This is a genomic window from Streptomyces sp. CB02414, from assembly GCF_001905385.1.
GTDB lineage: Bacteria > Actinomycetota > Actinomycetes > Streptomycetales > Streptomycetaceae > Streptomyces.
Window position 1 is genome coordinate 223,382 of sequence record NZ_LIPF01000010.1, and the last position, 54,832, is coordinate 278,213.

Genomic DNA, 54,832 nt, shown 5'->3' on the forward strand with positions numbered 1-54,832 from the left:
GACTGACGGCCGGGCGCCGACGGCCCGGCACACGCCGGTGCCGTGAGTCGTTCCCCGGCCACCTCCTCCCCGATCCGTCGGCCGAGCCGGGAAAGTGACCGTAGTATCGAACGATCTCGTCGGGGGGAGGCGCGTATGGGCAGGCAGCGTCCCGGCACGCCCACGCTGGAGGAGGTGGCCGCCCTCGCCGGTGTGGGCCGGGGCACCGTCTCGAGGGTCGTCAACAACGCCGCGGGCGTACGGGACTCGACGCGCCGCGCCGTACAGCGGGCCATCGCGGAACTGGGGTACGTCCCGAACCTGGCGGCCCGTTCCCTGGCCGGGCACCGTGCGGACGCCGTCGCGCTGGTCATGACGGAGCCGGACTGGCGGCTGTTCGGGGAACCGTTCTTCACCGAGATCGTGCATGCCGTCGGCGACGCCCTCACCGACACCCCGGTGCAGTTGCTGCTCACCCTGGTCCGCACGGACACCGAGCGGCAGCGCTTCGTCGAGTACGCGCGCGGCGGCCGGGTGGACGGCGTACTGCTGATGTCCGTGCGCGCCGAGGACCCGCTGCCGGACATGCTCGCCAAGGCGGGACTGCCGACGGTGATGCTGGGGCGGCGCTCCGGTGACGAGAGCGTCACGTACGTCGACGCGGACAACGCCGGCGGCGCGCGCGGCGCGGTCACCCACCTGCTGAACGGCGGCCGGGGCACGATCGGGGCCGTCACCGGACCGCTCGACATGTATGTCGCCCAGTGCCGGCTGCGCGGTTACCGGGAGGCCCTGGAGCTGGCGGGGCGGGAGGTCACGGACTCGCTGGTCGTCGCGGGTGACGACTTCACGGAGGAGAGCGGGCGCCGGGCGACGACCGAGCTGATGGCCCGGCATCCCGGCCTCGACGCGGTCTTCGCCGCCTCGGACACCCTGGCCGCGGGGGCGCTGGGCGCGTTGCGCGCGGCGGGCAGGCGGGTGCCGCAGGACGTGGCGGTGATCGGCTTCGACGACTTCCATCCCGCCCGCCCCACGGAGCCGCCCCTGACGACGGTCCGGCAGCCGCTGGAGGAGATCGGCCGGACCATGGTGCGGCTGCTGCTGGAGGAGATGGAGGACTCCCCCGTCGCCTGGCGGCACGTCATCCTCCGTACGGAGCTGGTCCTCCGGGACTCCGCCTGACGCTCGCTGCCGCGCTCGCCGACGGCCCGGGAGCGCTCCCGGGCCGACCGTTCCCGGCCGCACCGCTCTCACCTGCTCCTTCGAGATTTCTTCGACGATGCCGGTGCGCACAGTCTTGTCAGGAACATGAACGGCTTCTACAGTCCCCTGCAACCGGTAAGTGGGAGCGCTCCCATCAGTGGGGAGTTGGGAGCGCTCCCGCACCGGCCCCTCCATCCCCCCGCACCCTCCCGGAGAGGCCCCCATGCGACCGTTACGCCCCCGAGTCCGCCCCCTGCGCGGTGCCGCAGGAGCACTGATCGCGATCCTCGCGCTGGTCACGTCGCTCGTGACCGCGGCGGCACCGGCGCAGGCCGACACCACCCTCTGCGAGCCGTTCGGGACGACGACGATCCAGGGACGCTACGTCGTCCAGAACAACCGCTGGGGCACCAGCGCGACCCAGTGCGTCACCGCCACCGACACGGGCTTCCGGGTCAGCCAGGCCGACGGCTCGGTGCCGACCAACGGGGCGCCCAAGTCGTACCCGTCCGTCTTCAACGGCTGCCACTACACCAACTGTTCGCCGGGCACCAACCTGCCCGCCCGGATCAGCACCGTCTCCGAGGCGCCGTCGAGCATCTCCTACGGCTACGTCGGCGACGCCGTCTACAACGCCTCGTACGACATCTGGCTGGACCCGACGCCCCGGACGGACGGGGTGAACCAGACCGAGATCATGATCTGGTTCAACAGGGTGGGCCCGATCCAGCCCATCGGCTCCCAGGTCGGCACGGCCACCGTGGGCGGGCGGAACTGGGAGGTGTGGACGGGCAGCAACGGGGCCAACGACGTCCTGTCCTTCGTGGCCCCCTCGGCCATCACCGGCTGGAGCTTCGACGTCATGGACTTCGTACGGGCGACCGTGGCCCGCGGACTCGCCGAGGACGACTGGTACCTCACCAGCGTCCAGGCCGGTTTCGAGCCGTGGCAGAACGGAGCCGGGCTCACCGTGAACTCCTTCTCCTCCACCGTCGAGACCGGCGGCACCCCGGGCGGCCCCGACCCCGATCCCGGGAACCCCGGTGACCCGGTGGCGTGCGAGGTGACGTACGGCACGAACGTCTGGCAGGACGGCTTCACCGCGGACGTCACCGTCCGCAACACCGGGCCGGCCGCCGTCGACGCCTGGAGGCTCGCCTTCACCCTGCCCGCCGGCCAGCGGATCACCAACGCCTGGAACGCCTCCGTCAGCCCCGCCACGGGCACGGTCACGGCTACCGGCGTGGGTCACAACGCCCGGATCGCCTCCGGCGGCAGCGTCACGTTCGGCTTCCAGGGCACGCACGGCGGCGCGTTCGCCGAACCGGGCGGCTTCAGCCTGAACGACACCTCCTGCACCACGGCGTAGCACCCCGCCCCCCCTGTACCCCCTCGCCCGTCCGGCCGACCACGCCTTCCCCGGACGGGCGGGGGTTCCAACGCAGCTTCTCGCTTGTCATGCCCTGATCATTAAGAACAGGAGACCCCATGGCTCGACGCAGCAGATCCCTCACCCTCGCGGCGGTACTGGCCACCTTGCTCAGCGCGCTCGGCGTGACCTTCCTGCTCGGACAGGGACGCGCCGAGGCGCACGGGGTGGCGATGATGCCCGGCTCCCGCACCTACCTGTGCCAGCTGGACGCCAAGACCGGCACCGGCGCCCTCGACCCGACCAACCCCGCCTGTCAGGCCGCGCTCGACCAGAGCGGCGCGACGGCGCTGTACAACTGGTTCGCCGTGCTCGACTCCAACGCGGGCGGGCGCGGCGCCGGTTACGTGCCGGACGGCACCCTGTGCAGCGCCGGCGACCGTTCCCCGTACGACTTCTCCGCCTACAACGCGCCGCGCGGCGACTGGCCCCGTACCCATCTGACGTCCGGTTCGACGATCCAGGTGAACTACAGCAACTGGGCGGCCCACCCGGGCGACTTCCGGGTCTACCTGACCAAGCCCGGCTGGTCGCCCACCTCCGAGCTGGGCTGGGACGACCTGGAGCTGATCCAGACGGTGACCGACCCGCCGCAGCGGGGTTCGGCCGGTGCCGACGGGGGCCACTACTACTGGGACCTGGCGCTGCCCTCGGGGCGCTCCGGTGACGCGCTGATCTTCATGCAGTGGGTGCGTTCGGACAGCCAGGAGAACTTCTTCTCCTGCTCCGACGTCGTCTTCGACGGCGGCAACGGCGAGGTGACCGGCATCCGCGGCTCGGGCGGCACACCCGAGCCGACGCCCACCCCCACGGACCCGACGACCCCGCCGCCCACCCACTCCGGTGACTGCATGGCCGTCTACAACGTGGAGAACTCCTGGAGCGGCGGATTCCAGGGCTCCGTCGAGGTGATGAACCACGGCACGGAGCCGCTGGACGGCTGGGCCGTGCGGTGGCAGCCCGGCGACGGGACCACGCTCGGCGGGGTGTGGAACGGTTCGCTCTCCGGTGGCACCGACGGTGCGGTCACGGTGCGGAACGTGGACCACAACCGGGTGATCCCGCCGGACGGCAGCGTGACCTTCGGCTTCACCGCCACGTCCTCGGGCAACGACTTCCCCGTGGGCACGATCGGCTGCGTGCTGCCGTAGACCGGTCCCAGGGAGGCGCCTCGCCCGCCGACGGGGCGCCTCCCTGGGGCTCTTGGCGCGCCGTCCACCTCACGTGCCGGTTACAAATCGCTCAACCTCTGGTTGCGGCGCGGTGATCGGGCCACGATGGGGGCATGACTCTGGCCCAGCGCGCCCTCGAGCGGCTGCAAGCCTGGCCCGACCTCACCACGGGTCCGGCCAGTTGCGGAACCGGACGGGCCGTGCGCTCCGTCCGTGACGAGATCGTCCACTTCCACTCGGGCCGGGACGTGGACCTCCACCTGACCCGCCGGGCCCTCCAGCGTTTCCAGTACGACCTCGGTGGTTCCAGCGCCATCCGCCTGGTCCCCGGCTCGCGTTGGGTGACGGTGCACCTGGACTGCGACGCGGACGTCGACCTGCTGCTCAGCCTGGTGAGCATCGCGCTGAAGGCGCACCAGGCCCGGCCCGGGGCGGAGCCGGCCTCGGAGTGCAACTTCCGCCGCGTCACGGTGCTGCCCCGCGCCGTGGCCGGGGAGGCCTGAGACGGACCGGCGGCGGCGCCCGCGTCGCGGCGGGCACCGCCGTCCCCGCTCTCAGTGGTCCGCCGGCCGCTCCACCCTGCGCCCGATCCCGGCCGCGGCGAGGGCCGCGCCGAGCAGGCAGAGCACGCCGGTGACGACCACCGCCACGTGGACGCCGTTCATGAAGGCCTGCCCGCTGCCCTCGACCACGGCGGCCCGCAGGCCGGCCGGCATGTCGCCGGAGACGGGCGCGACACCCATCGCCACGGCGTCCTTGGCCTCCCGCATGCCGTCGGCCACCGCCGAGGGCACACCGGCCTCGGTCAGCTCGCCGGTGAGCGTGGCGCCGACCTTGCCGCTGATCAGGGAGACCAGCACGGACGTGCCGAGCGCGCCGCCGATCTGCAGCGTGGTGGCCTGCAAGCCGCCGGCGACTCCGCCGTCCCGGACGGGGGCATTGCCGACGATGGCGTCGGAGGAGGCGGACATCACCATGCCGACACCGAGGCCGAGCGCGATGAACGGCGGCCACATCGTGGCGTAGGAGGAGTCGGTCTGCCAGGTGAGCATGCCGAAGCAGGAGGCCGCCTGGAGCAGCATGCCCAGGGGCATGGTCAGCCGGGGCCCGAAGCGCTGGGTGAGAGCGGCGCCGAGCGGCGAGGCGACCAGCGAGGCGAGGCTGAGCGGGAGGGTCCGCACGCCCGCCTCGACCGGCGTGAAGCCGCGCACGTTCTGCAGGTAGAGCATGACGAAGAAGATCACGCCGAGCATGACGAAGAAGTTCAGCGCGGTGATGATCGCGCCGACGGTCAGCGCGCGGCTGCGGAACAGCCGCATCGGCAGCAGGGGGTGCGCCACGCGCGTCTCGTACCAGCCGAAGACGAGCAGGAGTACGAGGCCGGCCGCGACCGAGCCGAGGGTGCCGGCGGAGGTCCAGCCCCAGGTCTCGCCCTTGACCACGCCGAAGACGACGGCGAGCAGGCCGAGAGCGAGCAGGACCAGGCCGGGGATGTCGAAGCGTTCCTTTCCGGTGGCGCTGCGGCTCTCCGGCAGGACGAGGAGGCCGAAGGCGATGGCGACGACGCCGATGGGGGCGTTGATGTAGAAGACCGACTCCCAGTCGACGTGCTCCACGAGGAGTCCGCCGACGATGGGGCCGAGGGCGGTCGCGACGGCGGAGACCATGGCCCAGATACCCACGGCCATGCCGAACTTCCTCGGCGGGAACACGGAGCGGAGCAGACCGAGGGTGTTGGGCATGAGCAGCCCGCCGAAGGCGCCCTGGAGGGCGCGGAAGGCGACGACGCCCTCGATGGAACCCGACAGACCGATGGCTATCGACGCGAGGGTGAAGCCGGCGACGCCCACCAGGTAGTAGGTGCGGCGGCCGAACCGGTCGCCTAGCTTGCCGCCGAGGATCAGGGTGGCGGCCAGTGCGAGCAGGTAGGAGTTGGTCACCCACTGCAGTTCGGCGGTGGACGCGTGCAGGTCGCTGCCGATCGCGGGGTTGGCGATGGCGACGACGGAGCCGTCGAGCTGGACCATGAAGAGTCCGAAGGCGACGGCTAGGAGGGTCAGCCAGGGGTTGGAGCGCAGGCGGCCGGAGGCCGGTGGGGCGGTCTCGGCGGCGGGCGTGGCGGGGCGATCCACGGACGTGGACGACATGGGTGAGCCTTCTCTTCCGGGAGGTTCGGAGGGTGTTGCGGGGACGCGCGGGGCGGCGTCCGGGAGCACGGCGGGCCGGCCGCGGGCACGACGGTGTGCCCGCGGCCGGCGGGAATGCCTGGTCCGGGCCCGCTCAGCGGGCGGTGGGGTGGAGGTGCCGCGTCAGCGCGTCGAGGGCGTCCAGGGCGGAGCCGAGCGCCCCCTGCTGGCCCTCGGTGAGGGAGGTCAGGGCCTGGCGGACGAACGCCGTCTCCAGTGCCCGCACCTCGGTCACCCGCTCTGGGGCGGTGGCCGTGAGGTGGAGGTGGGCGACCCGCTTGTCGGCGCTGTCCTGCCGGCGCTCCAGGTCGCCCCGCTCGGTGAGCTGGGAGACCAGGGCGCTGACGTTGTTCGGCTTCATCAGCAGGGCCTCGGCGGCCTCGCGCACCGTGGCGCCCTCGTGCTGGGCGACAAACCGCAGCAGGGCGAGCTGCCCCTCCGGGGGCTTGGGGTGCGGGTACCGGGCGGTGACCTGTCGGTCCAGCGCCCGGTGCAGCGCGGGGAGGCATGCCGCGAGGCCGGAGGCCACACGGTCGATGTCCCTGCGGGGGGTGCTGGAGTCGGTCACCCGGGCACATTAGTTATGACAGGATAGGTATGTCAAAAGAGGTAAAGCGGGCGGCCCGCACCCGCCGGGGACGCGTGCAACCCTGTCGCAACCCTCCCTGTGCTGGCATGCGGGGCATGCGCGACACATACGAGGAGACTCCCCGCGTCGAGCTCACCCCCGAGGCGGCCGCGCTGTTGCGCCGGCTCCGGGAGGCGCACGGCCCGCTGATGTTCCACCAGTCCGGCGGGTGCTGCGACGGCAGCGCCCCCATGTGCTACCCGGCCGGCGAGTTCCGCACCGGCGCGGCGGACGTCCTGCTGGCCGAGCTGGACGTCGAGGGCGTCGGGGAACCGGTGGGGTTCTGGATGTCACGGAGCCAGTACGAGGTGTGGAGCCACACCAGACTGATCGTGGACGTCGTCGCGGGCCGGGGCAGCGGCTTCTCGCTGGAGGCACCCGAGGGGGTGCGCTTCCTCATCCGGTCGCGCCTCGTCGACGCTTAGCCGTCCCCGGGTCCGCCCCACCGCCCCGGTCCGCCCGTCACGGTCTGAGGCTGCCCACGATGTCGGCGGTCGCGGTCAGCCCGCTGCTGATGGTCGGGGCGATACTGGTGCCGGCCAGGTAGAAGCCGAGCAGCAGGCACACCAGGGCGTGCGAGACCTTCAGCCCGCCGTTGCGCAGGAAGATCACCGCCAGGACGGACAGCAACAGCACCACAGAGATGGAAACGGCCATCGTCAACCTCCTCCGCCACGTCCACTTCGCGGCGTTCGGCCGCAAGTGTGGCGTAGCGGAGGGTTCGTCCGGGCGGCTGACCTGTCCTCCGAACGAGTGGTGTCAGAGGGGCCTACGCGTCGCGGTGGGCGTCGAGGAACGCTTCGAGACCGGCGAGGTCGTCGGTGTTGAGGTGGTCGACGCCGGCGGCGAGGAGTTCGCCCCATACGGCGTCCCGCGCGGGGCCCGCCAGGTCGGGCGTGGCCCAGAACCGCACCCGTTGCCCGCGCGAGTGCGCGGCGCCGACGATGTCCCGCAGCTTGCGCCGCTCGGCCGCCGGGAAGGCGCCGACGCCCCGCCAGGTGAAGTTGAGCGTCCAGTTGTCGCTGATCAGCGGGACGAAGGAGGCCGGTGCCGAGGTGCCGAGGTCGGCGAGCCGGCCGTCGTAGAAGGCGTGGCGGGTGCGCTGGGCCGCCATGGGGGCGCGGGCGGCCCGGTCGCCGGAGATCACGGCGGTGACGGCGCCGGGGAACACCCTTCCGTGGGCGTAGGTCGTGAACAGGCGCCGGTAGCGGCGCAGGTGGCGGTCGAGTTCGAGGTAGGTGGACGCCCCCTCGGTCTTGATGTCGATCAGCAGTTGCAGGGCGCGACGGTCCCGTCGGTAGACCCGGCCGTGGTTCGCGCGGACGCGGGCGGCGAGCGGGTCGAGGTAGAGGGACTCCAGGGTGCGGGACGGGTCGAGGTCCTCGGGGTCGTGGGCGACGAGGAGTTGGCCGCCGACCAGGTAGATGTCGGCTTCGACGCTGCCGAAGCGGTGGTCGAGGGCGTCGAGGAGGGGCCGGGGGTGCTCGTAGTCGTTGTGGGCGTGGGCGCGCCACAACGGGCGCGGTCCGTGCCTGCCTTCGCTCGCCAGCGCGGTGCCGGCGGGCACGGCGACCACGCCCGCGAGGGCGGCGCCGAAGGTGGTGAGGGCTCTGCGTCGGGTGGTGAGGGCCATGCTCTGCCTCCCTGGAGATGCCGTACGGGACGCCTGTGAGTATGGGGTCCCGATGCCGGTGAGGAGCAGAGCCGTGCGGGGAGTTGGCCGGACCGCCGCCGGTCGTTCACCCGGCCCGCCGGGGGAGGACACGGAAATGCCCGCCCCCGGCGGGACGGGCAAGACCTGGAGGAACGGTGTGACGTCAGGGGGCTCGGAGGTCCACCGACTCGGCCAGCGCCTCCCGGTGGGCGCCCGCCGTGCCGTACGCGATCGAGTCGGCCTTGGCCCGCTTCAGGTGGAGGTGGACCGGGTGTTCCCACGTCATGCCGAGGCCGCCGTGCAGTTGCAGCGCCTCCTCGGCGGTGCGGACGGCGACCTGGGCCGCGTACGCCTGGGCCACGGCGACCGCCACGTCGGTGTCCGTGCCGGTCGCCAGGGCGTCGGCGGCGTTGCGGGCGGCGGCCCGCAGGCCCGCGACCTCCAGCCACAGCCGGGCGAGCCGGTGCTTGAGGGCCTGGAATCCGCCGACCTGCCGGTTGAACTGCTTGCGTTCCTTGAGGTAGCGGACCGTCTCGGTCAGCAGCCAGTCGGCCAGGCCCAGTTGCTCGGAGGCGAGCAGGCCGGCACCGGCCCGCAGGGCGCGGCGCACGGCCGGTCCGGCCTCGCCCAGCCGTTGCCCGTTCACCCCGTCGAGGGACACGGAGGCCATGGGCCGGGTCAGGTCCAGGGAGACCTGCGGGGTGACGGTCACGCCTGCGTCGGCGGTACGGACCTCGTACAGGCCCCCGTCGTCGGCGGGCACCAGCAGTACGTCGGCGACGGCCGCGTCCGCGATGCCGGTCAACTCACCGTGCAGGGTGCCGTCTTCGAGGCGGACGTGCGGGACGGCCCCGCCGGGGGCGACGTGCAGCCCGACGGCCAGTGCGGCGACGGTCGTGGCGGAGGCCAGTCCGGTGAGGAGGTCGTCGGCCCCGCAGGCCAGCAGCGCCTCGGTGGCGACGACCGCGCTGGTCAGGTACGGCACCGGGGCGACCGCCCGGCCCAGCTCCTCCAGCACCACGGCCGCTTCCCGGTGGGTGGCGCCCTGACCGCCCAGCGTCTCGGGGACCAGCAGGCCCGCGAGGCCCATCGAGTCGGCGAGCGTCTTCCACAGCGGCAGGTCGTGCGGGGTGTCCGACTCGGTGCGGGCGACGACGTCCGCCGGGGCGCAGTGGTCGGTGAGCAGGTCCCGGACGGCGGCGCGCAGCGCCTCTTCCTCCTCCGAGTAGAGCAGATCCGGCTGTGCGCTCATCGGGCGAGGTCCTTCCATGCGACGTCCTTGTCGGTGCGCGGCTCGGCGGGCAGGCCCAGCACGCGCTCGGCGACGATGTTCAGCAGGACCTCGCTGGTCCCGCCCTCGATGCTGTTGCCCTTGGAGCGGAGGTAGCGGTAGCCCGCGTCGCGGCCGGTGAAGTCCACCAGTTCGGGGCGGCGCAGGGTCCAGTCGTCGTACAGCAGGCCCTCCTCGCCGAGGAGTTCGACCTCCAGGCCGCTGATCTCCTGGTTGAGCCGGGCGAAGTTCAGCTTCATGCCGGCGCCCTCGGGACCCGGCTGTCCCGCCACCAGCTGCTGGCGCAGCCGCACTCCGGTGAGCCGGGCGACCTCGGCCTCGACCCACAGGCCGAGCAGCCGCTGGTGCAGGTCGTGGGTGCGCAGTCCGGGGCGTTCGCGCCAGGTAGCGGCGATCTTGCCGATCATGCCGCCCTCGCGGGGAATCGCGGAGCCGCCGATGGCGACGCGCTCGTTGTTGAGCGTGGTCTGCGCGACCCGCCAGCCGTCGCCCCGCTCACCGAGGCGCATGGCGTCGGGGATGCGTACGTCGGTGAGGAAGACCTCGTTGAACTCGGCCTCGCCGGTGATCTGGCGCAGCGGCCGGACCTCGACACCGGGGTCGGTCATGTCGCACAGGAAGTAGGTGATGCCCTTGTGCTTGGGCAGGTCCGGCTCGGTACGGGCGATGAGGATGGCCCAGCGGGCGAGGTGGGCGCTGGACGTCCACACCTTCTGCCCGTTGATCACCCAGTCCTCGCCGTCGGGCACGGCCCGTGTGCCGAGCGCCGCGAGGTCGGACCCGGCGCCCGGCTCGCTGAACAGCTGGCACCAGACCTCCTCCCCGGTCCACAGCGGGCGCAGCAGGCGGCGCTTCTGCTCCTCGGTGCCGTACTGGAGGATGGTCGGGGCGGCCATGCCGAGGCCGATGCCGATGCGCCGGGGGTCGTTGTCGGGTGCGCCCGCGGCCGCCAGCTCGGCGTCGACGACGGCCTGGAGGGAGCGGGGGACGCCGAGTCCGCCGAGGCCCTCGGGGTAGTGCACCCAGGCGAGTCCCGCGTCGAAGCGGGCCCGCAGGAATTCCAGGCGCTCGGTGGTCGCCGGCGGGTGGGCGGCCAGCAACTCCTGGGTACGGCGGCGCAGTTCCGCTGCGTCGGTCATGCGACGGCTCCCTTCTCCTGCTGCTCCGGTACGACGGCCACGCGGCCGGTCGTCCTGCCGTCGGCGACGCGCTGCACGGCGTCCGCCGCGTCGGCGAGCGGCACCCGCTCGCTGACCAGCGGCTTGATCGCGCCCCGCGCGGCGAGTTCGGTGAGCTGTTCGTGGCAGTGCCGGACCAGCTTCGGGTTCTTGGTGTTGTACAGGCCCCAGTGCAGGCCGAGGACCGCGTAGTTCTTCACCAGGGCGTGGTTCAGCGCGGGGCTGGGGATCGTGCCGCTCGCGAAGCCGACGACGACGATCCGGCCCTCGAAGGCGACGGTCTTGGCGGACTGGGCGTAGGCCTGCCCGCCCACGGGGTCGTAGATCACGTCGGCGCCCCGGCCGCCGGTGGCCTCCTTGACGGCCGCGACGACGTCCTCGCCGTGCCGGTCGACGACCACGTCGCAGCCCAGCTCGCGGGCGACGGCCGCCTTGCCGGGGCCGCCGACGACACCGATGACGGTGGCGCCGGCGGCCTTGCCGAGCTGCACGGCCGCGCTGCCGACCCCTCCGGCGGCGGCGTGGACGAGCAGCGTCTCGCCGGACTCCAGCCGGGCCCTGCGGTGCAGGCCGAACCAGCCGGTCTGGTAGCCGATGTGCAGGGCGGCGGCCTCGGCGTCGTCCAGGGCGTCCGGCGCGGGCAGCAGGGCGCGGGCGTCGGCGAGGGCGTACTCGGCGAAGCCGCCGTGCGGCAGCGCGGGGTTGGCGAGGACGCGGCGTCCGTCCTCGGTCTCGCCGCAGATCTCCACGCCCGGCGTGAAGGGCAGCGGTGGCTTGACCTGGTACTGGCCCCGGCACATCAGCGCGTCCGGGAAGTTGATGTTCGCGGCGCGGACCCTCAGCAGGACCTGGCCCTCGCCGGGGGCCGGCGGCGCCACGTCCGCGAGGCGCATCACCTCGCCCGGCTCGCCGTTCTCGTGCACCTGCCATGCCTGCATGCGGGGCCTCCACCGACTGCGTCGTCCGACCGGTCTCCCGCATACTAAGCGGTCGCTTGCTGATCAGGGAACAGGTCGCGGGCAGCCGTGCGTCACGAGACCGCCCTCACCCCTGCGCCGGGCGCGCCCGTACGTGCATCCGCTCCCCCTGCGGGCCGAACAGGCTCAGGAACTCGACCGGCCCCTCCCCCGTCGACCCGAACCAGTGCGGGACCCGGGTGTCGAACTCGGCGGCCTCCCCCGCCGACAGCACCACGTCGTGGTCGCCCAGCACCAGCCGCAGCCGGCCGGAGAGGACGTACAGCCACTCGTAGCCCTCGTGGGTGCGGGGGTCCGGCTCCTCCTTGCGCCGGGGCTCCAGCACCTTGAACGCCTGGAGTCCGCCCGGTTGGCGGGTCAGCGGCCAGTGGGTGCGGCCGCCTCGCACGATCGGCTTGGCGCGCACCCTCGGGTCGCCGACCGGCGGCGCGCCGACCAGCTCGTCCAGCGGCACCCGGTGGGCCTGGGCGATGGGCAGCAGCAGTTCGAGGCTCGGCTTGCGCAGCCCCGACTCCAGCCGCGACAGGGTGCTCACCGAGATGCCGGTCGTCTCGGACAGCGCCGCCAGGGTCACCTCCCGCTCCTTGCGCACCTGCCGGAGCCTGGGGCCGACACCGGCGAGAACGTCGTCTGCAGTCATGTGTTTATTGCAGAACCGGCAAGTTCATTTGTCAATCCCGCGCTGTCGGGCGACCTTGTCCGTGGAGGTGGTCACCGTGACCCGCAACAAGGACCTGAACGACAGCCCGAACAACAACGACCGGTACGACGTCGTCGTCGTGGGCGGTGGCGCGGCCGGACTGTCCGCCGCCCTCGTCCTGGGCCGCTCCCGGCTGCGCACCCTGGTCGTCGACGCCGGTGAGCCCCGCAACACGCCCTCGGCGCACATGCAGGGCTTCCTGACCCGGGACGGGATGGCGCCGGCGGAGTTCCTGGAGCTCGGCAGGGAGGAGATCGCGCGCTACGGCGTGGAGCTCGTCCGCGACCGGGCGGTGGACGTGACGCGGGGCGACGGCTTCGCGGTGTCGCTGGCCGGCGGGCTGACCGTGCGGGCGCGCCGGCTGATCGTCACCACCGGGCTCAGGGACGAACTGCCCGAGGTGCCCGGCGTCGCCGAGCGGTTCGGCCGGGACGTGCTGCACTGCCCGTTCTGCCACGGCTGGGAGGTGCGCGACGAGCGCTTCGGCGTGCTGGCCACGAGCCCGATGAGCGTGCACCAGGCCCTGATGGTGTCCGGCTGGTCCGACGACGTGACGCTCTTCCTGCACACGGTCGCCGAGGCGGACCTGTCCGACGACGACCTGCGCCGGCTCGCCGCGGCCGGGGTCAAGGTGGTGCCCGGCGAGGTCGCCGGCCTGCGGATCGAGGACGACCGGCTCACCGGCGTACGGCTGGCGGACGGCACGGTGCACGACCGCTCGGTGGTCTTCGTCGCCCCGAAGGCCGTGCCGCAGACCGGGCTGATGGAGCGGCTCGGCGCCGAGCTGCAGGACACCCCGTTCGGGGCGTACCCCGTCGTCGACCCGACGGGCCGGACCTCGGTGCCCGGCGTGTGGACCGCCGGCAACGCGATGGGCTTCGCCGAGCAGGTCGTCCACGCGTCGAGCGGCGGCTACCGCGCGGCGGCGGCGATCGCCGGCGACCTGATCATGTCGGACCTGGACGCGGCGATCGCGGAGTGAGGCTCCCGGGGCGTTCTCGGGGCCCGCGGGACCCGAGGTGCGTTCTCGGGTCCGGCCGGCGGATCAGGCCGCAGGAAAGTGCGGCGACCGATCGGCGCAGACGGTCGTGCCGGACCCCGCGTCTGCGGCATGATCCGCCGGACAGGGCCTGGAGGCCCGCCGGACCCGAGGCGCGTTCTCGGGTGTGAACCCGGCCTCCCCGGTGCACCATGGCTGCATGCTGCTCGCCCGGCTGGCCCGAGTGTCCCGGGAGGTCGCCGCCACCTCGGCGCGGTCCCGGAAGACCGCCCTGCTCGCGGAGCTGTTCCGGGAGGCCGAGGCGGCGGACGTGCCCGTCGTCATCCCCTATCTCGCGGGACGGCTCCCCCAGGGCCGGATCGGCGTCGGCTGGAAGGTGCTGAGCCGCCCGGTCGCCCCGGCCGCCGAACCGTCCCTGACCGTGCGCGACGTGGACGCCCGGCTCACCCTGCTCGGCGCGGTGTCCGGCGCCGGTTCGCAGGCCGAGCGGTCGCGGCAGGTCGGCGAACTGATGGGCGCGGCCACCGAGGACGAGCAGCGCTTCCTGATCGGCCTGCTCACCGGCGAGGTCCGGCAGGGCGCCCTGGACGCGGCGGCCGTCGAGGGCCTGGCGGCGGCGACCGGCGCGCCCCCCGCGGACGTACGGCGGGCCGTGATGCTCGCGGGTTCGCTCCAGACGGTCGCCGAGGCCCTGCTCGCCGACGGCCCCAGCGCCCTGGACCGGTTCTCCCTCACCGTGGGCCGCCCGGTGCTGCCGATGCTGGCGCACAGCGCCTCCTCGGTCGCCGAGGCGGTCGGCAGGCTGGGCGCCTGCGTGGTCGAGGAGAAGCTGGACGGCATCCGCGTCCAGGTGCACCGCGACGGCGGCTCGGTGCGGCTGTACACCCGCACCCTCGATGACATCACCGACCGGCTCCCCGAAGTGAGAGCGGCGGCCCTCGCACTGCCCGGCGAGCGGTTCATCCTCGACGGCGAGGTGATCTCCTTCGACGCGGACGGACGCCCCAGGTCCTTCCAGGCGACCGCCGGACGGGTCGGTTCCCGCGCGGACGTGGCCACGGCGGCGCGGGCGGTGCCCGTCTCCGTCGTGTTCTTCGACGCGCTCTCGGTCGACGGCCGCGACCTGCTCGACCTGCCGCTGACCGAGCGGCACGCGGAGCTGGCCCGGCTGGTGCCCGAGCCGACGCGGGTGCGGCGCACGGTGGTGGAGGGGCCGCAGGGTGTTCCGGCCGCCGAGGAGTTCCTCACCGGGACGCTGGAGCGCGGCCACGAGGGCGTCGTGGTCAAAGGGCTGGACGCCGCCTACAGCGCGGGCCGGCGCGGCGCGTCCTGGCTGAAGGTGAAGCCCGTCCACACGCTCGACCTGGTGGTCCTGGCCGCCGAGTGGGGCCACGGCCGCCGCACCGGCAAGCTCTCCAACCTGCACCTGGGCGCCCGCACCGCCGACGGCACCTACGCCATGCTCGGCAAGACCTTCAAGGGCATGACCGACGCGCTGCTGGCCTGGCAGACCGGACGGCTCCAGGAGCTGACCGTCCAGGAACACCCCTGGGGCGTGACCGTCCGCCCCGAACTCGTCGTCGAGATCGCCTACGACGGCCTCCAGCGCTCCACCCGCTACCCGGCCGGCGTCACCCTCCGCTTCGCCCGCGTGGTCCGCTACCGCGAGGACAAGCGCCCCGAGGACGCGGACACGGTGGACGCCCTGCTCGCCGCCCACCCCGGGGTGGCCCCGTGAGGCGCAGCGCCGGCCTGCTGCTGCACCGGCCCGGCGCCGGCGGCACGGAAGTGCTGCTCGGCCACATGGGCGGCCCCTTCTACACCCGCCGCGACGCCGGGGCGTGGACGATCCCGAAGGGCGAGTACGACCCTGCCGAGCCCGCCTGGGACGCGGCCCGGCGCGAGTTCGAGGAGGAGCTGGGGCTGCCGCCTCCGGAGGGCGAGGCCGTGCCGCTCGGCGAGGTGCGGCAGGCGGGCGGGAAAGTCGTCACGGCGTGGGCCGTCGAGGCCGACCTCGACCCGGCGACGGTCGTCCCCGGCACCTTCCGCATGGAGTGGCCGCCGCGGTCGGGCCGGACCGCGGAGTTCCCGGAGCTGGACCGGGTGGCGTGGTTCGCGGTGGACCGGGCGCGCGAGGTGATCGTCAGGGCGCAGGCCGCGTTTCTCGACCGGCTGGCTGAGCACTCGCACTGAGGAGAGTCGACCGGCGGCGACGGACCCCGTCCGCGTTGCGGCCTGCCCCGCCGCGCGCCAAGGTCGAGGCACGAACGCGCACCCCAGGAGGTCGGCCATGCCCATCGCGACGGTGAACCCGGCGAACGGCGAGACGCTCAGGACGTACGAGGCCATGGGCGAGGAGGAGATCGAGCGCCGGCTCCAGCTCGCGGAGGCCACCTTCCGCACGTACCGGACGACGGCCTTCGACGAGCGGGCCCGGCTGATGCACCGCGCCGCCGACCTGCTGGAGGCGGACCAGGACGAGATCGGCAAGGTGATCACCACCGAGATGGGCAAGCCGGTCAAGCAGGCCCGCGCGGAGGCCGCCAAGTGCGCCAAGGCGATGCGCTGGTACGCCGACCACGCGGCGGAGCTGCTCGCCGACGAGGAGCCCGCCGAGTCCGACGTCAAGGACTCCGGCGCCTCCCGGGCCCTGGTCCGCTACCGTCCGCTCGGCCCGGTGCTCGCGGTGATGCCGTGGAACTTCCCGCTCTGGCAGGTGGTCCGGTTCGCCGCCCCCGCCCTGATGGCGGGCAACGTCGGCCTCCTCAAGCACGCCTCGAACGTGCCGCAGACGGCCCTGTACCTGGAGGACCTGTTCCACCGCGCGGGCTTCCCCGAGGGCTGCTTCCAGACCCTGCTGATCGGCTCGGCGGCCGTGGACGACGTCCTGCGCGACGAGCGCGTGCGGGCCGCGACCCTGACCGGCAGCGAGCCGGCCGGCCGCGCGGTCGCCTCCACCGCCGGAGAGATGATCAAGAAGACGGTGCTGGAGCTGGGCGGCAGCGACCCGTTCGTCGTGATGCCGTCCGCCGACGTCGACCGGGCCGCCGAGGTCGCGGTGACCGCGCGCACCCAGAACGCCGGTCAGTCCTGCATCGCCGCCAAGCGGTTCATCGTGCACACCGACGTGTACGACGCCTTCGTCGCCCGCTTCACCGAGGGCATGAAGGCGCTGAAGGTGGGCGACCCCATGGACGAGGAGACCGAGGTGGGCCCGCTCTCCAGCGAGCAGGGCGTCAATGACCTGGTGGAACTGGTCGACGACGCGGTGCGCGGCGGCGCCGAGGTGCTGTGCGGAGGCGAACGCCCGGACGGACCCGGCTGGTACTACCCGCCGACCGTGCTGGCCGGCGTCACCCGCGAGATGCGCATCCACCGCGAGGAGGCCTTCGGCCCGGTCGCCACGCTGTACCGCGCGGCCGACCTCGACGAGGCGGTGCTGATCGCCAACGACACCGACTTCGGCCTCAGTTCCAACGTGTGGACCCGCGACGACGCCGACGTCGACCGCTTCGTACGGGACCTGGAGGCGGGCGGCGTGTACGTCAACGGGATGACGGCGTCCCATCCGGCGTTCCCGTTCGGCGGGGTCAAGCGGTCGGGCTACGGGCGTGAGCTGTCCGGGCACGGAATCCGGGAGTTCTGCAACATCACCACCGTGTGGCACGGAGCGTGAGCCTTCCGCGACTACGATCCCCTTTGTGAACCGCGAAGTGACCCTGCCTCTGATCGTCGACGACCGCGGCACGCTCCAGGTCGCCGCGTCCGACGTGAGCAAGCTGCTGCGCACGGTGGGTGGGCGCTGGCTGCACCTGGTGGAGGCCGGCGAGGAGAGTCTGGACGAGGACACGGTCGCGGCCCTGACCATCGAGCTCGCCAAGCTGGCCGACCGGATCGACGTGGCCTGCATCGCCCACAGCAGCGGCCAGTCCACCTGACGCCACACCCGCCCGTCCCTGCCCGCCCCCGCCCGTTCCCCGAGACGGAGTAGCCCGGCGAGAGATCGCCGCTCCCGTGAGTGATCGTGGGTGAGCGCCCCGAAAAGGGCGCGGCACTTCCCGGCCGGGGGGCGCGAGCCTTCCGCGAGGCGAAAGCAGGCACGGTACATGGCGACTTTGTGCAGACCCTCGGTGTCCGTCCCGGAGCACGTGATCACGATGGAGGAGACGCTGCAACTGGCGCGCGAGCGCCACGCCGACCATCCCCAACTGCCGCTGGCCCTCCGGTTGATAGAGAACACCGGGGTCCGCACCCGGCACATCGTGCAGCCCATCGAGGAGACCCTGAAGCATCCCGGTTTCGAGGACCGCAACCGGCTCTACGAGCGGGAGGCGAAGGCCCGGGTCCCGGCGGTGGTCCAGCGGGCCCTGGACGACGCGGAACTGCTCACCACCGACATCGACGTGATCATCTACGTGTCGTGCACGGGCTTCATGATGCCGTCGCTGACGGCGTGGCTGATCAACGAGATGGGCTTCGAGAGCACCACGCGGCAGATACCCATCGCCCAGCTCGGCTGTGCGGCCGGCGGTGCCGCCATCAACCGGGCGCACGACTTCTGCACCGCCTATCCGGAGGCCAACGCGCTGATCGTGGCCTGCGAGTTCTGCTCGCTGTGCTACCAGCCCACCGACATCGGCGTGGGCTCCCTGCTCTCCAACGGCCTCTTCGGCGACGGCATCGCCGCCGCGGTGGTCCGCGGCCGGGGCGGCACCGGCGTCCGGCTGGAGCGCAACGGTTCGTACCTGATCCCCAAGACCGAAGAATGGATCATGTACGACGTGAAGGCGACCGGCTTCCACTTCCTGCTGGACAAGCGAGTGCCGGCCACCATGGAGCCGCTCGCGCCGGCCCTGACGGACCTCGCGGGCACCCACGGCTGGGACGCCTCCGACCTGGACTTCTACGTGGTGCACGCGGGCGGGCCGCGGATTCTGGACGACCTCAGCAAGTTCCTCAAGGTCGATCCGCACGCGTTCCGGTTCAGCCGGGCCACGCTCACCGAGTACGGGAACATCGCCAGCGCCGTCGTCCTGGACGCGCTGCGCAGGCTCTTCGACGAAGGCGGCGTCCACGACCGGGCGCGCGGGCTGCTGGCCGGTTTCGGTCCGGGCATCACCGCGGAGATGTCCCTGGGTCGCTGGCAGACCCCCGACGAGCAGACCTCCGACGAGTTGCAAGGCGTGAGGCAAGCGTGACTGAAGAAGCGATCGACCGGGACGCTCCGCCGGTCCGGGACTGGCCGGCCGCCGACCTGCCGGGCACCGACTTCGATCCCGTCCTGACCGAGCTGATGCGCGAGGGGCCCGTCACCCGGATCTCGCTGCCCAACGGCGAGGGCTGGGCGTGGCTGGTGACCCGTCACGACGACGTCCGCCTGGTCACCAACGACCCCCGGTTCGGCCGCGAGGCGGTGATGGACCGGCAGGTCACCCGGCTCGCCCCGCACTTCATCCCGGCGCGCGGGGCGGTCGGGTTCCTGGACCCGCCGGACCACACCCGGCTGCGCCGCTCGGTCGCCGCCGCGTTCACCGCGCGGGGCGTCGAGCGGGTGCGCTCCCGGTCCCGTTCCATGCTCGACGAACTCGTCGACGCCATGCTGAAGGCCGGCCCGCCGGCCGACCTGACCGAGGCGGTCCTCAGCCCCTTCCCCATCGCGGTGATCTGCGAGCTGATGGGCGTCCCGGCCGCCGACCGGCACAGCATGCACACCTGGACCCAGCTGATCCTGTCCTCGTCGCACGGCGCGGAGGTCAGCGAGCGGGCCAAGCAGGAGATGAACGACTACTTCGCCGACCTCATCGGTGCGCGGTCCGACGGCACCGGCGAGGACGTCACCTCGCTTCTCGGTGCCGCCGTCGCCCGGGACGAGGTCACGATGGCGGAGGCGGTCGGACTGGCGGTCCTGCTCCAGATCGGCGGCGAGGCGGTCACCAACAACAGCGGGCAGATGTTCTACCTGCTGCTGACCCGCCGGGAACTGGCCGAACGCCTGCGTTCCGAGCCGGAGATCCGTCCGCGGGCCATCGACGAGCTGCTGCGCTGGATTCCCCATCGCAACGCGGTCGGGCTGTCCCGGATCGCCCTGGAGGACGTGGAGCTGCGAGGGGCGCGCATCCGGGCGGGCGACGCGGTCTACGTGTCGTACCTGGCGGCCAACCGGGACCCGGAGGTCTTCCCCGACCCCGACGCGATCGACTTCTCCCGCAACCCCAACCCGCACGTGTCCTTCGGCTTCGGCCCGCACTACTGCCCCGGCGGCATGCTGGCCCGGCTGGAGTCGGAGCTGCTGGTCGACACCCTCCTGGACCGGGTGCCCGGCATGAAGCTCGCGGTGAGGCCCGAGGACGTGCCCTTCAAGAAGGGGGCGTTGATCCGCGGGCCCGAGGCCCTGCCGGTGACCTGGTGAGCGGGCTCGCGGCGGCGACCGAGGGGCTGCTGGTGCCGCCGGGGCACGGGCGGGTCGTACAGGCGCCGGCCCAGCACGTGACCTTCAAGGTGACCGGTTCGCACTCGCGCATGGCCTCGACCTTCGAGGTGATCGTGCCGCCGGGCTTCGACGTCGGCGCCCACGTGCACACCCGCAGCGAGGAGCTGTTCTACGTGCTGGAGGGCGAGCTGGACGTGCTCGCCTTCGAGCCGCGCGTCCGTACGCCGGACAACTGGCAGAAGTGGGAATCCAGTTCCGGCAACCGGGTGGTCCGGGCCACGCCGGGCACGGTCATCGTCGTACCGCCCGGGTGCCCCCACGCCTTCGCGAACCCGACGGGCGAGCCGGCCAAGATGTTCTTCCAGGCCAGCCCGCCCCCGGACCACGAACGCTACTTCGAGGAACTGCTGGAGATCCTCGCGAACGGGGGCCCGCCGGACCATGAGGCAATCGAGGCGCTGAGGAAGCGCTACGACATCGAACAGCTCACACCTTTGAAGCACCGGTGAGCGTCCCGGCCTCAGGGGCGCGGGGAACTGCGCGATCAGCCACGACGAACCCGCACCCGGCGCCGCACGGAACCCACGATCGCGCTCAACGAATCGGCATCCCCGCAAGCGTCCGCGCAATCACCAACCGCTGAATCTCACTCGTCCCCTCGAAGATCGTGTAGATCGCCGAGTCCCGGTGCATCCGCTCCACCGGATACTCCCGCGTGTACCCGTTGCCGCCCAGGATCTGCACCGCCTGGGCGGTGACCTTCTTCGCCGTCTCGCTCGCGAACAGCTTGGACATCGATCCCTCGGCCGCCGTGAACGGCTTGCCGTTGATCGCCATCCAGGACGCCCGCCACACCAGCAGCCGCGCCGCGTCGATGGACGTGCGCATGTCGGCGAGCTGGAAGGCGACGCCCTGGTTGTCGATGATCGGGCGTCCGAACTGCTCCCGCGTCTGCGCGTACTCCAGCGCCACCTCGTACGCGGCGCGCGCGGTGCCCACCGCCATCGCGCCGACCGCCGGACGGGACGCCTCGAAGGTGGCCATCGCCGCGTTCTTCACGCGCTCGCCGCCCTTCTTGGCCTTCTCCCGGGCACGGGCGAGGCGGGCGTCCAGCTTCTCCTTGCCGCCGAGCAGGCAGGAGCCGGGCACGCGCACGTTGTCGAGGACGACCTCGGCGGTGTGCGAGGCGCGGATGCCGTGCTTCTTGAACTTCTGGCCCTGGGAAAGACCCGGCGTGCTCGGCGGCACGATGAACGAGGCGTGGCCCTTGGAGCCCAGGTCCGGGTCGACGACCGCGACGACGACGTGGACGTTGGCGATGCCGCCGTTGGTCGCCCAGGTCTTGGTGCCGTTGAGGACCCACTCGTCCTTGGCCTCGTCGTACACGGCACGCGTGCGCATGGAGGCGACGTCGGAGCCTGCGTCGGGCTCGGAGGAGCAGAAGGCGGCGACCTTGACGTCGTTGGCGTCGCCGTACATCTGCGGGATCCAGGTGCCGATCTGCTCCTCGGTGCCGTTGGCGAGGACGCCGACGGCGGCGAGGCCGGTGCCGACGATGGACAGGGCGATGCCGGCGTCACCCCAGAACAGCTCCTCCATGGCCATGGGGATGCCGAGGCCGGTGGGGTCGAAGTACTGCTGGGCGTAGAAGTCGAGGGAGTAGATGCCGACCTTGGCGGCTTCCTGGATGACCGGCCAGGGAGTCTCCTCACGCTCGTCCCATTCGGCGGCCGCGGGACGGATGACGTCGGCCGCGAAGCCGTGCAGCCAGTCCCGGACCTCCTTCTGTTCGTCGTTGAGCTCCATGGTGAACTCGGCCATGTCCCCTCCAGTGACGCACGTGCATGTTACTTGCGGTAACCCGAGTCTGTTACCGACGGGTAAGAAAAGTCAACTCCCGAGAACCCGTCGCCCTCCCGTTCGATGTCCCACGCCCTGTGGGTGTTAGTTTGCGCAGGCGTCACCGAACGAGCACGGGTGGGGAGAGCACATGGACACCACACAGCGGACCGATCAGCAGCGGTCCGCCGACCGCAGACGGCGCGAGCTTCTGGAGGCCGCCGACCGGGTGGTGTTGCGCGACGGCCCGCAGGCCTCGATGAACGCCATCGCCGCCGAGGCCGGCATCACCAAGCCCATCCTCTACCGCCACTTCGGCGACAAGGGCGGACTCTACGCCGCCCTCGCGCAGCGGCACACCGACGCGCTCCTCTCCTCGCTGCGGGCCGCCCTGGACGCCCCGGCGGAGCGGCGCAGGCGCGTCGAGTCCACCCTGGACACCTATCTGGCGGCCATCGAGGCACGCCCGCAGGTGTACCGCTTCCTGATGCATCCGGCCGAGGGCACCACCGCTCCGGGCGACCAGGCCGAGTCCGGCTTCGACGTCGGCAAGCACTCGGCGCCGCTGCTGCGCCGCATGGGCGAGGAGCTGGCCCAGGTCATCGAGGAGCGCCTGGACGTCGGGCCGGGCACCCAGCAGCTGGCCCGGGTCTGGGGCCACGGGATCGTCGGCATGATGCACGCCGCCGGGGACTGGTGGCTGGGCGAACGCCCCTGTTCCCGGGCGGAGCTGGTACGCAGTCTGGCCGACCTGCTGTGGGGCCGGCTCGCCGAGGCCGGGGACAAGGCGGGCGGCCCCGGGTTCTAGACCGGGTCCCTGGCCTCGTCACCCACCCGCTCCGGCGCCCCCGCGCGACCCCATGACGCCCTGGCCGCCCGCCGCAGCACCCGGCGCCTGCGCCACCCCGTGAGGCGGTCGACGTAAAGGCCGCCCTCCAGGTGGTCGCACTCGTGCTGGAGGCACCGCGCGAAGAACCCCGTGCCGCGCACGGTGACCGGCTCCCCGGTCACCGTGAAACCGGCCACCACCGCCTCGTCGTGGCGCTCGGTCCCGGCCTCCAGCCCCGGCAGCGACAGGCAGCCCTCAGGCCCGCGCACCACCATCCCGCCGGTCTCCACCAGCCGCGGGTTCACCACGTGGCCGAGGTGGCGCTCGTCCTCGTCGTCCGGGCAGTCGTAGACGAAGACCCGGACCCCCTCGCCGATCTGGTTGGCGGCCAGCCCCACACCGCGGGCGGCGTACATCGTGGCGAACAAGTCCTCCACGAGCGCCGCGAGTTCCGGACCGAAGTCCGTCACCTCCTCGCAGGGAGCGTGCAGGACGGGGTCACCGAGGAGACTGAGGGGCCGGACGCGCCCGTGGGCGCCCGGGATGGAGCCGTGTCGCATGGCGGCAAGAGTAAGGTCCCTGTGTCCCCCGGCGGCGCGCGCCCACCGCCGGAGCCCCGTGGCCGGTGCCGCGATTCGGGAGTGCGAATGGATCTCGATAGGCTGAGGTCCCACCACGTGGCCGGTCAGGCTAAGGCGCGGCGCGTACGCAAGGAGGATCGAGAACTGATGGCAGGCAACTCGGACCCGCTCACGCCGCGGGCCAAGATCGCCGTGACCGCGGGCAAGGCGGTCGCGGCGGCGTCTCGCGCCGCCGGGCGCGGCAGCGGTTCGGTGATCGGCGGCCGGGTCGCGCTGAAACTCGACCCCGACCTCCTCCACCGGCTCGCCGGGCACCTGGATGTGACCCTGGTCTCGGCGACCAACGGCAAGACCACCACGACCCGGCTCATCGCCGAGGCGCTCAAGGCGGCCGGCCCCGTCGTCTCCAACGCGCTCGGCGCCAACATGCCGGCCGGCATCACCTCGGCCCTCGCGGCCGGTTCGGAGGCCCGGTACGGCGTCATCGAGGTCGACGAGAAGTACCTCGTGGGCGTCGCCCAGGCCACCGAGCCGAAGTGCATCGCCCTGCTCAACCTCTCCCGGGACCAGCTCGACCGCGCCGCCGAGACCCGGATGCTCGCGGAGAACTGGCGCGAGGGCCTGGCCGGTTCCAAGGCCGTGATCGTCGCCAACGCCGACGACCCGCTGGTGGTGTGGGCCGCGTCCTCCTCCCCCAACGTGATCTGGGTCGCCGCCGGGCAGATGTGGAAGGACGACGCCTGGTCCTGCCCGTCCTGCGGCGGTGTGATGCAGCGTCCGGGCGACGACTGGTTCTGCGGCGAGTGCGGCTTCCGCCGCCCGACGCCGAGCTGGGCGCTCTCCGGCGACCACGTCCTGGACCCGCACGGCTCCGCCTGGCCGATCCACCTCCAGCTGCCCGGCCGCGCCAACAAGGCCAACGCCGCCTCGTCGGCCGCCGTCGCCGCCGTCTTCGGGGTGCCGCCGCAGGTCGCGCTGGAGCGCATGTACCAGGTGCAGGCGGTCGCCGGACGCTACGACGTCGTCCAGTTCCAGGGCCGCGACCTGCGCCTGCTGCTCGCCAAGAACCCGGCGGGCTGGCTGGAGACCTTCTCCCTGATCGACCCGCCGCCGGCCCCGGTGATCCTCTCGGTGAACGCGCGCGGCGCCGACGGCACCGACACCTCCTGGCTGTGGGACGTCGACTACACCCGGCTGTCCGGCCACCCGATCTGCGTGATCGGCGACCGGAAGCTGGACCTCGCGGTGCGCCTGGAGGTCGCGAACCAGCAGTTCCAGGTCTGCGAGGACCTCGACCAGGCGGTGTCGCTGTGCCCGCCCGGCCGCATCGAGGTCATCGCGAACTACACCGCCTTCCAGGACCTGCGCCGCCGCGTCGGCAACTGACCGCGAGATTTCAGGGGACTTTCGTGAGCGACAACCAACTGCGGATCGTCTGGATCTACCCGGATCTGCTCAGCACGTACGGCGACCAGGGCAACGCCCTGGTCGTGGAGCGCCGGGCGCGGCAGCGCGGCCTCGACGTGGCCCGGCTCGACGTGCGCAGCGACCAGCCGATCCCGACCTCCGGCGACATCTACCTCATCGGGGGCGGCGAGGACCGCCCGCAGCGGCTCGCGGCCGAGCGGCTGCGCCGCGACGGCGGCCTGCACCGGGCCGTGGAGAACGGCGCGATCGTCTTCTCCGTGTGCGCCGGCTACCAGATCCTCGGCCACGAGTTCATCAACGACCTCGGCCAGCGCGAGCCGGGCCTCGGCCTGCTCGACGTGGTCTCCACGCGCGGCGAGGGCGCCCGGTGCGTCGGCGACGTCCTCGGCGACATCGACCCGCGCCTGGGCCTGCCCCCGCTGACCGGCTTCGAGAACCACCAGGGCGTCACCCACCTGGGCCCCAGCGCCCGCCCGCTCGCCCAGGTCCGCTTCGGCAACGGCAACGGCACCGGGGACGGCACGGAGGGCGCGTACAACGACACGGTCTTCGGCACGTACATGCACGGCCCGGTGCTGGCTCGGAACCCGCAGATCGCGGACCTGCTGCTGAAGCTGGCCCTCGACGTGAACGCGCTGCCGCCGACCGACGACCGGTGGTACGAGGCGCTCCGCAACGAGCGGATCGCGGCGGCGCAGCAGCCCGCCTGACGCCTGCCCGCAGCCTGCCGCGACGGCCCGTCTGATGCGTCATCCGCACAGGTGAGCGGGCACGTCCAGTAGGCGGACGCACGGTTCGGTCCCGCCCTCCGATGCCGCTAGGGTGGCGGGGATCGAGCCGGACAGCGCGGTCCGGACCCGTGCCACTTGAGAAGGTATTTCGGGCTATGCGCATTGGTGTCCTCACGTCCGGCGGCGACTGCCCCGGCCTGAACGCCGTCATCCGGTCCGTCGTGCACCGTGCCGTCGTCGACCACGGCGACGAGGTCATCGGTTTCCGGGACGGCTGGAAGGGCCTCCTGGAGTGCGACTACCTCAAGCTCGACCTCGACGCCGTCGGCGGCATACTCGCCCGCGGCGGCACCATCCTCGGCTCCTCCCGGGTCCGCCCCGAGCATCTGCGGGACGGCGTGGAGCGCGCCCGCGGCCACGTCGAGGAGCTGGGCCTGGACGCGATCATCCCGATCGGCGGCGAGGGCACGCTCAAGGCGGCCCGGCTGCTGTCCGACAACGGCCTGCCGATCGTGGGCGTGCCGAAGACCATCGACAACGACATAGCTGTCACCGACGTGACCTTCGGCTTCGACACGGCGGTCACCGTCGCCACCGAGGCCCTGGACCGGCTGAAGACCACCGCCGAATCCCACCAGCGGGTGCTGATCGTCGAGGTCATGGGCCGTCACACCGGCTGGATCGCGCTGCACTCGGGCATGGCGGCCGGCGCGCACGCCGTCGTCGTCCCGGAGCGGCCCTTCGACATCGACGAGCTGACCGCGAAGGTCGGCGAGCGGTTCTCGGCGGGCAAGCGGTTCGCGATCGTGGTCGCCGCGGAGGGCGCCAAGCCGAAGCCCGGCACGATGGACTTCGACGAGGGCGGCAAGGACGTCTACGGCCACGAGCGCTTCGCCGGGATCGCCCGCCAGCTCTCGATCGAGCTGGAGGAGCGGCTCGGCAAGGAGGCCCGGCCGGTGATCCTCGGGCACGTGCAGCGGGGCGGGACGCCCACGGCGTACGACCGGGTGCTGGCGACTCGGTTCGGGTGGCACGCGGTGGAGGCGGTGCACCGGGGGGAGTTCGGGATGATGACGGCGCTGCGGGGGACGGACATCAGGATGGTTCCCTTGGCCGAGGCGGTGGAGTCTCTCAAGACGGTGCCGGATGCGCGGTACGCGGAAGCGGAGTGCGTTCTTTGAGGTTGCTGTAGTACGCCGTCCGCGGCTGGTACGTGGTTGCTCGCGCCTACGCGGCGGAGCCGCACATCGATACAGCCCCGCGCCCCTTAGGGGCGCGCTTCACCGCCCCCGGTCACAAGTGCGGCCGGGGGCAGTTCTACGCTTGGCTTCGGACAAGCGGCGTTCAACCGCGCTCAACCCCCACGAAACAGGAGCCGGCGGATGGATCACAGCGGGCACGGCATGATGATGGATCTGCCGCCGTTCACGCTGGGGCGAGGTCTCGCGTGGTCGGCGGACCCCTTCTTCCTCATCGCCTGTCTCCTGGGACTGGCGCTCTACGGCTGGGGCGTCGTCCGGCTGACCCGGCGCGGGGACAAGTGGCCGGTCGGCCGGACCGTGTCGTTCGTCGCCGGTGTGCTGAGCGTGCTGCTGATGATGTGCACCAAGCTCAACGACTACGGCATGGTCATGTTCAGCGTGCACATGGTGCAGCACATGATCATCAGCATGGTGTCGCCGATCCTGCTGCTGCTCGGCGCGCCGATCACCCTGGCCCTGCGCGCGCTGCCCACGGCGGGCCGTGGCCGCAAGGGCCTCCGCGAGCTGCTGCTGATGCTGCTGCACAGCCGCTACATGCGGATCATCACGCACCCCGCGTTCACCATTCCGCTGTTCATCGCGAGCCTGTACGCGCTGTACTTCACCCCGCTCTTCGACTTCCTGATGGGCTCCAAGGTCGGGCACATCGGGATGATGGTGCACTTCCTCGCGGTCGGGCTGGTGTTCTTCTGGCCGATCATGGGTGTGGACCCGGGCCCGCACCGGCCGGGCTACGTGATGCGGATGCTGGAGCTGTTCGCGGGCATGCCGTTCCACGCGTTCTTCGGCATCGCGCTGATGATGGCGTCCTCGCCCATGGTCGAGACGTTCCGGAACCCGCCCGCCTCGCTCGGCATCGACGCCCTGTCCGACCAGAACGCGGCCGGCGGCATCGCCTGGGCCTTCAGCGAGGTCCCGTCCGTGCTGGTGCTGCTCGCCCTGCTGTTCCAGTGGTACGCCTCCGAGGAGCGGCAGGCCCGCCGCAAGGACCGCGCCGCCGACCGCGACGGTGACAAGGAACTCGAGGCCTACAACGCCTATCTGGCCTCACTGAACACACGCGGCGGCTGAGCGGCGGCTTCGTTCAGTAGCATGTGGCGCGTCGGGGGAACCGCCCGGGGGGAGCGGTATGACGCGTCACGCGTTTTCGGGCCAGGTGGTGGCCGGTCGCTTTCTGCTGCTGCGCCCGCTGGGCGCCGGCGGGCCGGGCCGCGTGTGGCTCGCCCGCGATCAGCGGCTGGGCGGCGAGGTCGCGCTGCGGGCCGCCCGCACCGGCGTCCGGGACCTGCCGCCCGCGCGCGTCCATCCGCACATGGTCACCGTCCATGACGTGGTGGAGCACGAGGGCACCTCGTGGATCGTCATGGAGTACGTCCCCGGTGCCGTCACGCTGACGGAGCTGGTGGCCCGGAGCGGGCCGCTGGCGCCTGCCGAGTGCGCCCGGATCGGGCTCGCCGTGCTCGACGCGTGGGCCGCCGGGCACGAGCGGGCCGTGGAGCCGGCGGGCGTCCTGCTGGCGCCGGACCGCGCCGGGACGCCGTACGGCCGGGTTCTGCTGACGGGCCCCGGCACGGCCGCCCCGCTGGACGGTGACGGCCTCCGCTCGCTGGGCCGCACGCTCCACCACGCCGTCGAGGGCCGTGCTCCCTCCGGCCGGTCCCTGCCCGTGCCTCCCGTGCGGGCCGGTGCGCTCGGACCGCTGCTGGAGAAGCTGCTCGCCGGTCCCCCGCCCCGCGTCACGGTGGCCGAGGCGGAGGCGGAACTGGCGTGGATCGTCACCCCGCAGACCGAGACGTACGTCCGGCCGCGGAGCGACCCCGGATCACAGCCGCCCTGGTCCGCGGCGCCCACGCCCGTCTCCGGGCCGGTGGCCCCGCAGGGCGGGCACCGGCGGCGGCGTCCGCGCGCTCTGCGTGCCGCCCTGGCCGGCGGGCTCGGTGTGCTGCTCGCCCTGGGCGGCGTCTGGTACGCCCTGGCCGGCCGGGGCGCTGACGGGACCGGGGCGCCGTACGGCGACGCCGTGGGGCTGGTGGCGCCGCTGGAGGACGGGGACTGCGTGCGCGCCCGCTGGCCGGGCGGCACCCGGTTCGCGGGGACCCCGCGCCTCACCGTGGACGCGGACTGCCGGGGTGAGGCGCCCGACGGGCAGGTGATGGCGTTCGTGCCGGCCGCCTCCCCCGGGGAGGCCCGTGAACTGGGGCCCGCGCGCTGTGAGGAGCGGACCCGGGAGCTGCGGGGCCGGATGGCCGGGGTGCGGAGTGTGGCGGTCGTACCCGTCGAGGACGGGTTCGAGACCGCCCGGCGGCGCACCGCCTGCCTGGTGCTGGGGGCGTACGGACCGGTGTACGGGCCGCTGGGCCAGCACCGGGAGCCCGGGTCGGTGTTCGCCGACACCGCGACCATGCGGCGCCGGGACTGTCTGGACGTGCGCTCCGCGCGGGAGGTCCGGCTGGTGTCCTGCGGCGGCCGGTACGACGCCCAGGTGCTGGGATTCACCCGGCTGGCCGCCGGCGTCACGCTCGCCGAGGCGCCCGCGGCGGCGGACGAGGCGTGCGCGCGGGAGGTGCCGCCGCGCGACTACGGGTTCGACCCCTCCCTGCACGAGGCCGGGTCCCGGACGGCCTCGGGTTCCTGGAAATCCGGGTCACATCTGGTCGTCTGCACCGTACGGAGGCAGAACGGGGGCACCATGGAGGGGAACGGACCATGAGGAGGGTGTTGCGATGCCCGGTTCCACGGACAGTTCGACGAAGACGATGGGGGCGCTCACCATCGGAGGCCTGGTCGCGGTGACGGCCTACACGGTGGCGCTCGGGAGCAACGGCTGGCTGTGGTTCGGCTGGGTCGTGCTGGGGCTGATCACCGTGGGGATGGTCGCCACGCGCAGCGCCTGAGCCCCGCGCGGGGGCGTACGCGTTGTCTCACTCGCGGCCGACGCGGCCCGCCGAGTGCACGCCCGGCTGGTATTTCGGCAGCCGGACGGTGATCTTCATGCCCGCGCCGACGGCCGTCTCGATGACGAGGCCGTGGTCGTCCCCGTAGACCTGGCGGAGACGGTCGTCGACGTTGGACAGCCCGATGCCGCCCGAGGGGCTGACCTCGCGCGCCAGGATGCGGCGCAGCAGGCCGGGGTCCATGCCGGCGCCGTCGTCCTCGATGACGACCAGGGCCTCGGCACCCGCGTCCTGCGCGGTGATCTGGATGCGGCAGCGGTCGGACTTGCCCTCCAGGCCGTGTTTGACGGCGTTCTCGACGAGCGGCTGGAGGCAGAGGAAGGGCAGGGCGACCGGCAGCACCTCGGGGGCGACCTGGAGGGTGACGGCCAGGCGGTCGCCGAAGCGGGCCCGCACCAGCGCCAGGTAGTGGTCGATGGCGTGCAGCTCGTCGGCGAGGGTGGTGAAGTCGCCGTGCCGGCGGAACGAGTACCGGGTGAAGTCGGCGAACTCCAGCAGCAGCTCGCGGGCGCGCTCGGGGTCGGTGCGGACGAAGGACGCGATCACCGCGAGCGAGTTGAAGATGAAGTGCGGGGAGATCTGGGCGCGCAGGGCCTTGATCTCGGCCTCGATGAGCCGGGTGCGGGACTGGTCGAGGTCGGCCAGCTCCAGCTGGACGGAGACCCAGCGGGCGACCTCGCCGGCCGCCCGGACCAGCACGGCCGACTCGCGGGGCGCACAGGCGACCAGGGCGCCGTGGACGCGGTCGTCGACGGTGAGCGGGGCGACGACCGCCCAGCGCACCGCGCAGTCGGGGGTGTCGCAGGTGAGCGGGAACGCCTCGCCGCGGCCGGTCTCCAGCGGACCGGCGAGGCGTTCCATGATCTCGGTGCGGTGGTGGGCGCCCGCGCCGTCCCAGACCAGGACCTCCTTGAGGTCGGTCAGGCACAGCGCGTCCGTGCCGAGCAGCGAGCGCAGCTTGCGGGCGGACTTGCCGGCCGTCTCCTCGGTCAGACCGGCCCTGAGCGGGGGCGTGGCCAGGGAGGCGGTGTGCAGGGTCTGGAAGGTGGCGTGCTCGACCGGGGTGCCGAGTCCGCCCAGGTTCTGCGGGCGGGCCGTGCGGCGCCCCAGCCAGAAGCCCGCGGCCAGCAGGGGCAGCACGGCGACGGCCAGGCCGGCCAGGAAACCGCTCACGGAGCCGCTCACGGGGACACCTCCTTGCGCAGTTCGTCCGCGCGCAGCTCCTCCGGCAGGTGGAAGCGGGCCAGGATCGCCGCCGTACCGGCCGGCACCCGCGCCGGGGTGGCCAGCGAGACCAGCACCATGGTGAGGAAGCCCAGCGGCACCGACCAGAGCGCGGGCCAGGCCAGCAGCGCGTGCAGCGCACCGTCGCCGTCCGGGAAGCCGCCCATCGTGGCGGCGACGGCGAGCAGCGCGGAGCCGCCGCCCACCAGCATCCCGGCCGCCGCGCCGGGCGGGGTCAGCCGCCGCCACCAGATGCCGAGGACCAGCAGCGGGCAGAAGGACGAGGCGGACACCGCGAAGGCGAGGCCGACCGCGTCGGCGATCGGCAGCCCGCCGACCAGGGCGCTCGCCGCCAGCGGCACCGCCATGGCGAGGACGGTGCCGAGCCGGAAGTGCCGTACCGCCCGGGACGGCAGCACGTCCTGGGTGAGGACGCCGGCGATCGCCATGGTCAGCCCGGACGCGGTGGACAGGAACGCGGCGAAGGCGCCGCCCGCCACCAGCGCGCCCAGCAGGTCGCCGCCCACTCCCCCGATCACCCGTTCGGGCAGCAGCAGGACGGCGGCGTCCGCGTCGCCGGTGAGGGTCAGCTCGGGGGCGTACATGCGGCCGAGTGCGCCGTAGACGGGCGGCAACAGGTAGAAGGCGCCGATCAGGCCGAGGACGGCGACGGTGGTGCGGCGGGCGGCGACGCCGTGCGGGCTGGTGTAGAAGCGGACCACGACGTGCGGCAGGCCCATGGTGCCCAGGAAGGTGGCGAGGATCAGGCCGTACGTGGCGTACAGCGGGCGTTCGGTGCGGCTCTCGGCCCGCGACGGCGACAGGGCGTCGTCGGCACCGCGTCCGGCAGCCGGGACGGCGGCGTTCTCGGCGAAGGTGAGGCGGGTGCCGGCCTCGATGCGGTGGGTGCCCGTGGGCAGGTCGACGCGGGTGCCGTCGTGGGCGCGGCCGTCCACGGTGCCGTCGACGGTGACGGTGAGCGGCCGCTCCAGCTTGAGGGTGAGGGTGTCGTCGACCCGTACCGAGCGCTGCTCGCGGAAGGTGGCGGGTTCCTCGAACGGGCGGCCGGGAGCGCCGTCACCCTGCCAGGCCAGCACCAGGAAGAGGGCGGGGACCAGGAGGGCGGTGAGCTTGAGCCAGTACTGGAAGGCCTGGACGAAGGTGATGCTGCGCATGCCGCCGGCCGCGACGATGGCGGTGACGACGACGGCGACGATCACCCCGCCGAGCCAGTCGGGCGCCCCGCTGAGCACGGTGAGGGTCAGGCCGGCGCCCTGGAGCTGGGGCAGCAGGTACAGCCAGCCGACGCCGACGACGAAGGCCCCCGCCAGCCGCCGTACCCCCTGGGAGGCGAGCCGGGCCTCGGCGAAGTCGGGCAGCGTGTAGGCGCCGGAGCGGCGCAGCGGGGCGGCGACGAACAGGAGCAGGACCAGGTAGCCGGCGGTGTAGCCGACCGGGTACCAGAGCATGTCGGGCCCCTGGACGAGGACCAGGCCGGCGATGCCGAGGAAGGACGCGGCGGAGAGGTACTCGCCGCTGATGGCGGCGGCGTTCAGACGGGGGCCGACGGTGCGGGAGGCGACGTAGAAGTCGGAGGTGGTGCGGGAGATGCGCAGGCCGAAGGCGCCGACGAGGACGGTGGCCACGACGACGAGGGCGACGGCGGGTATGGCGTAGCTGGAGTTCACGGTGCCTTCAATGCCTTCGGTGCCTTCAGGGCCTGGTCCGGCGGGGTCATCGGTCCTCGACCAGGCGCACGAAGTCGCGTTCGTTGCGCTCGGCGCGGCGCACGTACCAGCGGGCGAGGAGGACCAGCGGGGCGTACAGGCCGAAGCCGAGGACGGCCCACTCCAGGAGGCGGGCGTCGGGCATCGCCGCGAACAGCAGCGGCAGCGGCCCGACCAGGAGGCCGAGGACCGCGAGGGCGGCGAGACCGGCGCGCAGCTGGCTGCGCATGAGGGAGCGGACGTAGGTGTGGCCGAGGGTGGTCTGCTCGTCGATCTCGGTGCGGGGCCGGTAGTAGCCGGAGGCCCGTTTGGTGCGTCTGGGCGGGCCGGTGACGGTGACGCGTCGCTCGGTGGGGTCCTGGGGCACGGTTCACGGCCTCCGCATGAGCAGGTCCCGCAGTTCGCGGGCGTGGCGGCGGCTGACCTGGAGTTCCTCGGTGCCGACCAGGACGCTGACGCTGCCGGCGTCCAGGCGGAGTTCCCCGATGTGGCGCAGGGCGACGAGGTGGCGGCGGTGGATGCGGACGAAGCCGCGGGCGCGCCAGCGTTCCTCCAGGGTGGACAGGGGGATGCGGACGAGGTGGCTGCCCTTGTCGGTGTGCAGGCGGGCGTAGTCGCCCTGGGCCTCGACATGGGTGATGTCGTCGACGGGGACGAAGCGGGTGACGCCGCCGAGCTCCACGGTGACGTGGTCGGGGTCGGGTTCGTGCACGGGTATGCGGGGGGCCGGGGAGGCTTCGGTGCCACGCCGTTCGGCGGCCCTGCGGACCGCTTCCGCCAGCCGTTCCCTGCGGACGGGTTTGAGCACGTAGTCGACGGCCTTGAGGTCGAAGGCCTGGACGGCGAAGTCCTCGTGCGCGGTGACGAACACGACCAGCGGCGGCCGCGCGAACCCGGTCAGCAGCCGGGCGAGGTCCAGTCCGTCGAGGCCGGGCATCTGGATGTCGAGGAAGACGACGTCGATGGCGTCCGGCCCGTCGGGGCCCGACTCCAGGGCCCGGTTGATGCGGCGCAGCGCCTCGGTCGCGTCGCCCGCGCCCTCCGCCGTGCCGATGCGGGGATCGGCGTTCAGCAGGTACACGAGTTCCTCGAGCGTGGGGCGTTCGTCGTCGACAGCCAGGGCGCGCAGCATGAAGGTGGAGTGTAGGAGTAATCCGTACGCCTGAACACGCCCCCGACGTGGACGTATCCGCTGGATACAGTGCCCGCATGAACAGCAGGCCCAGCCCGTTCGACGAACTCGACCGGAAGATCGTCACCGCCCTGATGGCCAACGCCAGGACGTCCTTCGCCGAGATCGGCGCGGAGGTCGGTCTGTCCTCGACGGCGGTCAAGCGCCGGGTGGACCGGCTGCGCGAGACCGGCGTGATCACCGGGTTCACGGCGACGGTGCGGCCCTCGGCGCTGGGCTGGCGCACCGAGGCGTACGTGGAGGTGTACTGCGAGGGGGCGGCCCCGCCGCGGCGGCTGGCGGAGGTGGTGCGCGGCTATCCCGAGATCACTGCGGCGATGACGGTGACGGGCGGCGCGGACGCGCTGCTGCACGTGCGGGCGCGGGACGTGGAGCACTTCGAGGAGGTGCTGGAGCGCATCCGTGCGGAGCCGTTCATCCGCAAGACGATCAGCGTGATGGTGCTGTCCCACCTGATCCCGGACAGTCCGGAGGCGGGAGCCGGCCTCCTCGCCCCGGAGGGCGCAGCAGACGTGCGCTGACCTGGTGAACAACGCAGCGATGGTGCGCGGACACGCAGCCTTCGTCGCTTGTCGGGCGCGGTCGCCGCTTCCTACCGTGGTGTCAACCCCCAGTCACACACCGTGAGGAAGCGGAGGTACCCCTCTGTGCCCGAGAACCGTGTGCCGCGCCGGCGGCGCTTCGTGGTCTGCGAACCCAGGCACTTCGCCGTGCAGTACGCGATCAACCCGTGGATGAGCACCGGCCGGCCGGTCGACGTCATCCGCGCCCTGGACCAGTGGCAGGCGCTGGTCGACGCCTACCGGGCCCACGGCCACACCGTCGACACGGTGGCGCCGGTGCCGGGCCTGCCCGACATGGTCTTCGCCGCGAACTGCGCGGTCGTCGTCGAGGGCCGGGTCTTCGGCTCCCGCTTCCACGCGCCCGAGCGCCGGGGCGAGTCCGTGGCCTACGAGGCGTGGTTCAAGACGGAGGGCTTCGAGGTCCAGCATCCGGAGGCGGTCTGCGAGGGCGAGGGGGACCTGGTCCCGGCCGGGCGGTGGCTCCTGGCCGGCACGGGCTTTCGCACGACGCCCGAGGCGCACCGCGAGGCGCAGGAGTTCTTCGGCGTGCCGGTGATCTCGCTGACGCTGGTGGACCCGTACTTCTACCACCTGGACACGGCGCTGTTCGTCCTCGACGACGAGAACGTGGCGTACTACCCGGGGGCCTTCTCGCCCGGCAGCCGTGAGGTGCTGGAGCGGCTGTACCCGGACGCGGTGATCGCCACCCGCGAGGACGCCCTGGCGTTCGGGCTGAACTCCGTCTGTGACGGACGCAACGTGTTCATCGCCCCCGGGGCGGGGGAACTCGCCGACCGGCTCAGCGGCCGCGGCTACGTCCCCGTCCCCGTCGACCTGTCCGAGTTCCACAAGGCCGGTGGCGGCATCAAGTGCTGCACCCAGGAGATCCGGGAGGCCCGCTCATGACCGCACCCGCCCGCACCACCCGCGGCTCCGAGGAGCTGATCCGCGCCGAGGAGCCCGTCCTCGCGCACAACTACCACCCGCTGCCCGTCGTCGTGGCCCGCGCGGAGGGCGCCTGGGTCGAGGACGTGGAGGGCCGCCGCTACCTGGACATGCTGGCCGGCTACTCGGCGCTCAACTTCGGCCACCGCCACCCGGCGCTGACCGACGCCGCCCACCGTCAGCTGGACCGGCTCACCCTCACCTCCCGCGCCTTCCACAACGACCGGCTGGCGGGCTTCGCCGAGCGGCTGGCCGCGCTGACCGGCACGGACATGGTGCTGCCGATGAACACCGGCGCGGAGGCCGTGGAGAGCGGCATCAAGGTGGCCCGCAAGTGGGCCTACGACGTCAAGGGCGTCCCGGCCGACCGGGCGACGATCGTGGTCGCGGCGGACAACTTCCACGGCCGTACGACGACGATCGTCAGCTTCTCGACGGACGAGACGGCCCGCGCCGGCTTCGGCCCCTTCACCCCCGGTTTCACGGTCGTCCCGTACAACGACCTGGCGGCGCTGGAGGCGGCGGTCGACGGGACGACGGCGGCGGTGCTGATCGAGCCGATCCAGGGCGAGGCGGGGGTGAACATCCCGCACGACGGCTACCTGGCGGGCGTGCGGGAGCTGACCCGCCGGGCCGGGTGCCTGTTCGTCGCGGACGAGATCCAGTCGGGGCTGGGCCGCACGGGGCGCACCCTCGCCGTCGAGCACGAGTCGGTGGTGCCGGACGTGGTGCTGCTCGGCAAGGCGCTGGGCGGCGGCATCGTGCCGGTGTCGGCGGTGGTCGGCAGCCGGGAGGTGCTGGGGGTGCTGCGTCCGGGTGAGCACGGCTCGACGTTCGGCGGCAACCCGCTGGCGGCCGCGGTGGGCACGGCGGTGGTGGAACTGCTGGAGACGGGCGAGTTCCAGCGCCGGGCGACGGAGCTGGGCGCGGTGCTGCGCGAGGGCCTGGCGGCCCTGGTCGGCAGGGGCGTGGTCGGCTTCCGGGCGCGGGGGCTGTGGGCGGGCGTCGACGTCGACCCGGCGCTCGGCACCGGCCGCGAGGTCAGCGAGCGGCTGATGCGCGAGGGGATCCTCGTCAAGGACACGCACGGCTCGACGATCCGGCTGGCCCCGCCGCTGACGATCACGGGTGAGGAGCTGGAGGGCGCGCTCAAGACCCTGGAGAAGGTCCTGACGTCCTGAGGGCGCGCGGGAGTCACGGAGCGGTTCGGCCCCGGTCGAGCCGCTCCACGTGCGTCACGTTGCCCCGGTCCTCGGCGTCCTCGCTGGGCGCGCCCGCGAACCAGGCGTCGAGGATCTCCCCCAGCAGCGGCGCCGAGGTCAGGCGCAGGCCGAGGGCGAGCACGTTGGCGTCGTTCCAGCGGCGGGCGCCGTCCGCCGTGTAGGCGTCGGTGCACAGGGCCGCCCGTACGCCCGGCACCTTGTTGGCGGCGATCGACGCGCCCGTGCCGGTCCAGCAGCACACCACGGCCTGGTCGGCGGTCCCGTCGGCGACCTCGCGCGCGGCCCGCTCGGAGCACACCGCCCACTGGGGGTCCGCCCCCGGTTCCAGGGCGCCGTGGGCCAGCACCTGGTGTCCGCGTCGGCGCAGCTCCTCGACGAGGAGGCGGGCGACGGGTTCGTCCATGTCGGAGGAGACGGCGATCCGCATGTGCGAAGCCTAGAGCAGGCCCCGATGGGCCGCCCCTCACCTCATCGGCCCAACCACATGACTGACGTCACGGCCATACCCAGGATGATCGGGGGAACGGGTACGAGCTGAGAATCGTACGACCGAGCAGCGCCCCGCCAGGGGTGTCTGCACGTGGAAAGGGAGGCCGCCACGTCCCCCAACGAGAACGGCCAGGAATCCGACGCCGCGGCGGTCCGCCGCCACCCGGCCCTGTTCCGGGCCATCAGGCGTCGGCAGAACCCCCGACTGCGCCGGTCGGACATCACGGTCACGGACGAGGCCGCGGTCAAGAGAGCCGTGAAGGCGGCCTCGCTCGGCAATGCCATGGAGTGGTTCGACTTCGGCATCTACGCCTATCTGGCGGGCACCATCGGCCGCGTCTTCTTCCCGTCCGGGAGTGACACGGCGCAGCTGCTCTCCTCGTTCGCCACGTTCGCCGTGGCGTTCCTGGTGCGCCCGCTCGGCGGCATGGTCTTCGGGCCCATGGGCGACAAGATCGGCCGCAAGAAGGTGCTGGCGCTGACGATGATCCTCATGGCGATCGGCACGGCCGCCATCGGACTCATCCCGAGCTACGACTCCATCGGCTTCTGGGCCCCGGTCCTGCTGATCCTGTTCCGCCTGCTCCAGGGCTTCTCCACCGGCGGCGAGTACGGCGGCGCCTCCACCTTCATCGCCGAGTACGCGCCGGACAAGCGGCGCGGGTTCTTCGGCAGCTTCCTGGAGCTGGGCACGCTGGCCGGGTACACCGGCGCCGCCAGCCTCGTCACCGCCCTCACGGCCTGGCTGGGCAGCGACACCATGGACGCCTGGGGCTGGCGCATCCCGTTCCTGGTGGCGGCGCCGCTCGGCATCGTCGGTATCTACCTGCGGCTGAAGCTGGACGACACGCCCGCCTTCCTGAAGCTGGAGGACTCCAACGTCCACATCTCGGAGGCGGCGACCGCGGTGGAGACCACCGCGCGGGGCGACCTCGCGAAGATCTTCCGCACCCACTGGCGCATGCTGATCCTGTGCATCGCGCTCGTCGGTGCCTACAACATCACCGACTACATGCTGCTGTCGTACATGCCGACCTATCTGTCGGACGAGCTGCACTACAGCGAGAGCCACGGCCTGATGATCCTGGTCGCGACCATGGTGCTGCTGATGCTGATCATCAACCAGATCGGCCGGCTGTCCGACCGCTTCGGCCGCAGGCCGCTGCTGATGACCGGCATGATCGGCTTCTTCGTGCTGTCCGCCCCGGCCTTCGTGCTGGTGCAGGAGGGCAGTCTGCTCGCCGTCTCGGCCGGCATGCTGATGCTCGGCCTGTCCCTGGTCTGCCTGCTCGGCACCATGTCGGCGGCGCTCCCGGCGATGTTCCCGACCAACGTCAGGTACGGGTCCCTGTCGGTCGGCTACAACCTGTCGGCCTCCCTGTTCGGCGGCACCACGCCGCTGGTCATCACCGCCCTGATCAGCGTGACCGGCTCGGACATGATGCCCGCGTACTACGCCATGGCCGCGGCCCTGGTCGGTGTCGTGGCGGTGGCCTGCATGAAGGAGACGGCACAGCAGCCCCTGGAGGGGTCCCCGCCCTCGGTGCAGACCGACGAGGAGGCGGCGGAGATCGTCGAGGCGCAGGCGCCGACGCCGAAGTTCTGAGCGGACGTGGTGAGGCGGTGGGGTGCGTGGTCCCCCACCGCCTCGTCAGTGCGTCAGTGCGTCACAGGCGCTGCCACAGGGCGGGGACGTTCGGCGGCTCCCAGCCCGGGTAGGCGGTGTGGCCCTGCACGCACCGGTAGCGGACGCCGTCGTAGGTGACCGTGTCACCGGCCGCGTAGGTGGCTCCCAGCCGCCAGGTGGTCTCGCCGCCGCCGTCGCCGGACACGGTGAGGGTGTACGTGGTGGTGTGGGTGACCGTGCCGGTGCCGGTGAGGGTCAGCGTGTAGGTGCCGGCGGCCGTGCCCGCGGCGACCTCGACGGTGGCGGTCGAGGACTGCCCCGAGGTGACCGAGTCCGGCGTGAAGTCCACGCTCACCCCGGTCGGGGCGCCGGACGCCGACAGACGCACGTTCTGGGCGTCGCCGCTGGTGGTGGCGGTGCGGACGGTGACCGTGGCGGAGGAGCCCGGGTCGACCGTGCCCGAGGCCGGGTCGGCGGAGATCGAGAAGTCGTCCGCTGGGGCGGGCGTGTCGCCCACGGAGGTCTTCCAGATGGTGTAGGCGATGCCGTCCGCGCTGCGATTCAGGGCCGTGGCGTCGATGTTGGCGGTGGTGTCGCAGGCGGAGTGGTAGCACGGGTCGTAGGACCGGCCCGCGGTACCGCCCCACTTGGCGGCCTCGGCGGCCGTCTTGCGGGCCGAGGCGCCGGTGGCGTAGCCGGAGGTGGGGATGCCGACCCGCTGGAAGGAGTAGTCGTCGGAGCGGCCCTGTCCCTCGACGTTCTCCTGCGGGGAGAGGCCGAGGGAGGTCCAGTACTCGCGCATCGGTGCGGAGGCCGCCGAGTTGATGTTGTTGATGAAGTAGCCGCCGTTGACGGAGCCGACCATGTCGAAGTTGTAGTACGCCTTGATCCTGGAACGCTCGGTGGCGGAGAGGGTCCTGGTGTAGAAGTCGGAGCCGTTCAGGCCCTGCTCCTCGTCGGTCCACCAGGCGAAGCGGACGCGACTTTCCATGTCCGGGTTCTCGCGGGCCAGGGTGAGCGCGGCCTCCAGGAGTGCGGCGGAACCGGAGCCGTTGTCGTTGATGCCGGGCCCGGCCGCGACGCCGTCGAGGTGGGCGCCGAACATGTGGACGCTGTTCGCGTCGCCGCCCGGCCACTCGGCGATCAGGTTGTCGCCGGCGCCGGCGGAGCAGCCGGAGGTGCAGGTCTGCTGGGTGACGGTGTAGCCGGCCGCCTGGAGCCTGCCCTTGACGTAGGCGAGCGAGGCGTCGTACCCGGGGCCGGTGGCGCGGCGGTTGCCGCCGTTCTGCGCGGCGATGGTGCCGAACTGCGCCAGGTGCGCCTGCACGTCGGAGACGTCGACGTCGGGCGGGGTGCCGGGGTCGGTGCCGCCGCCGACGGTGAGGGTGTACTGGGCGGTGTGGGACTTGCTGCCCGCCGTGCCCTTGACGGTGATCGAGTACGTTCCGGCGGCCGTGCCCGCCGAGGCGCTGATCCGCATGGTGGAGCTGTCGCCCGAGGTGACCGTGGACGGGCTGAAGCCGACGCTGACGCCCTGCGGGGCGCCGGAGGCGGTCAGCGTCACCTGCTGGGCGCTGCCGGAGACGGTGGTGGTGCGGACGGTGGCCTCGACCGAGGAACCGGCGTCGACGTCGCCCGTGGCCGGGCTGAGCGCCAGCGAGAAGTCCGTCTGCTGCGCGGTGCAGGCCGGGTCGCCGCTCTGCGCGGGGACGTCGACGGCGTTCCAGGCGGCCTTGGTGGCGTTGAACAGGCCGCAGGAGGTGTCGAGGTTCTTCGCCGCGGTGAGGGTGGCGGTGCGGTACCGCTTGTAGGTCATGCCGCTGGTCTTGAGCAGCATGCCGCCGTAGAAGATCTTGCCGGCGTTCTGGATGCCGACGCCGGTCACCTCGCTGCCGTCGCAGGTGGGGCTGGAGGGTTTGCCGCCGCCGGGGCTGGAGCCCTCGGCCAGGAGGTAGAACCAGTGGTTCATGGGCCCGGCGGCCGCGTGCTCCTCGGTGTTCGGGATGGACGCGGAGTAGCAGTTGGGGTGGTTGCTCACCTGCCGCGGGTCGTACATGTTGCGGATCGGGCCGCGGCCCTGGAGGTCGATCACCTCGCCGACGGTGTAGTCGGGGGTGTCGTACGGTGCCGGCTGGTCGGTGTACGCCTCGGTCAGCGCGCCCATGATGTCGCCGGTCGCCTCGCCGAGGCCGCTCTCGTGCCGGGCGCCGCCGGGGGTGTAGGAGTCGAGGCCGTGGCCGAACTCGTGGGCCACGACGTCCATGCCGGCGATCCACTCGCCGGCGGTGTTGTGGCCGATGGTGACGGTCGAGCCGTCCCAGTAGGCGTTGAGCTGGTTGAGGCCCACGCGCACGGGCCAGCTGCCGCCGTTGCCGTTGTGGCCGTTGCGGCCGAGCCAGTCGCGGAGCATGTCCGACTGCTTCTGCGCGGCGAACATGACGTCGACGCAGCCGGTCTCCCTGCTGGACGCGTCGCCGCTGCCCCAGTCGTCGTCCGGGCCGGTGAACAGGCCGCCGTTGTAGTCGGAGCACTGGAGGCCGGGGCGGGTGGTGTCGCGCAGCGCGTAGCCGCCGCTCGTGCGGGAGGTGTCGATGGTCAGCGGGCCGGGGCCGTTCCACTCGCTGTGGCCGGTGCCCGCGCGCACGTCGTCGTAGCTGTCGACGACCTCGCCGGTGCGGGCGTCCACGAAGACGTGCAGCCGGCTGGGCTTCTTCTCCTCGGTGGTGCCGGTGAGCACGGTCTCCCAGGCGAGGGTCTGGACGTCGTTCCTGACGTGGACCACGAGCCGCTTGGACTCGACCTTCTCGACCCGGGCGAGCCGCTCACGGCTGGTGGCGACCGCGTCCTCGGCGTTCACCTTTGCGTCGGTGGGCGCGGCGATCGCGGCCCCGGTCGCGGACTGGACGGCTCGTACCCTGCCCTTGCCGTCGGCGAGGACCACGGCGTCGCCGCCGACCACGGGCAGACCGTGGTAGGTGCGTTCGTAGGCGACGGAGTAGAGGTCCTTCCCCCAGGGGGTGACCTGGTGGCGGTCGTACTGTTCGTCGGGACCGCCCGCGACGAGGGCGTCCAGGCCGCTGCGGACGGCCCGGTCGGCGGCGGCGACGGCTCTCGCGGCGGGGGTGGGCTCGGCGGCGGACTCGGCCGCGGGGGGTGCGGACCGCTCCGAGGCCGAGGCGAGGGAGGCCGGTACCACCGCCCCGGCGAGGGTCATGGCCAGGACTGTCCCGGCCACCGCGGTGCGTCTGAGCATCATGGCTCCTTGTGAGAGTGGGGAGGCCCGTGCGGGCCGGCCCGGCCATGGGCATGCCGAACGCGCCGCCTCGGGGTGGTGGTGGCGCGCCCGTCGACCGAGTGACGGTTGCATGTCATGTCGCGGGCTGGGCGGAACCCTCACACCGCCGGGCGCCGGAAGCAACGGGTCCGCGGCCGCGGTCGCGTCCTGTCAAATTCCGGCAAGTTCCGTCCCGGCCGGGGCAACGGGGACCGGCCGCTCACACCCCCGCGTCCAGCAGCCGCTCCCGGTACTCCCTGACCTCCGGCAGGTCGCCCCACCGTCCGGTGAGCCGGCTGTGCAGTCCGCGCAGTTCGGCGGTGACCATGGACTCGCGTGAGCGCACCGCCTCCACCAGCACCGGCGAGGCGAGGGCGACGGCCGCGCCGGGGTCGCCGGCACAGGCCCAGCAGTCCGCGAGGCGCAGCGTGAGCAGCAGCCGGGCGCCGCGCATCCGCGGCGGCACCTGCGCACGGGACCGCGCGGCGGCGTCGACCGCGCGCCGGGCGGCCCGCCGGTCGCCGGTCTCCACGGCGAGGTCGCGCAGGGCGCCCCCGATCGCGGAGTCGACCCGCATCGCGCCCTCGGCTCCGGCCAGCCAGGGAGCCTCCAGGTGGTCGCGCCGGCCGAGCCGGGCGAAACCGCGCCGGGCCAGGGTGATGTGACGGCGGCACTGGGCGGCGTCACCGGCCAGGGCGTGCCCGCGGGCCTGGTAGAGGTCCGAGAGGGTGGCCGCCCACCGGCGCCGTGCCTCCCCGGCGCCGATGCCCTCCGCGTATCCGAGCATCGCCCCGGCGTCCCCGTCGAGCCGGACCAGGGTGCACATGTCACTGAGCAGCGTCGCGCGGGCCGGGGCGTCCCCGACGGCGTCCGCCCAGCGCAGGCCGTGGCCGAACCACCCCATGGCCACGGCGTTCTGGCCGCGCTCCATCCGCAGCCGGCCGGCGACCTGGGCGTACTGCGCGGCGAGCCGCAGCTGCCCGTACGGCAGCCGGCCGGTGGAGTTGACCGCGTCCGCCCAGCGCGCCAGGGACCGCAGCAGTCCCTCTACGGCGGCCACCCGGCCCCCGTGCCGGAACGCCTCGCGGATCAGGCACGCGAGTACGGCGGTGAGCGCGTGCAGCAGTTCGGCGTCCGCGACCCGGCCGGTCCCGCCCGACGCCCCCGGCCCACTCGGCAGGGCCGGTCCGTTCAACACCGCCGATCCGTTCAGCAGGGCCGGTAACTCCCCCAGGCCGGGCACCGGACACCCCGCTGTGCCGTGCAGCGGGCACACCAGCCCCTCGGCGGGCAGCCGGGCGGGCCACAGCCGGGGCTCGGCCACCCACGGCCACGCGGCGGTGTCCGCTCCGGGCAGCGGCGCGAACAGCGCCGGGTCCGCCGGGGGCCGGCCCGCCCGGTGCGGTGCCTCGCGCGGCGCGGCGACGATCGCGGCCAGTTCCCCGCCGGTGTCCAGGACCTCGTCGAGGCGGCGCACCAGACCGGCGGGCGGCTCCCGCAGACCGGCCTCCAGTTTGCTGACGGCGGTGTGGTGGTAGCCCACCCGCAGGCCGAGCTGCAGTTGCGTGAGCCCGGCCGCCCTGCGCAAGGAACGCAACCGCCGCCCGAACTCCGCCCAGGTACCGGCCGATTCACCGGACATGTGCCGCCCTCCCCCGGTCGTTACCGGTCAGCACAGAGCAGGGGAGGCGCCGCGTCAATCGGGTTGGCCGAAGAGCGGCCGGACCGTTTCCGGCCGGACGTTCCCGGTCCGGCCGGCGCGGTCCGGGCTACGATCGATCACCGGACGCGGACGTCCGGCGCGGGGCCGTGCCGTGGCTGCCGTCAGTGGCCGTGCCTACCGGGAGAGTGGGAGACACACCGTGTTCTACTACGTGCTCAAGTACGTGCTGCTGGGCCCGCTGCTGAGGGTCGTCTTCCGCCCCCGGATCGAGGGCCTGGACCACGTGCCCGCGTCGGGGGCCGCGATCGTCGCGGGCAACCACCTTTCCTTCTCGGACCACTTCCTGATGCCCGCGGTACTCAGGCGCCGCATCACCTTCCTCGCCAAGGCCGAGTACTTCACCGGCCCGGGCCTCAAGGGCCGGCTGACCGCGTTCTTCTTCCGCAGCGCCGGGCAGATCCCCGTCGACCGCTCCGGCAAGGAGGCGGGACAGGCCGCGATCCGCGAGGGCCTCGGCGTCCTGGGCAAGGACGAACTGCTCGGCATCTATCCGGAGGGCACCCGCTCGCACGACGGCCGGCTCTACAAGGGCAAGGTCGGAGTGGCGGTGATGGCGCTCAGGGCCGGGGTGCCGGTGGTGCCCTGCGCGATGATCGGCACGTTCGAGGCGCAGCCCCCGGGCCGCAGGATCCCCAGGCTGCACCCCGTGGTGATCCGGTTCGGCGAGCCGCTGGACTTCTCCCGCTACGCCGGCATGGAGGGCGAGAAGGCCGTGCTGCGCGCCGTCACCGACGAGATCCTGTACGCGATCATGTCGCTGTCCGGCCAGGAGTACGTCGACCGGTACGCGGCCGACGTCAAGGCCGAGGAGGCCGAGAGGGCGGCGAAGGGACCCAGGTTCCCGCGGCGGCCGCTCCGTTAGGGCATCGCGGGAACCCGCTGTCTGCCGTCGGCAGAAGCGCGTGCCGGGCGGCCGAATCTGCGCCTACGGTCACCGTATGACACATGCTGTGGTGCTCGGAGCGACGGGACAGATCGGACGGGTGGCCGTGGGTGCGCTGGCCCGGGACGGCTGGGAGGTGACGGCCGTCTCGCGGGGCGGCGACCGGGACGCGGGCTGGCCCGAGGACGTGCGTGTGGCGCGGGCCGACCGGGAGGACGACGCGGCCCTGTCGGCGGCGGTCGGCGACGGCTGTGACGTACTGGTGGACATGGTGGCCTTCGGGGAGGGCCACGCGCGGCAACTGGTGTCGCTCGCGGGGCGGGTCGGCTCCGCCGTGGTGATCTCCAGCGTGTCGGTCTACGAGGACGACAAGGGCCGCAACTTCGACACGCAGGCCGAACCGGACGGCTTCCCCCGGTACCCGGTGCCGGTGACCGAGGAGCAGCGCACGGTCCGTCCGGGCGACACCTCGTACAGCACCCGCAAGGCGGCGCTGGAGCGGGAGCTCCTCGCGGCGGGCGACCGGCTGCCGGTCACGGTGCTGCGCGCGGGCGCGGTCCACGGGCCGTACTGCCGCACCCCGCGCGAGCTGTACTTCGTGAAGCGCGACCTCGACGGACGGCGGCGGCGCGTCCTGTCCCACGGCGGGGCGAGCCGCTTCCACCCGGCGAGCGTGCACAACATCGCCGAGCTGATCCGGCTGGCCGCGCCGCGCCCCGGAACCCGCGTCCTGAACGCCGTGGACCCCGACGCGCCGACGGTGGCCGAGATCGCGGCGGCGATCGACGCGGTGATGGGCGTGGAGACCGAGGACGTCCTGCTGGACGGCCCGCCGGCGGCGGACGGTGTGGGTGACACGCCGTGGACGGTGCCCGCGCCGGTCGTGTGCGACATGACCGAGGCGCGGCGGCAGCTGGGCTACCGCCCGGTGGTCCGGTACGCCGAGACCCTCCCGGAGACGGTCGCCTTCATCGAGGAGCAACTGGCCGGACGGGACTGGCGGGAGGCGTTCCCCAAGATGTTCCGGAACTACGGCGACATCTTCGACTACGCGGCGGAGGACACCTGGCTGGCGGCGCGGCAGGACTGACGCGACGGGGGAGGGGCGGCCGGTCCGGCCGCCCCTCCCCCGTCGCGCGTCGTGTTCCTTACGGCTTGGGCGTGGCGTGCGGGGCGCAGGTCACGTCCCTGGCGTCCAGCTTCCCGGTGAGCAGGTAGGTGTCCACCCGGTCGTTGATGCACGGGTTGACCAGCCCGGTCACACCGTGCGAGCCGGCGTCCCGCTCGGTGATCAGGCGCGATCCCTCGAACCGCTTGTGCAGTTCGACGGCGCCCGCGTACGGGGTGGCCGCGTCCCGCTCGGACTGGACGATCAGCACCGGCGGGAGTCCCTTGCCGGTCTTGACGTTCACCGGGGTGTGCTGCTTGACCGGCCAGGTGGCGCACGGCAGGTTCATCCAGGCGTTGGCCCAGGTCATGAACGGGTGGTCGCGGTGCAGCCGGGTGTTGTCCCGGTCCCACTTGCGCCAGTTGGTGGGCCACTTGGCGTCGGCGCACTCGACGGCGGTGTAGACGGCGTTGCCGTTCTCCGCGGCGGCGTTGCCCGCGGTGTCGGACGGGTCGGGGGAGGCGGCGTCGATCAGGGCCTGGGTGTCGCCCGCGACGTACTTGCTGAAGATCGTCGCGACCGGCACCCACGCCGAGTCGTAGTACGGGGCGCTCTGGAAGAAGGAGATCAGCTCGGCCGGGCCGACGACGCCGCCGAGGGGCTCCTTCTCGGCGGTGGCGCGCAGCTTCAGCCACTGCTCCTGGACCTCGGCGCGGGTGTCGCCGAGGTGGAAGGCCGCGTCGTTCTCGGCGACCCAGTCCTGCCAGTCCTTCCAGCGCTTCTCGAAGGCGACGTCCTGGTCGAGGTTGGCCTGGTACCAGATCTTGTCGCGGGACGGGTTGACGACGCTGTCGACGACCATGCGGCGCACGTGGTCCGGGAAGAGCGTGCCGTAGACCGCGCCGAGGTAGGTCCCGTAGGAGACGCCGAGGTAGTTGAGCTTCTTCTCGCCGAGCGCGGCGCGGACGACGTCGAGGTCGCGTGCGGTGTTCGGCGTGGTCATGTGCGGCAGCATCCAGCCGCTGCGCTCGTAGCAGCCCTCGGCGTACTCGCGGGCGAGCTTGCGCTGGGCGCGCTTGTCGGCCTCGGAGTCGGGCACGGGGTCCATCTTGGGCGCCTTGACGAACTCCTGCGGGTCGACGCAGGAGATGGGCGTGGACTTGCCGACGCCGCGCGGGTCGAAGCCGACGAAGTCGTAGGCCTCGGCCGTCTTCGCCCACACCTTGCTCTTGCCGGTCACGCGGGCCGGGAAGCGCAGACCGGAGCCGCCGGGACCGCCGGGGTTGTAGATGAGCGCGCCCTGCCGCTCGGCCTTCGTGCCGGTGTTGCCGATGCGGTCGACGGCGATCTCGATCTGCCTGCCGAACGGCTTGGCGTAGTCGAGCGGCACCGTGACGTACCCGCACTGGATCGGCTTCGGCAGGTTCCAGTCGGCCGGGCAGTCCTGCCAGTCGACACCTGCCCTCGCGGCGCGGGCCGCGGCGAGGGCGGTGCCCCAGGCCTCACGGTCCCAGCCCTTCCCGTGTCCCTGGCCGGCGGACGGAGCGGCGCTCGCGGCGGGCGCCGCGAGGGCGCCGGCTATCAGCGTGGCGGTGACGAGCGCTCCGGCCGAACCGAGCGCCGCCGTCCTCCGCCCCAGTCTGCTCTTCCTCAAGTGGACCTCCCCGTACGTGTTCGCGACAAGTACGGGGATCCTCGCGGCTGTACGTTCCCTGAGAACAGACTCAGTACTAGTTCTTTGCCAATCCGATAAACGGATATGAATGTTCGGTCACCGGGCCTCAGCCCAGCGAGGCCAGCCCTTCCTCCAGCAGCCGCCTGAGCCGCAGTCCGTCCGGCGCCACGGCCGTCACCAGCGCGGCGGGCCCGGCGAGCGGCATCACTGCCGCCCCCTGCGCGAAGGCGTGCGCCCGCGCCGGCTCGGCAGCGAACTCCGGCCGTACGACGACCAGCTGACCGACGGCACGGCGCCCCGCCAGCCCGGCCGGTCCGTCCCAGCCGCCCGGGGCGCCGGGCCCGCAGGCCAGCTCCTGGTCGAGTACGCACCGGCCGGCGACCCGTACGGTGAGACGGCTGCCGAGCCGTCCGGGTTCCTCGCCGGACCGCCCGAGCACCTGTTCCTCGCGCAGCAGCAGCCGTCCGCCGGCGGCGATGTCCACGCGGGTGGCGACGGCCAGCTCGCTGCCCCGTGCGGAGATCAACTGCTCGGGCAGCCAGCGCAGCTCGGCATTCTCCCCGACGGTGAGCCGTACGTCGTACCGGGCACCGGCCTTGTCCTGGCCCGGCAGTGCGAGGGTGGCGGCGGCCGAGCCGACCCGGAGCCGGGCGCCCGGGGCAGCCTCGGCGGCCACCTCGAAGTGGTCGCCGCCGAGCGGCCCGCTCATCGCGCCGACCAGCATGACGTGGGCCTCGGCGCCGCTCCCCCGGGTCCGCCGCACCGCGAGCGGCCCCTCGCCCTCCAGGACGGGCAGGACGGTGCCGCCCCGCCCGTCGCCCCGGGCGAGGATGCGCGCCCGCGCCCGGACGCCGCCCGGGGTGGTCACGCGGTCCACGCGGCGATCCGGCCCCGTACCCAGCCGGCGACGTCACGGACACCGTCCGCACCGCGCAGCGACTGGAGGATCACCGGCAGTTCACCGCGCTGCGCCTTCGCGTCGGCCGCCATCCGGGCGAGGTCGGAGCCGACGTACGGCGCGAGGTCGGTCTTGTTGACGATCAGCAGGTCGGCGGTGCTGACACCGGGCCCGCCCTTGCGCGGGATGTCGTCGCCGCCGGCCACGTCGATCACGAAGATCTGGGCGTCGACGAGGCCCTTGGAGAAGGTGGCGGTGAGATTGTCGCCGCCGGACTCGACCAGGACCAGGTCCAGCGGGCCGACCTCCTCCTCCAGGTCCTCCACCGCTTCGAGGTTGGCGGAGATGTCGTCCCGGATCGCGGTGTGCGGGCAGGCGCCGGTCTCGACGGCGCTGATCCGCTCCGGCGGCAGCACGGCCTCGCGGAGCAGGAACTCGGCGTCCTCGCGGGTGTAGATGTCGTTGGTGACGACGGCGAGGGACAGCTCCTCGCGCAGCGCCCGGCAGAGCGCGGCGACGGTCGCGGTCTTGCCCGACCCGACCGGCCCGCCGAGCCCGATCCGCAGGGCCCGGCGGCTCCCGTCGGCCCGGTGGGCGTCGGCGGAGACGGCGGGGGTGGCGTGGTGATCACCAAGATGCACGATTACGGCTCCTATGAAATCTGAGGCCGGCCGATCCAGCCCGTCCGGCGTTTGAGGACGAGGCCGTTCAGGCCGACGGGGGGTCCAGGGGGCGGAGCCCCCTGGGGTAGGGAAGGGAAGGGGCGGCGGGGGCGAAGAAGCCGCCTCTACGAGGCGAACAACCGCACAGCCCAAGCGGCATGCGCCTCCGCCCCGGCCTCCAGCAGCGGCGCGGACCGCGCGGGCAGCACGTCGACCCCTTCGGTCACGGCCGCCCGCCCCGCCTCCACGGCGTCCCGCGCCACCCGGTCGAGGTCGGGCGCGAGCCGCGCGAGTACGCCGGTCGCGTCGAACGGGTCGAGGGAGAGCAGCCGTACGACGGCCGTCGCCGGCCCGCTCACTCCCTCGTAGGCGGAGCAGTACCCCGCGTCCAGCGGCCCGAGCCCGGCCGCGCGGGCCGTCAGCCCGAGGACGACGGGCTGGTGGGCGCCCTTGGGGAACCTCCGCGCCAGCGCGTCGAGTTCCGGATGCGGCCAGGTGGTGCGAGCGGCCCGCATCAGCTGCCGCCCGAGTCTGCGCGCCGCCACCCGCAGGGCGGGCGACGGTGTGCGGGCGTCCGCGGCGAGGTCGAGTTCGCCGGGGTCGACGCCGAGGGACGCGGCCGCCGCGAGCGATGCCGCGACGGCCCCGCTCGTGTGCAGCCGCCCCCGGCAGAACTCCTCCAGGCTCGCGGCGTCGGTGATGTGTCCCGCCCGGACGGCGGCCTCCGCCCCGCCGGAGTGGGCGTGCCCTCCGGCGGGGAAGCGACCGTCCGCGAGGACGAGCAGTGCTGCGCGGCTCATGTCGCCGCTCAGAAGAGGAAGTACCGCTGCGCGAGCGGCAGTTCGGCGACGGGTGCGGGTTCGACGAGCTCGCCGTCGATGGTCACCGCGAAGGAGTCCGCGGCGACCTCGACGCGCGGCAGGGCGTCGTTCTGCCGCATGTCCGCCTTGGTGCGGCCCCGGGTGGACCGGATGGGTACCAGCTCCCGTCCGATGCCCAGGCGGTCCGGCAGTCCGTCCTCGATGGCCGCCTCGGCCACGAAGGCCACCGAGTTGGCGGCCGGCGCCGTGCCCTGCGCCCCGAACATGGGGCGCGGCAGGATCGGCTGCGGGGTCGGGATGGAGGCGTTGGCGTCGCCCACCTGTGCGTACGCGATCTGCCCGCCCTTGAGCACCAGCTGCGGCTTCGCGCCGAAGAACCTCGGCTCCCACAGCACCAGGTCGGCCAGCTTGCCGGTCTCCACGGAGCCGACCTCGTGCTCGATGCCCTGGGCCACGGCGGGGTTGATGGTGTACTTGGCGACATATCGACGCGCGCGCAGGTTGTCGGCGCGGCTGTCACCCGGCAGGAAGCCTCGCCGCCGCTTCATCACGTGCGCCGTCTGCCAGGTGCGCAGGATCACCTCGCCGATGCGGCCCATGGCCTGGGCGTCCGACGACATGATGGAGATCGCCCCCATGTCGTGCAGGACGTCCTCGGCCGCGATGGTGGTGGGCCGGATGCGGGACTCGGCGAAGGCCAGGTCCTCGGGGACCGCCGGGTTCAGGTGGTGGCAGACCATCAGCATGTCGAGGTGTTCCTCGACGGTGTTGACGGTGTGCGGCCGGGTCGGATTGGTGGACGCCGGCAGCATGTTGGGCAGCGACACCGCCGTGATCATGTCAGGTGCGTGGCCGCCGCCGGCCCCCTCGACGTGGAAGGCGTGCAGGGTGCGGCCCGCGACCGCGTCGAAGGTGTCGCCGACGAAGCCCGCCTCGTTCAGGGTGTCGGTGTGGACGGCGAGCTGGACGCCGGACTCCTCGCACACGTCCAGGCAGGCGGAGATCACCGCCGGAGTCGCGCCCCAGTCCTCGTGGATCTTGAAGCCGAGGATGCCGGCGCGCAGTTGGTCGCGCATGGACTCCTTGGACATGGTGCTGCCCTTGCCCAGGAAGCCGATGTTGACGGGGCTGGACTCCAGGGCGGCGAACATCCGCGCGAGGTGCCAGGAGCCGGGGGTGACGGTCGTCGCCTTGCTGCCCTCGGCGGGGCCCGTGCCGCCGCCGATGAGCGTGGTGATGCCGGAGGCGAGCGCCTCGTCGACGGCGACCGGCGAGATGAAGTGGACGTGCGTGTCGATGCCGCCCGCGGTGACGATCTTGCCGTTGCCCGCGATGACCTCCGTCTCGGGGCCGATGACGAGGTCGGGGTGGACGCCGTCCATGGTTTCGGGGTTGCCGGCCTTGCCGATGCCGGTGATCCGGCCGTCGCGGATGCCGATGTCGGCCTTGACGACGCCCCAGTGGTCGATGATCACGGCGCCGGTGACAACGGTGTCGGGGGCGCCGTCGGCGCGGGTGGCACGGGACTGGCCCATGGACTCGCGCAGCACCTTGCCGCCGCCGAACACGGCCTCGTCGCCGGAGCGGCCGGGGCCGCCGGAGCGGTCCTCCTCGATCTCGACGAGGAGGTCGGTGTCGGCCAGGCGGACGCGGTCGCCGGTGGTCGGGCCGAACAGGTCGGCGTAGGCGGTACGGGAAAGCTCAGGCATCGAGGGCACCTCCGGTCTCGCCGCGCAGTCCCGGGACGACGCGGACGCCGGCGAGGGGCACGAGCTCCACGTCGACCGGGATGCCGGGCTCGAAGCGGACGGCGGTGCCGGCGGCGATGTTCAGCCGCTTGCCGCGGGCCGCGGCGCGGTCGAAGCCGAGACCGGGGTTGGCCTCGGCGAAGTGGTAGTGGGAGCCGACCTGGACGGGCCGGTCGGCGGTGTTGAGCACGGTCAGGCGGACGCTCGGGCGTCCCTCGTTGAACGCGACCGGCTCGTCGGCGAAGAGGATCTCTCCGGGAATCATGGCTGCCGTCCCCGTCAGATGATCGGATCGTGGACGGTGACCAGCTTGGTGCCGTCGGGGAAAGTGGCTTCGACCTGCACGTCGTGGATCATCTCGGGGATCCCGTCCATGACCTCGTCGCGCTGGATCAGCTTGCGTCCGGAGGCCATGAGTTCACCGACCGTGCGGCCGTCCCGGGCACCTTCGAGGATGTGCGAGGTGATCAGGGCGACCACCTCGGGATGGTTGAGTTTCACGCCTCGTGCGCGGCGCTTCTCGGCCACGTCCGCGGCCACATGGATGAGCAGTCTCTCCTGCTCGTGCGGGGTCAGTTGCATTTACCACCTCACAGGGCATGACGCCAGGACCGGACGTCCGGCTGCCGCGTCCACCGCGACGGCTCTAGATGTAACACACATGAATGCGCTGGAATGCACACGCCGGTGTTCAAAAACCGCAGGTGGATCGGGGTGGAGAGTAGGGCTAGAGTGTTTCTGCCGCGTCACGCTTTCTTGACCGACTGATTACCGGTGCCGTCGGTGGTCTCTCGCATGCTCAACAGCCCTCGCACGCCTGCCTGGAGAGCCTCCGGGGAGAAGCTGCCGAACAGCGCGTACTGGGCCCCGAAGCCCTGGACCGTCGCCATCAGCGTCCGGGCCACGGCGTCCGGGTCGACGTCGTCGCGCATCATGCCCGCTTCCTGGTAGCGGACGACGACCTTGGCCCAGGACGCGAGGACCTTGGCGAAGCCCTCGTCCAGCAGGGCGGAGAGCGTCTCGTTGCGCAGCGTCTCGGTCCAGGCCTGGATCATGAGGCGCGGGAACAGCCACCGACCGTCGTCCGTCAGCGCCGGCCGCTCCCGCGCCATGTGCGCCAGGGTGCGGGCGATGAGCTCGTCGGGCATGGCCGGCGGGTCCTCCTGCGCCGCCCGCTCGTACACGTCCCGGATGGCGCCCAGCACCTCGGCGACGATGGCCTCGATCAACTCCTCCTTGCCGCTGAAGTAGCGGTAGACGGCTCCCGCCGAGAGGTCGACCTCCTTCAGCACGTCCTGCATCGACGTGGCGTGGAAGCCGTTGCGGGCGAAGCAGAGCGCGGCGCCGTCGAGGATCTGCCGGCGGCGGGCGTCGAGGTGTTCCTGGGATACGCGAGCCATGACACCCAACTTAAAACGAACGTTCCTTCTTGACAAGAAGGCCCGACGGTCGCACGGTGGAGACACAGTCAAAACGAACGATCCTTCTTTTTGAGGAGTCCTCATGGACACGCGTCGACTGATCGCCGTGATCGTCCTGGTCCCCGTGCTGGTCTCCCTGGCCCTGTGGGCCTTCGCGTGGCCGGCCTCCCGTACGGCACCGCGCGATCTGCCACTCGGCGTGGCGGGGCCGCCCGCCGCGGTCGCGCAGGTCGAGCAGCGGCTCGCCCAGCGCGAGGGCGCCTTCGAGCTCCACCGCTATGCCGACGAGGCCGCGGCCCGCGACGCCGTCGAGGACCGGACCGTGTACGGCGCGGTGGTGACCGACGGCGACGGCGTGAAGCTGCTCACCGCGTCCGCCGCGAGTCCGGCCGTCGCGCAGTCGCTGCGGCAGGCGGTGACCGAGCAGGCGTCCGCCACGGGGGCCGCCGTCCAGGTCGCCGACGTGGTGCCCGCACCCGGCGCGGATCCGCGCGGCGCGGCACTGAGCGCGAGTGTGCTGCCGCTGGCGCTGGCCGGGATCGCGACCGGCGCGGTGGCGACCCTGCTGGGGCTGCGGGGCCTGCGCGCGGCCCTGGCACTGGTCGGCGCGGCGGCCCTGACCGGACTGGTCGCGGCGGCGATCGCGCACAGCTGGCTCGGGGCGGTCACCGGTGACTGGTGGACCGTGGCCGGGGTGTTCGTGCTGTCGACCCTGGCTGTGGGCGCGGGCGTCGCCGGACTGGCGGCACTGCTCGGCCGCGCGGGTCTCGCGCTGGGCGGAGCGGTGATGATGCTCCTGGGCAACCCCTTCTCGGCGGCTTCCTCGGCGCCGGAGATGCTGCCGGAGCCGGCCGGGGCGATCGGGCAGTGGCTGCCGCCGGGTGCGGGCGCCTCGCTGCTGCGCTCGGTGTCGTTCTTCGACGGCGCGGCGGCCACCGGCCCCGCGCTGACCCTCGCCTGGTGGGCGCTGCTGGGCCTGGGGGCGGTCCTGGTGGGCGGTGCCCTGCGGCGGCGCACCCGCGGTGCGACCCCGGCACGGGACCAGGCGCCGGCGCCGGCCCCCGTCTCCTGAGACGCCGGGCCACCCGCCGGCCGCGCACGTCCCGCACCACGACCGGATCGTGCCCGGCGCGAGGTGAGCCGCCGATGCTGCCACCGGAACCGCCTGCGCTGCCCGCCCTCACCCGCGCCGAGGGAGAGCTGATCGACCGTTACCTGGACGTCCTGAACCTGCTCGGCCGCATCAACCCGGCGCTGGACGGCGAGACCTACCGCGCTGCGCGCCGCCCAGGCGCTGGTGGGCAAGGCGAGCGCCCTGCGCGACGCGCTCGCGGTCATGCACCGGGGGGGGCGGGGCGGAACGGCGTACGGCATGGGTCAGCCTTCCGCCGGCTCACGGCAGTTGAGGAACGCGGCGTCGAAACGGACCAAACGGCGTACCCCCTTTCGGCGTAGGAACACCTCGGATTTCCGGGCCTCCGGGGTTGCGCGGGCCGCGTGCCCCGGCGCCGGAAGGACTCACTCCGCCGCTGGTCCCGGCTTCGTCACCACGCTGGACGAGGAGCCGAACGGAGCGCCGCCCACCCGAACGGATGAGTGGTGAGTAACAACACAAAGGGCACGTTCCGTTGGGATTTTCCCACCGGGCGGGACAAGATCCGTGACTGACGACAAGCCCCCGCCGCAGCGGCGGGGCGGTCCGGGCGGACGCCGAGTCCTGCCGCCGTCCGGACGACCGGTCGACAGGAGTGGATCGGCAGGAGTGGAGGACCCGAGCACGACGGGTCGCCGGTACGGCCGTCTCCGGGAGGAGGACGCCGCGCCGAGCAGCCCTTGGGGTGAAGCCGCACCCGTGCGGCCGGGCAACTTCGCCAGCCCGAATCCGACAGGTCATCCTTCACAGGCGGCTGACGAAGGGTTGCGCATGTCTGCGCTCAATCGAGTCCCGTCGCTGATGGCCCGTGCCGGTACGGCCTCCGCTCTCACCCTCGCCGCCGTGGGCGGCTCCGTCGTGGTTCCCGGCGTCGCCTCCGAGGCGGCCGCGGCGAGCCACGCCACCAAGGCGCTCAAGATCGCGGCTTCCAAGAAGGGTTCACCGTACAAATGGGGTGCCGTCGGCCCACACAGGTTCGACTGCTCGGGGCTGACGCTGTATTCGTTCAAGAAGGCCGGCAAGAA

General features: G+C 72.7%; 54 protein-coding genes, 1 pseudogene and 1 riboswitch (2 of these 56 cut by a window edge). Of the genes and pseudogenes, 30 read left to right on the top strand and 25 right to left on the bottom strand.

Going from position 1 to position 54,832, the window contains the following annotated elements:
• The 5 genes from AMK11_RS30285 to AMK11_RS30305 all read left to right on the top strand — a co-directional run.
• Positions 1-6, top strand: the 3' end of a protein-coding gene (locus AMK11_RS30285; RefSeq protein ID WP_073731291.1) for a DNA polymerase III subunit beta family protein. Its footprint begins 1,080 nt before the window's first position; 6 of the gene's 1,086 nt are visible here — the last part of the coding sequence; its start codon lies off the left edge, out of view; the stop codon is at positions 4-6.
• Between the two features lie 129 nt (positions 7-135).
• Positions 136-1,161: a LacI family DNA-binding transcriptional regulator gene (locus AMK11_RS30290; RefSeq protein WP_073731292.1), complete on the top strand. Its 1,026-nt coding sequence runs from the start codon at positions 136-138 to the stop codon at positions 1,159-1,161.
• 244 nt (positions 1,162-1,405) lie between these two features.
• Positions 1,406-2,551 (top strand): GH12 family glycosyl hydrolase domain-containing protein, encoded by a 1,146-nt coding sequence (locus AMK11_RS30295; protein WP_073731293.1) that lies wholly within the window; start codon positions 1,406-1,408, stop codon positions 2,549-2,551.
• 119 nt (positions 2,552-2,670) lie between these two features.
• On the top strand, positions 2,671-3,762 hold the full coding sequence (locus tag AMK11_RS30300; protein WP_073731294.1) for a lytic polysaccharide monooxygenase: 1,092 nt from the start codon (positions 2,671-2,673) through the stop codon (positions 3,760-3,762).
• A gap of 134 nt (positions 3,763-3,896) precedes the next feature.
• Positions 3,897-4,286, top strand: a complete 390-nt coding sequence (locus AMK11_RS30305) for a luciferase domain-containing protein (protein WP_073731295.1) — start codon at positions 3,897-3,899, stop codon at positions 4,284-4,286.
• A gap of 51 nt (positions 4,287-4,337) precedes the next feature.
• On the opposite strand, the gene AMK11_RS30310 is transcribed toward AMK11_RS30305, so the two are convergent.
• Together AMK11_RS30310 and AMK11_RS30315 are read right to left on the bottom strand one after the other, a co-directional pair.
• On the bottom strand, positions 4,338-5,930 hold the full coding sequence (locus AMK11_RS30310) for an MFS transporter (protein ID WP_073731296.1): 1,593 nt from the start codon (positions 5,928-5,930) through the stop codon (positions 4,338-4,340).
• 133 nt (positions 5,931-6,063) lie between these two features.
• A complete protein-coding gene (locus AMK11_RS30315; protein WP_073731297.1) occupies positions 6,064-6,537 on the bottom strand; it encodes a MarR family winged helix-turn-helix transcriptional regulator in 474 nt (157 codons plus the stop codon).
• 116 nt (positions 6,538-6,653) lie between these two features.
• On the opposite strand from AMK11_RS30315, the gene AMK11_RS30320 reads away from it, so the two are divergent.
• Entirely contained in the window at positions 6,654-7,022 is a 369-nt protein-coding gene (locus tag AMK11_RS30320; RefSeq protein ID WP_073731476.1) for a DUF779 domain-containing protein, read from the top strand.
• A 37-nt stretch (positions 7,023-7,059) separates the two neighbouring features.
• Here the strand turns inward: AMK11_RS30320 and AMK11_RS30325 are convergent, their stop codons facing one another.
• The 6 genes from AMK11_RS30325 to AMK11_RS30350 form a co-directional block, all read right to left on the bottom strand.
• The gene (locus AMK11_RS30325; protein WP_029393786.1) at positions 7,060-7,254 is read right to left on the bottom strand and encodes a hypothetical protein; all 195 of its coding nucleotides are present in this window, start codon (positions 7,252-7,254) and stop codon (positions 7,060-7,062) included.
• A 112-nt stretch (positions 7,255-7,366) separates the two neighbouring features.
• Positions 7,367-8,230 (bottom strand): phosphatidylinositol-specific phospholipase C/glycerophosphodiester phosphodiesterase family protein, encoded by an 864-nt coding sequence (locus AMK11_RS30330; protein WP_073731298.1) that lies wholly within the window; start codon positions 8,228-8,230, stop codon positions 7,367-7,369.
• A 184-nt stretch (positions 8,231-8,414) separates the two neighbouring features.
• Entirely contained in the window at positions 8,415-9,503 is a 1,089-nt protein-coding gene (locus AMK11_RS30335; RefSeq protein WP_073731299.1) for an acyl-CoA dehydrogenase family protein, read from the bottom strand.
• Complete coding sequence (locus tag AMK11_RS30340; RefSeq protein ID WP_073731300.1) at positions 9,500-10,681, bottom strand: acyl-CoA dehydrogenase family protein; 1,182 nt, start codon at positions 10,679-10,681, stop codon at positions 9,500-9,502. The genes AMK11_RS30335 and AMK11_RS30340 overlap by 4 nt, the downstream gene beginning before the upstream one ends.
• Complete coding sequence (locus AMK11_RS30345; protein WP_073731301.1) at positions 10,678-11,658, bottom strand: NADPH:quinone oxidoreductase family protein; 981 nt, start codon at positions 11,656-11,658, stop codon at positions 10,678-10,680. Before AMK11_RS30345 ends, AMK11_RS30340 begins: the two co-directional genes overlap by 4 nt.
• Before the next feature lie 106 nt (positions 11,659-11,764).
• Positions 11,765-12,337, bottom strand: a complete 573-nt coding sequence (locus AMK11_RS30350; RefSeq protein WP_073731302.1) for a helix-turn-helix domain-containing protein — start codon at positions 12,335-12,337, stop codon at positions 11,765-11,767.
• 76 nt (positions 12,338-12,413) lie between these two features.
• Between AMK11_RS30350 and AMK11_RS30355 the strand changes: the two genes are divergently transcribed.
• From AMK11_RS30355 to AMK11_RS30390, 8 genes are all read left to right on the top strand, one after another.
• Positions 12,414-13,379, top strand: coding sequence for an NAD(P)/FAD-dependent oxidoreductase (locus tag AMK11_RS30355; protein ID WP_073731477.1), 966 nt, complete (start codon positions 12,414-12,416; stop codon positions 13,377-13,379).
• Positions 13,380-13,596: 217 nt separating this feature from the next.
• Positions 13,597-15,135, top strand: a complete 1,539-nt coding sequence (locus AMK11_RS30360) for an ATP-dependent DNA ligase (RefSeq protein ID WP_073731478.1) — start codon at positions 13,597-13,599, stop codon at positions 15,133-15,135.
• Positions 15,132-15,590 (top strand): NUDIX domain-containing protein, encoded by a 459-nt coding sequence (locus AMK11_RS30365; protein ID WP_073731303.1) that lies wholly within the window; start codon positions 15,132-15,134, stop codon positions 15,588-15,590. The genes AMK11_RS30360 and AMK11_RS30365 overlap by 4 nt, the downstream gene beginning before the upstream one ends.
• Before the next feature lie 97 nt (positions 15,591-15,687).
• Complete coding sequence (locus AMK11_RS30370; protein WP_073731304.1) at positions 15,688-17,073, top strand: NADP-dependent succinic semialdehyde dehydrogenase; 1,386 nt, start codon at positions 15,688-15,690, stop codon at positions 17,071-17,073.
• 25 nt (positions 17,074-17,098) lie between these two features.
• On the top strand, positions 17,099-17,335 hold the full coding sequence (locus AMK11_RS30375; RefSeq protein ID WP_073731305.1) for a DUF6213 family protein: 237 nt from the start codon (positions 17,099-17,101) through the stop codon (positions 17,333-17,335).
• 90 nt (positions 17,336-17,425) lie between these two features.
• On the top strand, positions 17,426-18,595 hold the full coding sequence (locus AMK11_RS30380) for a type III polyketide synthase (RefSeq protein ID WP_274535686.1): 1,170 nt from the start codon (positions 17,426-17,428) through the stop codon (positions 18,593-18,595).
• Positions 18,592-19,806, top strand: a complete 1,215-nt coding sequence (locus AMK11_RS30385; protein WP_073731307.1) for a cytochrome P450 — start codon at positions 18,592-18,594, stop codon at positions 19,804-19,806. Before AMK11_RS30380 ends, AMK11_RS30385 begins: the two co-directional genes overlap by 4 nt.
• Entirely contained in the window at positions 19,803-20,336 is a 534-nt protein-coding gene (locus tag AMK11_RS30390; RefSeq protein WP_073731308.1) for a cupin domain-containing protein, read from the top strand. Before AMK11_RS30385 ends, AMK11_RS30390 begins: the two co-directional genes overlap by 4 nt.
• 85 nt (positions 20,337-20,421) lie before the next feature.
• Here AMK11_RS30390 and AMK11_RS30395 read toward each other — a convergent pair whose 3' ends face one another.
• Complete coding sequence (locus tag AMK11_RS30395; protein ID WP_073731309.1) at positions 20,422-21,648, bottom strand: acyl-CoA dehydrogenase family protein; 1,227 nt, start codon at positions 21,646-21,648, stop codon at positions 20,422-20,424.
• A gap of 169 nt (positions 21,649-21,817) precedes the next feature.
• Here AMK11_RS30395 and AMK11_RS30400 point away from each other — a divergent pair, with 169 nt between their 5' ends.
• Complete coding sequence (locus AMK11_RS30400; protein ID WP_073731310.1) at positions 21,818-22,474, top strand: TetR family transcriptional regulator; 657 nt, start codon at positions 21,818-21,820, stop codon at positions 22,472-22,474.
• On the opposite strand, the gene def is transcribed toward AMK11_RS30400, so the two are convergent.
• On the bottom strand, positions 22,471-23,055 hold the full coding sequence (gene def / locus AMK11_RS30405) for a peptide deformylase (RefSeq protein ID WP_073731311.1): 585 nt from the start codon (positions 23,053-23,055) through the stop codon (positions 22,471-22,473). The genes AMK11_RS30400 and def overlap by 4 nt on opposite strands.
• Positions 23,056-23,223: 168 nt before the next feature.
• On the opposite strand from def, the gene AMK11_RS30410 reads away from it, so the two are divergent.
• From AMK11_RS30410 to AMK11_RS37640, 6 genes are all read left to right on the top strand, one after another.
• A complete protein-coding gene (locus AMK11_RS30410) occupies positions 23,224-24,462 on the top strand; it encodes a Mur ligase family protein (RefSeq protein WP_073731312.1) in 1,239 nt (412 codons plus the stop codon).
• A gap of 23 nt (positions 24,463-24,485) precedes the next feature.
• Positions 24,486-25,214 (top strand): type 1 glutamine amidotransferase, encoded by a 729-nt coding sequence (locus tag AMK11_RS30415; RefSeq protein ID WP_073731313.1) that lies wholly within the window; start codon positions 24,486-24,488, stop codon positions 25,212-25,214.
• Between the two features lie 176 nt (positions 25,215-25,390).
• Positions 25,391-26,416 carry a 6-phosphofructokinase gene (locus AMK11_RS30420; protein ID WP_073731314.1) on the top strand — a complete coding sequence of 342 codons (1,026 nt, stop codon included), beginning with the start codon at positions 25,391-25,393 and terminating at the stop codon, positions 26,414-26,416.
• Between the two features lie 201 nt (positions 26,417-26,617).
• Positions 26,618-27,568 carry a cytochrome c oxidase assembly protein gene (locus AMK11_RS30425; RefSeq protein WP_073731315.1) on the top strand — a complete coding sequence of 317 codons (951 nt, stop codon included), beginning with the start codon at positions 26,618-26,620 and terminating at the stop codon, positions 27,566-27,568.
• A 58-nt stretch (positions 27,569-27,626) separates the two neighbouring features.
• Positions 27,627-29,207 (top strand): septum formation family protein, encoded by a 1,581-nt coding sequence (locus tag AMK11_RS30430; protein ID WP_073731316.1) that lies wholly within the window; start codon positions 27,627-27,629, stop codon positions 29,205-29,207.
• A 13-nt stretch (positions 29,208-29,220) separates the two neighbouring features.
• Positions 29,221-29,391, top strand: a complete 171-nt coding sequence (locus AMK11_RS37640; protein ID WP_019327487.1) for a membrane protein — start codon at positions 29,221-29,223, stop codon at positions 29,389-29,391.
• 27 nt (positions 29,392-29,418) lie between these two features.
• Here AMK11_RS37640 and AMK11_RS30435 read toward each other — a convergent pair whose 3' ends face one another.
• The 4 genes from AMK11_RS30435 to AMK11_RS30450 are packed head-to-tail and all read right to left on the bottom strand — an operon-like array spanning position 29,419 to position 33,534.
• Positions 29,419-30,624 (bottom strand): sensor histidine kinase, encoded by a 1,206-nt coding sequence (locus AMK11_RS30435; RefSeq protein ID WP_073731479.1) that lies wholly within the window; start codon positions 30,622-30,624, stop codon positions 29,419-29,421.
• Positions 30,625-30,632: 8 nt separating this feature from the next.
• A complete protein-coding gene (locus tag AMK11_RS30440; RefSeq protein ID WP_073731317.1) occupies positions 30,633-32,363 on the bottom strand; it encodes a sodium/solute symporter in 1,731 nt (576 codons plus the stop codon).
• A gap of 46 nt (positions 32,364-32,409) precedes the next feature.
• Entirely contained in the window at positions 32,410-32,769 is a 360-nt protein-coding gene (locus AMK11_RS30445) for a hypothetical protein (RefSeq protein ID WP_073731318.1), read from the bottom strand.
• Between the two features lie 3 nt (positions 32,770-32,772).
• Positions 32,773-33,534: a LytR/AlgR family response regulator transcription factor gene (locus AMK11_RS30450; protein WP_073731319.1), complete on the bottom strand. Its 762-nt coding sequence runs from the start codon at positions 33,532-33,534 to the stop codon at positions 32,773-32,775.
• Positions 33,535-33,611: 77 nt separating this feature from the next.
• Here AMK11_RS30450 and AMK11_RS30455 point away from each other — a divergent pair, with 77 nt between their 5' ends.
• The 3 genes from AMK11_RS30455 to rocD all read left to right on the top strand — a co-directional run bounded on the left by AMK11_RS30455 (position 33,612) and on the right by rocD (position 36,283).
• On the top strand, positions 33,612-34,115 hold the full coding sequence (locus tag AMK11_RS30455) for an Lrp/AsnC family transcriptional regulator (RefSeq protein ID WP_073731320.1): 504 nt from the start codon (positions 33,612-33,614) through the stop codon (positions 34,113-34,115).
• Positions 34,116-34,241: 126 nt separating this feature from the next.
• On the top strand, positions 34,242-35,063 hold the full coding sequence (gene ddaH, locus AMK11_RS30460; RefSeq protein WP_073731321.1) for a dimethylargininase: 822 nt from the start codon (positions 34,242-34,244) through the stop codon (positions 35,061-35,063).
• On the top strand, positions 35,060-36,283 hold the full coding sequence (rocD, locus tag AMK11_RS30465; RefSeq protein WP_073731322.1) for an ornithine--oxo-acid transaminase: 1,224 nt from the start codon (positions 35,060-35,062) through the stop codon (positions 36,281-36,283). Before ddaH ends, rocD begins: the two co-directional genes overlap by 4 nt.
• A 13-nt stretch (positions 36,284-36,296) precedes the next feature.
• Here the strand turns inward: rocD and AMK11_RS30470 are convergent, their stop codons facing one another.
• Positions 36,297-36,752: an RpiB/LacA/LacB family sugar-phosphate isomerase gene (locus AMK11_RS30470; protein ID WP_073731323.1), complete on the bottom strand. Its 456-nt coding sequence runs from the start codon at positions 36,750-36,752 to the stop codon at positions 36,297-36,299.
• A 153-nt stretch (positions 36,753-36,905) separates the two neighbouring features.
• Between AMK11_RS30470 and proP the strand changes: the two genes are divergently transcribed.
• On the top strand, positions 36,906-38,420 hold the full coding sequence (gene proP / locus AMK11_RS30475; RefSeq protein WP_073731324.1) for a glycine betaine/L-proline transporter ProP: 1,515 nt from the start codon (positions 36,906-36,908) through the stop codon (positions 38,418-38,420).
• Between the two features lie 61 nt (positions 38,421-38,481).
• Here the strand turns inward: proP and AMK11_RS30480 are convergent, their stop codons facing one another.
• Both AMK11_RS30480 and AMK11_RS30485 read right to left on the bottom strand, forming a co-directional pair.
• Positions 38,482-41,694 carry a M20/M25/M40 family metallo-hydrolase gene (locus AMK11_RS30480; protein WP_073731325.1) on the bottom strand — a complete coding sequence of 1,071 codons (3,213 nt, stop codon included), beginning with the start codon at positions 41,692-41,694 and terminating at the stop codon, positions 38,482-38,484.
• Positions 41,695-41,935: 241 nt separating this feature from the next.
• Positions 41,936-43,357 carry a helix-turn-helix domain-containing protein gene (locus AMK11_RS30485; RefSeq protein WP_073731326.1) on the bottom strand — a complete coding sequence of 474 codons (1,422 nt, stop codon included), beginning with the start codon at positions 43,355-43,357 and terminating at the stop codon, positions 41,936-41,938.
• Positions 43,358-43,577: 220 nt separating this feature from the next.
• Between AMK11_RS30485 and AMK11_RS30490 the strand changes: the two genes are divergently transcribed.
• Complete coding sequence (locus tag AMK11_RS30490) at positions 43,578-44,300, top strand: lysophospholipid acyltransferase family protein (RefSeq protein ID WP_073731327.1); 723 nt, start codon at positions 43,578-43,580, stop codon at positions 44,298-44,300.
• Between the two features lie 76 nt (positions 44,301-44,376).
• On the top strand, positions 44,377-45,411 hold the full coding sequence (locus AMK11_RS30495) for an NAD-dependent epimerase/dehydratase family protein (RefSeq protein WP_198941497.1): 1,035 nt from the start codon (positions 44,377-44,379) through the stop codon (positions 45,409-45,411).
• Positions 45,412-45,469: 58 nt separating this feature from the next.
• Here AMK11_RS30495 and AMK11_RS30500 read toward each other — a convergent pair whose 3' ends face one another.
• From AMK11_RS30500 to AMK11_RS30535, 8 genes are all read right to left on the bottom strand, one after another.
• On the bottom strand, positions 45,470-47,083 hold the full coding sequence (locus AMK11_RS30500; RefSeq protein ID WP_073731329.1) for an alpha/beta hydrolase: 1,614 nt from the start codon (positions 47,081-47,083) through the stop codon (positions 45,470-45,472).
• 127 nt (positions 47,084-47,210) lie between these two features.
• Positions 47,211-47,981: an urease accessory protein UreD gene (locus AMK11_RS30505; protein ID WP_073731330.1), complete on the bottom strand. Its 771-nt coding sequence runs from the start codon at positions 47,979-47,981 to the stop codon at positions 47,211-47,213.
• Positions 47,969-48,643 (bottom strand): urease accessory protein UreG, encoded by a 675-nt coding sequence (gene ureG, locus AMK11_RS30510; RefSeq protein ID WP_073731331.1) that lies wholly within the window; start codon positions 48,641-48,643, stop codon positions 47,969-47,971. Before ureG ends, AMK11_RS30505 begins: the two co-directional genes overlap by 13 nt.
• Positions 48,644-48,789: 146 nt before the next feature.
• Positions 48,790-49,464 carry an urease accessory protein UreF gene (locus AMK11_RS30515; protein WP_073731332.1) on the bottom strand — a complete coding sequence of 225 codons (675 nt, stop codon included), beginning with the start codon at positions 49,462-49,464 and terminating at the stop codon, positions 48,790-48,792.
• 8 nt (positions 49,465-49,472) lie between these two features.
• Positions 49,473-51,194, bottom strand: coding sequence for an urease subunit alpha (locus AMK11_RS30520; RefSeq protein WP_073731333.1), 1,722 nt, complete (start codon positions 51,192-51,194; stop codon positions 49,473-49,475).
• Complete coding sequence (locus tag AMK11_RS30525; protein ID WP_073731334.1) at positions 51,187-51,498, bottom strand: urease subunit beta; 312 nt, start codon at positions 51,496-51,498, stop codon at positions 51,187-51,189. The genes AMK11_RS30520 and AMK11_RS30525 overlap by 8 nt, the downstream gene beginning before the upstream one ends.
• A 14-nt stretch (positions 51,499-51,512) precedes the next feature.
• A complete protein-coding gene (locus AMK11_RS30530) occupies positions 51,513-51,815 on the bottom strand; it encodes an urease subunit gamma (protein WP_073731335.1) in 303 nt (100 codons plus the stop codon).
• Positions 51,816-51,979: 164 nt separating this feature from the next.
• A complete protein-coding gene (locus tag AMK11_RS30535) occupies positions 51,980-52,633 on the bottom strand; it encodes a TetR/AcrR family transcriptional regulator (RefSeq protein WP_073731336.1) in 654 nt (217 codons plus the stop codon).
• A gap of 103 nt (positions 52,634-52,736) precedes the next feature.
• On the opposite strand from AMK11_RS30535, the gene AMK11_RS30540 reads away from it, so the two are divergent.
• The 3 genes and pseudogenes from AMK11_RS30540 to AMK11_RS30550 form a co-directional block, all read left to right on the top strand.
• Positions 52,737-53,726, top strand: a complete 990-nt coding sequence (locus AMK11_RS30540; RefSeq protein ID WP_073731337.1) for an ABC transporter permease — start codon at positions 52,737-52,739, stop codon at positions 53,724-53,726.
• 74 nt (positions 53,727-53,800) lie between these two features.
• Positions 53,801-54,060, top strand: a pseudogene (locus AMK11_RS38810) (hypothetical protein).
• Positions 54,061-54,430: 370 nt separating this feature from the next.
• A riboswitch (cyclic di-AMP (ydaO/yuaA leader) is annotated at positions 54,431-54,575 on the top strand.
• Positions 54,576-54,578: 3 nt separating this feature from the next.
• Positions 54,579-54,832, top strand: the 5' portion of a protein-coding gene (locus AMK11_RS30550; protein ID WP_073731338.1) for a C40 family peptidase. Its footprint extends 220 nt past the window's final position; only the first 254 of its 474 coding nucleotides appear in the window; its start codon is at positions 54,579-54,581; its stop codon lies beyond the right edge, outside the window.

What these genes read in the sequence shown, in the direction of transcription:
- AMK11_RS30290 (WP_073731292.1), top strand. Translation starts at nt 136, where the DNA reads ATGGGCAGGCAGCGTCCCGGCACGCCCACGCTGGAGGAGGTGGCCGCC.
- AMK11_RS30295 (WP_073731293.1), top strand. Translation starts at nt 1,406, where the DNA reads ATGCGACCGTTACGCCCCCGAGTCCGCCCCCTGCGCGGTGCCGCAGGA.
- AMK11_RS30300 (WP_073731294.1), top strand. Translation starts at nt 2,671, where the DNA reads ATGGCTCGACGCAGCAGATCCCTCACCCTCGCGGCGGTACTGGCCACC.
- AMK11_RS30305 (WP_073731295.1), top strand. Translation starts at nt 3,897, where the DNA reads ATGACTCTGGCCCAGCGCGCCCTCGAGCGGCTGCAAGCCTGGCCCGAC.
- AMK11_RS30310 (WP_073731296.1), bottom strand. Translation starts at nt 5,930, where the DNA reads ATGTCGTCCACGTCCGTGGATCGCCCCGCCACGCCCGCCGCCGAGACC.
- AMK11_RS30320 (WP_073731476.1), top strand. Translation starts at nt 6,654, where the DNA reads ATGCGCGACACATACGAGGAGACTCCCCGCGTCGAGCTCACCCCCGAG.
- AMK11_RS30325 (WP_029393786.1), bottom strand. Translation starts at nt 7,254, where the DNA reads ATGGCCGTTTCCATCTCTGTGGTGCTGTTGCTGTCCGTCCTGGCGGTG.
- AMK11_RS30330 (WP_073731298.1), bottom strand. Translation starts at nt 8,230, where the DNA reads ATGGCCCTCACCACCCGACGCAGAGCCCTCACCACCTTCGGCGCCGCC.
- AMK11_RS30335 (WP_073731299.1), bottom strand. Translation starts at nt 9,503, where the DNA reads ATGAGCGCACAGCCGGATCTGCTCTACTCGGAGGAGGAAGAGGCGCTG.
- AMK11_RS30340 (WP_073731300.1), bottom strand. Translation starts at nt 10,681, where the DNA reads ATGACCGACGCAGCGGAACTGCGCCGCCGTACCCAGGAGTTGCTGGCC.
- AMK11_RS30345 (WP_073731301.1), bottom strand. Translation starts at nt 11,658, where the DNA reads ATGCAGGCATGGCAGGTGCACGAGAACGGCGAGCCGGGCGAGGTGATG.
- AMK11_RS30350 (WP_073731302.1), bottom strand. Translation starts at nt 12,337, where the DNA reads ATGACTGCAGACGACGTTCTCGCCGGTGTCGGCCCCAGGCTCCGGCAG.
- AMK11_RS30360 (WP_073731478.1), top strand. Translation starts at nt 13,597, where the DNA reads ATGCTGCTCGCCCGGCTGGCCCGAGTGTCCCGGGAGGTCGCCGCCACC.
- AMK11_RS30370 (WP_073731304.1), top strand. Translation starts at nt 15,688, where the DNA reads ATGCCCATCGCGACGGTGAACCCGGCGAACGGCGAGACGCTCAGGACG.
- AMK11_RS30395 (WP_073731309.1), bottom strand. Translation starts at nt 21,648, where the DNA reads ATGGCCGAGTTCACCATGGAGCTCAACGACGAACAGAAGGAGGTCCGG.
- AMK11_RS30400 (WP_073731310.1), top strand. Translation starts at nt 21,818, where the DNA reads ATGGACACCACACAGCGGACCGATCAGCAGCGGTCCGCCGACCGCAGA.
- def (WP_073731311.1), bottom strand. Translation starts at nt 23,055, where the DNA reads ATGCGACACGGCTCCATCCCGGGCGCCCACGGGCGCGTCCGGCCCCTC.
- AMK11_RS30410 (WP_073731312.1), top strand. Translation starts at nt 23,224, where the DNA reads ATGGCAGGCAACTCGGACCCGCTCACGCCGCGGGCCAAGATCGCCGTG.
- AMK11_RS30420 (WP_073731314.1), top strand. Translation starts at nt 25,391, where the DNA reads ATGCGCATTGGTGTCCTCACGTCCGGCGGCGACTGCCCCGGCCTGAAC.
- AMK11_RS30425 (WP_073731315.1), top strand. Translation starts at nt 26,618, where the DNA reads ATGGATCACAGCGGGCACGGCATGATGATGGATCTGCCGCCGTTCACG.
- AMK11_RS30430 (WP_073731316.1), top strand. Translation starts at nt 27,627, where the DNA reads ATGACGCGTCACGCGTTTTCGGGCCAGGTGGTGGCCGGTCGCTTTCTG.
- AMK11_RS37640 (WP_019327487.1), top strand. Translation starts at nt 29,221, where the DNA reads ATGCCCGGTTCCACGGACAGTTCGACGAAGACGATGGGGGCGCTCACC.
- AMK11_RS30450 (WP_073731319.1), bottom strand. Translation starts at nt 33,534, where the DNA reads ATGCTGCGCGCCCTGGCTGTCGACGACGAACGCCCCACGCTCGAGGAA.
- AMK11_RS30455 (WP_073731320.1), top strand. Translation starts at nt 33,612, where the DNA reads ATGAACAGCAGGCCCAGCCCGTTCGACGAACTCGACCGGAAGATCGTC.
- rocD (WP_073731322.1), top strand. Translation starts at nt 35,060, where the DNA reads ATGACCGCACCCGCCCGCACCACCCGCGGCTCCGAGGAGCTGATCCGC.
- AMK11_RS30470 (WP_073731323.1), bottom strand. Translation starts at nt 36,752, where the DNA reads ATGCGGATCGCCGTCTCCTCCGACATGGACGAACCCGTCGCCCGCCTC.
- AMK11_RS30480 (WP_073731325.1), bottom strand. Translation starts at nt 41,694, where the DNA reads ATGCTCAGACGCACCGCGGTGGCCGGGACAGTCCTGGCCATGACCCTC.
- AMK11_RS30485 (WP_073731326.1), bottom strand. Translation starts at nt 43,357, where the DNA reads ATGTCCGGTGAATCGGCCGGTACCTGGGCGGAGTTCGGGCGGCGGTTG.
- AMK11_RS30495 (WP_198941497.1), top strand. Translation starts at nt 44,377, where the DNA reads ATGACACATGCTGTGGTGCTCGGAGCGACGGGACAGATCGGACGGGTG.
- AMK11_RS30515 (WP_073731332.1), bottom strand. Translation starts at nt 49,464, where the DNA reads ATGAGCCGCGCAGCACTGCTCGTCCTCGCGGACGGTCGCTTCCCCGCC.
- AMK11_RS30520 (WP_073731333.1), bottom strand. Translation starts at nt 51,194, where the DNA reads ATGCCTGAGCTTTCCCGTACCGCCTACGCCGACCTGTTCGGCCCGACC.
- AMK11_RS30525 (WP_073731334.1), bottom strand. Translation starts at nt 51,498, where the DNA reads ATGATTCCCGGAGAGATCCTCTTCGCCGACGAGCCGGTCGCGTTCAAC.
- AMK11_RS30530 (WP_073731335.1), bottom strand. Translation starts at nt 51,815, where the DNA reads ATGCAACTGACCCCGCACGAGCAGGAGAGACTGCTCATCCATGTGGCC.
- AMK11_RS30535 (WP_073731336.1), bottom strand. Translation starts at nt 52,633, where the DNA reads ATGGCTCGCGTATCCCAGGAACACCTCGACGCCCGCCGCCGGCAGATC.
- AMK11_RS30540 (WP_073731337.1), top strand. Translation starts at nt 52,737, where the DNA reads ATGGACACGCGTCGACTGATCGCCGTGATCGTCCTGGTCCCCGTGCTG.